Below are 57,217 nucleotides of genomic sequence, written 5' to 3'. Positions count from 1 at the left end.
CCAGGGCGCGATAGCGACGGGCCTGCACCTCGGGCAAGAGGGCGACCGCCTTGCCGTCTATGGTGAGGTTGTTGAGGTCGAAAAAGGGCACCCCGAGCTGACGGGCCAGGAATTGCAGCAGTTGCACCTCGCTGATGAAGCCCAGATCGATGAGGGTGGTACCCAGCTTGCGACCGGTCTGACGCTGCTGTTGCAAGGCGAGTTGCAGCTGATCGTCCGTGACGATCTGCTCTTGCACCAGCAGATCGCCCAGGCGCATCTTCAGTCTCGGTTGTGCCATGAAAACTCCGTGTTGTGAGCCGGCGCCCCGGCGCCGACCCGCTCAAATCGATGACTGCGGCCAATGGCCGCGATCAGGCATGCACCTTGTTCAGGGCCCCAGCTGCGCCAGACGCTGGCCGAGCCAGGCCTGGGAGGCTTCTCCCAGGTTGCCGTGCAACTGGGCATTGCGATAGGCATCCCGGGCGCGCTCGCCATGGCCCTGGCCATCCTCGGCGATCCCCAGCCCTAGCCACCAGCGCCCCTGATCCGGTTGCACCCGCAGCAGCCGGACATAGAGCTCGGCCGCCTCGGCATTCTGCCCCAGCTCCTGGCTCAGGCCGGCCCAGGTCGCGTAATAGTCGAGGTTGCTGGCCAGGGGGGGCCGAGCGCCACCGAGCCAGGCGAGAGCCCCTCGCTTGTCCTCTTCAGCCAGGGCCAGACGGGCCCGCAACAGGCGAAAATCGGCCTGATCCGGCTGGCGACGAATGCCCTCCTCCAGCAGGGCGCTCGCCTCGGCGAGGCGACCCTGGCCATAGAGCAGGCCCGCCAGCTGCTGCCTGGCCTGTTCGTTGTCCGGCGTCTGGCGAAGCAGGGCGCTGAACTGGGCCTCGGCTTCGCTCAGCTCCCCCTTGACCAGGGCCGCGTTGGCCTTGCGTTCGCTCAACACCGCGAACTCGGCCGGGCTCAGCTCCACCGTCTCTATCTTGAGGGAAGGGGCGCGGCGTGGCGCAGGTTCGGGCGCCGCCTCGACGGCGAGCTCGGCATGGAGATCCGGCTGCAACTCGGCATCGCTCGGCTCTCCATCCTGCCACTGGGGCTCATCCATCTCGTCGAGATCCGCCCCCTCGTCTGTCTGTGCCTGCGCCAGAGGATCGGGACTGGCCTCACGCGCCCAGGTCGTCGCCGCTGCCTGGGTCGAGGCGTCAGCAGACAGGCCAGGCGCTGGCTGCGCCTCTGCCGGTGGCAGTGGGATTTGCGGCGCCAGCTCGGATACGGACGAACCTGGCAAGGGGGCCTGTTCACTGGGCAATGACACCGGAGGGAGGACGACAGCCTTCAGATGGCTCCTCTCCTGCTGCTGTTGCCAATAGAGCCAGCTGCGCCAGCTCAGGATGCCGAGGGCCAGGCCGCAGATCAGGGTGAGCAGCAGCATCCACCAGCCCTGGCCCCGGGCGGGCGCCACATAGACGGCGGCGGGCTCGCCACTGCCCTGACGGCGCTCGAGATCGGTCAGCATCTTGTTGATCACACTCACCACCAGACTCCTGCCCGTTGCATGAAAAATAGGGGTTCACTCATTCGGTTCATGGCCAGATCCCGTAGAGCAGGGCGGCTGCCAGACCCAGTACCAACGCCAGCCAGCGCCCTCGCCAGGGACGGCTGGCATCCTCGGTATCCCGGATGGCGAGCCACACCTGGGCGGGCAGGATGCGCCGCACCCCTTCGCCGTAACCCACCATCAGGCTCTTCTGGGCCAGCACATTGATGAGGCGGGGGATGCCGCGGGAGGCGCGCCACAGCAGGCGCTGGGCCGCCCTCGACCAGAGGGGGGCACCGCGATAGCCGGAGACGTGCAGCCTGTGCTCCAGATAGGCCCGCGCCTCATCCTGGCGCAGGGGACGCAGGGCATAGGAGAAGCCGATGCGTTGACGCAGCTGGCGCAAGTGGGGCTGGGCGAGGCGCCCGTCCAGCTCGGGCTGGCCGAACAGCACCACCTGCAGCAACTTGCTCGCCTCCGTCTCCAGATTGCCAAACAGGCGGATGGCCTCCAGGGTTTCGTCCGGCAGGGCCTGGGCCTCGTCGAGCAGCACCACCACCCGACAGCCCTGCTGGTGCAGGCCGATGAGGTGGCGATGGATCCGATCCGTGATGTCCAACTCGCTCCCTTCCTGCACCGCGAGCCCCAGCTCCAGGGCCAGGGCGATGCGCAGCTCCGCCGGGGTGAGGTGGGGGTTGGGCAGCCAGGCGAGTCGCACCGGCTGTTGTTCGGAGCCAATTTCGGCCAGCAGCTTGCGGCAGAGCAGGGTCTTGCCCGTGCCCACCTCGCCGGTCACCTTGATAAAGCCCTCCCCCTGGCCCAGGGCCCAGTGCAGCACCTGCAGCGCCTCCTCATGGGGGGGCAGCCCGTAGTAGAACCCCGTGTTCGGGGTGAGGGCGAAGGGGGGCTCCTGCAGACCGAAATGGCTCAGGTACATGGCGCCCCCCTGCCGGGCAGGGGCGACGGGACGCACGGCGTCACCACTCACCGATCCCGGGCTGGGTACCATTTGTCCAGCAACTCGGAGGAGCGTTGCAGCTCTTTTTGCCAGGTGTCCCTGGCCACCACGGTCGGCTTGAGCAGGATCACCAGCTCCACCTTGCGGTTGCTCTCGCTGCGGTTGGTGAAGGCCTCGCCGACCCAGGGGATGTCGCCGAGCAGGGGCACCTTGCTCACTATCTCCTGCTTCTTGGTCTCCATCAGGCCGCCGATGACGATGATGTCGCCGTCGTTGGCCTGCACCACGGTATCGGACTCGCGGATCGAGCTCTTGGCCAGGGGCAGCACTAGGGGGTTGGCGGTGCCGACGCTGATGGTCTTCTGCTGCTCCTGGGTGTCGATGACAGAGGGGTGTATGTGCAGCAAGACCCTGTCCTGTTCGTCGATCTGCGGGGTCACGTCCAGGGCGATGCCCGAGAAGAAGGGGGTCAGCTCCACGTTCGGGTAGACCTGATCCTGGTTGCTGCTGCTGGTGATGGTGGTGGAGGCGTCGGTGACGAAGTATTCGTCCGTGCCGACCTTGATCACCGCCTTCTGGTTGTTGGTGGCCGTCACCCTGGGGCTCGACAGGGTATTCACGTCCCCCTGGGTCTTGAGCAGGTTGACCGCCACATCGAAGTTGCCGTCCGAGATGGTGAAGCCGGCGCCGCCGCCCAGGGCCTTGAAGATGGTGTTGGTGCTGGCGGCGACCGTGTTGCCCACCAGGCTGCCGATGCCGGTGACCCCCTTGCTGCCACCGTCCCAGGTCGCGGAGAGGCCGTTCCAGTCCACCCCCTGCTCATAGCCCTCGTTCAGGGCCACCTCCAGGATGCGGGCCTCCAGCACCACCTGGCGCTTGAGGTGCGACTCGGACTGGTTGAGGAACTCCCGCACCGCCTTGAGCTCCTTGGGATAGGCGCGCAGGGTGACCAGGCCCGCCTGGGGACTGGTGATCACGGCCCGCCCCTCCCCCTTGCCGATCAGGGTCTGCAGGGATTCCTTGAGATCGGTCCAGTAGTCGGTGTTGGTGTCCGTCTCTATCTGGGTGCCGTTCTGCTGGCCACTGCTGGAAGAAGAGCTGTTGTTGAAGCCGTTGCCGTTCAGGCTGGTCTGGCTGTCGTTGTTGAAATTGTTGTTGCTGCCGCTGTTGGGGTCATTGGCGGTCACCCCCCCTGTGCTGATGGCGGTACGGGACTGGCCGCGACGCGCCATCATCAGGTAGTTGACCGGTATGGTCTCGGTGCGCAGCCCGGCCGGATAGATGTGATAGACCGGGCCCTTGCGCTGCACGTCGAAGCCATACATATCTGCCACCACGGACAGCACCTCGGGCAGGGTCACATCCTTGAGCTCGAGGGAGATGAGCCCGGCGACCCCGGGATGGACCGCCACGCTGTAGCGGGATCCCTTGAACAGGGAACCGAAGAAATCCACCGCCTCCACGTCATGGGCGGCGATGCGCAGCCGCTTCTCCGGCACCGCTGCGGGCAGGGCGGGACGATTGAGGGCCAGCAGCTCGTTTTGCACCGAGCTTGGCACCGTCAGCGCCTGGGCCTGGGCGTTGCGCTGCTGTTCGAGACGGGCGTCGAGCAGCGCCTCCTTGGCCGAAGTCGGTTCCGGATGACGATAACTGGTACAGCCAGCGGCCAGCACGGCGAGGGAGATCACACAGAGTCGATGTCTTTTCATGAAATGAGAATGCCCTGACTGAGAATTCGAAGTGGCGCGCGGCGCCGACATGGTGAGGGGTCGGCTCATCGCAGGATACCGCCGGCAAACAGCGCCAGCCGCAGGCGCTTGCCACCCTTGTCCAGCAGCACGGCGTCGGCGTCTATTCCCACCAGCCGATAGCCGTTGATGCTGTCCCCTATCCGGTAGCTCTGGCCGTCGAGCACGGCCCGGGCGGGCCCGTTGCCCAGCATGATGCTCTGCAACCTGGGCAGGCCGCGGCCCTGGCTGGCGCTCCCCTGTCCCGCTGGCGCCTCCAGGGGCTGAGTCGGATCCCTCAGCACCTCCGCCTGGACGACAGGCGATAACAACAAAATAAATATCAGCAACTTAACCACGAATAAACTCCCGACTGGTGCTCAAGGTGTATATCTCCATCTCCACCTGTGCGCCGGGGTGAGCCTGCACCCGATAGTCGAACAGCCGCCAGTAGAAGTGGCGCGGCAAGGCTTCCAGCGCCTTGAGATACTGATACACATCGAAATAGTTTCCCTCCAGCCGCAGGCGGATCCCGTGCTTGAACAGGTTGCTGCTCTGCTCCCCCGCCATCAGGGGAGTGGGGGCTATGCTGGTCAGGGCCACCATGTGCAGGCGGGAAGATCCCGCCAGCAGGCTCTCCAGCACGGCGGCCATCTCGTTGGCCGGGATCAGATCCACCGTCTGGGCCTTGAGCTCGCCATCGAGGCGCGCCAGCTGCCCATCGAGCTCGGCTAGCTGGCGGCGCACCCCGAGGTTGGGATCCCGGTTGAGCCTGGCCTGCTTGCCCTGGTTCTCGAGCCCCATGATCTCCAGGTCCCGCTGGGCGGTGACCAGGGCCTGCCTGTCTTGCTCCAGGCGCAGCTGGGCCCCTTCCAGCCAGCCGTAATAGAGGACGGCGAACAGCAGGATGAGGCCGGTCAGCAGGATCAACACCCGCTCGCGCTGGCTCAGGGCGGCCACCCGATCGCCATATGCTTGCCAATGGGCTCTCATCAGGGGGTCTCCCGCGCGATACCGCTCAACTGAAACTGCAGCCGCCCCGCCGGGTCGCGGCTCAGGGTCAGCTCACCAAACTCTTTTCCCGCCAGGGTCGGCATCTGCTTGAAGCGATTGACCCAGGCCGGCACGTCCTGGCTGCTGCGCGCCACCCCGGCCAGATTGATGCGCCCCTCGTTGACCTCGATCCGCTCCAGGGCCAGCCTGTCGTTGGCCAGCCGGGCCAGATCCGACATGATGCCGGCATAGCCCTGGGACTTTTGCAAAGAGAGGCTGCCAAGCTGGCTCATCAGGCCCTGCTTGGCACTCAGTTCGTCCCGCTTCTGGGCCAGCTGGCGCTGGAGCACCGGATCGGCCTGATGACGGGCCAGGGCCGCGTCCAGGCGCTTGGCCTCGCCCCGCTGCACATCCAGGGCCAGCCGCACCTGGGCCAGCTCACGGCCGACCCCCTGCTGCTGCCAGAGCGTCCAGCCCCCCAGCCCGACCAGCAGCAGGGTCAGCAGACCCCAGGCCAGCACCATCTGGGGCAGGCCGGCCCACTGGCGGCGTGGGTGAAACTCGGGACCGTAGAGGTTAAGGGTGCGTTTCATCACGACCTGGCTCATGAGGGGTCTCCCAGGGCGGCGCCGTCATAGACGGACAGGTACGCGACCCCATAGCAGAGGTTGACGCTCTTTTGCACGACCCGGCTCATGAGGGGTCTCCCAGGGCGGCGCCGTAAGCTGGCAGGTATTCGACCCCGGCCAGCACCGCCTTGTTGGCCATGGCGGACACCGGCAAGGCGAAGGTCTGCTCCATGTGGCGCACCAGGGTGCCGATGAAGGGCGAGGCGATGGCGAGCTGCAAGGCACCGGGCTCGGGCAGCTTGAGCTGACCGGTCAGGTAATCGAGGGAGCGCTGGATCTCCAGCATCAGGCTGTCGAGCTGCATGGGTGTCGGCTCCTGCTCGCCGGTCAGGGCGGCGAATCCGCGCAGCTGGCGCGAGAAGCAGAGTCCCCCCTGGTGGAATACCAGCAGCTGCAGATCCTGGCCTCTGGCTTGCCACAGCAGCATGCGCACCCGGCTGTCCCGCTCCTGAAGAGAGGTGAGCGCCAGCTCGTCATGCTGTATCGTCTCCAGCCGCGCCACGGCGTTGACGGCATCGGCCACCAGCCGGATCCGGCTCTTGGGCACACAGATCACATTGATGCGCGCCTGGCCGGCCGGCGGCGTCGGCAGATCCACATAGTCCATCGCCAGTTGCATTATCGGCTCGCTGACGTAATCCTTGACGGCCCAGGGCAGGGCCCCGGCCATTTCGGCCTCGGGCACGGCGGGCTTGTCGATCTGGACCTGCTGGCAGAGCGAGGCGGCCAGGGCGACCCGCACCCGGGACTTGGCCAGGCCATGGCGCGAAAACAGCTCGGCGATGGCGACGGGCCACTCCTGCTGGCTATTGACGCTGCGGGTCGCGAAGATGGGGGGATCCTGCAGGGCGGCCAGCATGACCCTGTCCTGGGCCAGCAGCAACCCGACCCGGCTCCCCTTGGGCTTTGCGGAGAAGAAGGCTGTCATCGTGATAGATACCTGGCCGCTGAAAACGGATTAAACCTTAACATATACAGTGAATTAGCCTCTATATAAATGACGAACGACCAAGGCAGACTGCCCTCGCCGCTGCACGCCATCCATCACCCCCTGCTGGACCAGTACGGGGTCAGCCTCTGGTGCAAGCGCGATGATCTGATCCACCCCCGCCTCTCGGGCAACAAGTGGCGCAAGCTCAAGTACCAGCTGGTGCAGGCCAGGGCAGAGGGCAAGCGCCGTCTGGTCTCGTTTGGCGGCGCCTACTCCAACCATATTCACGCCCTGGCGGCGGCTGGGCGCCAATCAGGGCTACACACGACCGGTATCATACGTGGTGAGCCCGCCGCCGTCAGCAATCCCACCCTGACCGATGCCAGAAGCTGGGGCATGGAGCTCATTTTCGTGGATCGCCAGAGCTACCGCCGTCGCCAGGATCCCCACTGGCTGGCCCAGTTCCAGGGGCCGGACACCCTGCTGATCCCGGAAGGGGGCAGCGCCCCCCTGGCCCTGCCCGGGGTCGCCGAACTGGTGGACGAGATGCCCTTCTCCCCGGATCTCTGGGTGCTGCCCTGCGCCAGCGGCGGCACCCTGGCCGGGCTCGTCTCGGGCAGACGGGAGGGCCAGCGGATCCTCGCCATCGCCGTGCTCAAGGGGGCCGACTTCATCCGTGACGAGGTGTGCCGCCTCCATCCCGCCGCCGCCCTTGATCCTCACTGGCGCATCGCCCTCGACCACCATGATGGCGGCTACGCCAAGTTCAGCCCGGCGCTCTGGCACTGGGTGCAGCAGTTCAGCGCCGAGACGGGCCTGCCGCTGGAGCCCATCTACAGCGGCAAGGCGATGTGGGGCCTGTTTCGCGAGCTGGCGGCCGGGCGCATCCCCAGAGGCAGCCGCATCGTCTTCCTTCACACCGGCGGCCTGCAGGGGCTGGCCGGGCTCAGGGAGCAGGGGCGGATCTGATCCCTCAGGGGCGGGCCATGGGCTCTGGCTCGCTGAACCAGGGCCCCTGGCCGCCATAGACCCCCAGGTGGCGCAGCATCTTCCACTCCTCCTGGCTCTCCACCCCCACGGCGATCACCCTGGCCTGGGTATTGGCACAGCCACCCACCAGGCTGCGCACCGCCATCTGGTTGACCTGACGACTCTGGATCTCCCGCACCAGGCTGGGGTGCAGCCGCAGGAAGTTGATCTCGAACTCCTTGATGTACTGGGTGCTGACCACGTCCTGACCCGCATGGTCGATGGCCAGCTGGCAGCCCAGCATGCGCAGGGAGCGCAGCGGCCGCTTGAGAGCCTCGTAGTGGCGGGTCACCTGGGCCTCGGAGAGCTGCAGCACCAGGCGCTCGTTGGTCCTGCGCGGCAGCTGGAACAGGGCGAAGAAGAGCCAGCGCTGGAACTCGCGATTGAGCAGGCTCTGGGCGCAGAGGTTGAGGGTGATGGGGGGGCTCGTCTCGTCGCCCCCCCGCAGCAGCAGCAGGGTCTGCTCCGTCACCAGCCGATCCAGGGGCAGCAGCAGCCCCGTCTTCTCGGCCATGGGAATATAGACCCCCGCCTGCAGGGGCCGCCCCTGCTCGTCCAGGATCCGGGTCACTATGTCCTGCTGGACGACAGGCGCCCCCTGATCCTGCTGCACCCCCTGGCGATAGAAGTCGATGCCCCTCTCCTCCAGCCGACGGCTGAGCAGGCTGCGCCAGCGCACCGTGCCCTTGCTGCTCGGCTCCAGGCTGAGGCGCTTCTCGTAGAGGAACCAGCCGCTGTGGCCCTGCAGGCGGGCGCTCTTGAGGGCCAGCTCCGCCTCCTCCTGCACCTTGAGCAGGCTGTCGTTGGCCTGGTAGCAGACGGCGCCGATGAACACGGCTGTCTCCGGGTTGACCCCCTGGGGCCAATGCAGCCGTTGCAGGCTCTTGAGCAGCTGGCCAGCCCCGTCCACCATCTCGCTCTCCGCCATGTTGGGCAGCAGCACGGCAAAGGCCTGACCGCCGTAGCGGGCCTGCAGGGCGCCGTTGTGCTTGCGCACGAAGGTGCCGATGGAGGCGCTCGCCTCCTGCAACAACTCCCGTACCTGGCGGGCATCCTCCTCGAAGTCGAACTCCTCCAGGCAGGCCAGCTCGATGAGCAGCACACCGCCGCTCATCACGTTCGCCTCCATGATGGCGCTCTCCAGCCTATTGTCGAAGAAGAGGCGGTTGCCTATGCCTATGTCCTTGTCGACAAAGGCATTGCTTCGGATGAAGTTGTCAAAGCGGCTGCGCTCCTTGCGGGCATCGGCCAGTTCGGCAAGCAGCTTGTCGAGGGCACCGCTGGCGGAGACGGGCCACTCCTCGGCCGGATCGTGGGCCAGCTTGGCCAGCTTGCCATCCAGGATCAGCTGGCCGCGCAGGGCCAGCAGCTCGGCCCCCCTCAGCTGCAACCGCAGCCAGCGAATGGAGTACCAGAGCCCGAACACCACGATGAGGATGCCAAGGGAGATGCCGGACATGGCCTGGATCGAATATTCGAACTCCTTGAAGGGGCGCTCGAGCTTGAAGTCGGCCACCAGGCCGGGCTGGCGGGAGAGCTGACGCTGATAGGGGATCAGCAGGCTCTCGTCCTCCTGATACTGGACGTCGCGAAACCAGTAGATGCGCTGCTTGCCCTGATGGACCTCCAGCTCGACCACCCGGGCCGAGCGCAGCAGGGTCGGCAGCCAGCGGGTGAGATCCCTGTGGTCATCGGCCACCTCCAGCTGCTTGTCGAGCACCTCCACCAGGGAGCTGACCTTGTTCTGTTGCAGCTCGAAGCCGAGCTGGCGAAAACTGAATACTCCCCCCAGCAGCACCATGGTCATGGCCGCTATCACGCACAGGGTGATGAAGGAGACGAGTTGTGTGGTGAGTTTCATGGGCCTTCCGTATGCACCAACGTCCGTGTTGACTCATGGTAACAGCCGGACCCATGGCCGCCTATGGACGGGGATCCCACTGCTGAGATTAAGGGGCGCGAGCATAATCAATCGCGGCATGAATACCAAGGCGATTGGGGATGACCGGATGGGGGAAGGCACAAAGAAAAATGGTCCCGCAGAGGGGACCAAAACACTCATATCAAAACTAACACTCTGTGCTACTGACAAAACATACAGATACAGGAGTATTGAACACACGGTGAGTCAAACCGCACGGCTACTCTACCCAGTTCAGATAAGCTGGACAATTGTCATTTCTGACAGGTCAGCGATTGAATCTCGAACAAACCATCAAATAAAATTAATGTTTATCAAAAGGTTATTGCATCGTGCTTAAAACGCGATCAGGCTCATTCAAATTGATACAGCTAATCTTTATGATGGTTAAATCTCAATCGAGTCACCTTTTTCCCGACAGAAGGTTCCCCCATGTCAAGACAGACGCCGTTATGGATTTCCCTGGGGCTCTTCTGTACGCCTCCCCTGCTGCTCTTGCTGCTCGGGCCCCTGCTCACCAAGCCCCTGACCCACCATCTGCTCAAGGCAAAGGAAGAGGAGCTGCTCGCCTATCAAGCGGAGCGCAGTCAACTGCTCAGCCATGACCTCCTCGCCCAGCTGTCCCGTTTCAAGTTCGATTGCGGGCCACAGGACATGGCGCTGCTGCGATCCCCCGACTATTACAACCGCCACATTCGCTTCGCCGCCCTGCAACCGGCCAAGGGTCAGGGGTGTTCTACCCTGGGCCCCCAGTGGCCCTTCGTGCCCGAGGTCAAGTTATCCCCCTCTGCCGATTTTCAGCTCACCAGCACAGCCCCCAGGTTCGATACCGAGCGAGAGATGCTTGTCTATGCGCGGCGCAATGACAATCTGGCCTACTGGGTGCTCGACAGCAGCTGGAGCCACGAGCTGTTGAGAACCCCCTGCAAGGGGTGCTTCTACCTGGAGTTCAACCACAAGGATCCCGCCCTGGCCGGCCTCTTCTTCCCCCGGGGCAACAAGCAGATCCGGGCAGAATCCAGCCCGATCAGCACTGTCTATTTCGACAACCAGCATCAGGTGGAGCAGACCCTGCTGGCCGGTCAGGCCCTGCGCCAATACGCCGCCAGCCAGATCCGCCGCTATGGCCTGCCCATCAGCCTCTTGCTGGGGCTGGGGTTGGTGCTGACTTACTGGCTGCTGCGCAACTACCGCAACTCCCTGGATGGCCTGCTGCGGCTCGCCATGCAGCGGGGGGAGTTCATCCCCTTCTACCAGCCCATCGTCGACAGCCGCAGCCACGAGGTGGTGGGGCACGAGGCCCTGATCCGCTGGCGGCGCAATGACAGCTTCGTGCCCCCCGGCGCCTTCATCGACTACGTGGAGCGCCAGGGGCTGATCGTGCCCATCACAGAGCAGCTGGTGCGCCAGGTGGTGGCCGATCTCGAGCAACTGCCGCCGCCCCAGTGGGTCAGCGTCAACCTGGTCGCCGCCCACGTCGAGCACAGCTACCTGGACGAGATGCTGCAACGGCTGCGCTGGCCGGACCCCGACCGCCTCACCTTCGAGCTGACCGAACGCATCCCCATCACGGACATGCAGCGGGCGGCCCGCGAGATGGCCAACCTGGGCCTGCGGGGTTATCACTTCAAGATCGATGACTTTGGCACCGGCTACGGCGGCTTCGCCTACCTGCAACGGCTCGGGATCCGCCGCATCAAGATAGACAAGATGTTCGTCGACACCATAGGCACCCAGGATCTCAAGCGCAGCGTGCTCGACGCCATCATCGCCTTCGGCCGCGAATCAGGGATGGAGATGATAGCGGAGGGGGTCGAGAGCCAGGATCAGATAGACTACCTGGCCGAGCGGGGCGTCTACCTGATCCAGGGTTATGCCTTCGCCCGGCCCATGCCCATCGCCGAGCTGCTCCACTGGCAGCCGCCAGTGAAGGCGACGGCGGCGATGCACGCCAGCGGGGCCTGACGGCCCCGGGCTCTCACTCGCAGATGAGGTTCTTGCCGAGGGCCTTGGCGCGATAGAGGGCGCCATCGCCCCGGTTGAGCAGCTGATGGGAGCCCTCCCCCGCCAGATACTCCGCCAGCCCCAGGCTCAGGGTGATGGGCAGGGGCGAGTCGAGCCCCACCTCGGCGATATGGGCCCGGATCTTCTCCGCCACCCGGCGCGCCTCCGCCAGATGGGTGCCTGGCAGGATCAGGATGAACTCGTCGCCGCCCCAGCGGGCTAGGGTGTCTATCTCCCTCAGCTGCCCCTTCACCTGGTTCGCCAGGGCGATCAGGGTCAGATCCCCGGCGCCATGGCCATACAAGTCGTTGATCTGTTTGAACTCATCTATGTCGAGGGTCACTATGCTCAGGGGCTGGTTGAACCGCTTTGCCCGCTCGCACTCGTGGCGCAGGGTCTGCTCCAGCCGATAGCGATTGGCGACCTGGGTCAGGGCATCGGTCTCCGCCAGGCGGCGGTTCTCCTCCACCTGATGCAACAGCGCCTCGTTGGCATGGCGCAGCTCCTGGGTACACTCCTCCACCAGCAGGGAGAGGGACTTGTTGGTGGACTCCAGGGTTTCGAAATAGAGCCGCTTGTCGTGGATGTTGCGATGGGCCCCTATCATGCGGGCTGGGGTCCCGTCCTGATGGCGGGCCACGATATGGCCGCTGTCCTCGATCCACAGATAGTCGCCGCCACTGGTACGGCAGCGATACTCGATGCGGTAATGGGGACTACGACCGGCCAGGTAATCGTCGAAGTGGGTCATGACCCGGCCCAGATCTTCCGGGTGGATGAGGGATTCCCAGGTGAGCACGTCGTTGTCCAGACTGTGGGGCTCATACCCCAGCATGCGATACCAACCGGCGTTGCGATAGACGTAACCCGAGTCGACGTGCCAATCCCAGATACCGTCGCTGACCAGATCTATGATGGTTTGCACCACCTCGTCGCAGAGGTCGGGCAGCAGCGGATCCCTCTGTCGATAGCTCTCCTCATTCATGATGCCATCCTTGCTCACACTCATGGGGCGATTTGCTGGGATCAAGTGTAGGGGCTGGCACCGGAAAAAGAGGGGAGCCAGCGCCCATATTGCGCAGCCTGTCGCGGGTTATGATGCGCTTGAATCTCAATCCTCCCGGGGGATCCAGAGGATAGGGCGCCATTCGGGCGGAAAGGAGGGGCCCGATCAGGCCCCCTTGGGAGAAGGGTCAGTCGGAGAGATAGTATTCCACCGTGGAAACCACCCGCACCTTCTTGATATAGGGGGTGCTGGAGTCGCGATTCTCCACCGTGAACTGGCCCTGGTTCGCGGTGCGGATCTTGCCGAGCCGACTGGCGGAATCCTTGGCAAACTTGTCGGCCACCTCCCGCGCCGAGCGGGTCGCCTCCTCCACCATCTGCGGCTTGAGCTCGTTGAGGCGGGTGAAGATGAACTCGGTCTGCTGATAATCCTGACCGGCGAAGGCGATGCCCTGCTGGCCCAGCTCGGCGATGCCGTTCATCAGCTGGCGCACCCTGTCCACCTGGCCGGAGCGCACCGTGATGGTCTGGGCCGCCGTGTAGCGAAACGCGCTCGCCTCGGCGCCGCCATAGGGCTGGGCCAGCTTGTCGGTGACGGCGGGAGGCGCTATCAGTATCTCCTCCTCGGCCACGCCGTTGAGCTTGAGATAGGCCAGAATGGCGGCCGCGCTCTTGCCCATCTCGCCATAGAGGCCGGGCAGCTCGTTGCTGGCGCCGGAAAAACGGATGGGCCAGACCACGACATCGGCCTGCACCTCCTTCTCAGACAACCCCTTCACCGACACCCGCCGCTCATACTCCTTGGCCTTGAGCAGGCTGTTGCCGCCGATCCAGGCCATGCCCAGCAGCCCGACCAGCAGCAGGCTGCCGAGGGCGAGGGACGATTTCACGCTCTGTTCCATAACAAACTCCCCATCAGGTGGTGTCTTGTGACCAGCCGTTCCTTAGTTGTATCAGAAGTTGTACCAGAACCCGGTCCCCCCGCCAGCCCGGGCGCCCACTCCTTGGGCGAAGGCGAGGAAAAGTGGCGTCATACGCGACATATTGCGGCGGCAGAAAGGCGGGTAGGAGATAAAGCGGCGCCGGGGAGATGATCGCCAGCCATGCCGATTCGATTGACGGCAAAAGCAGTCAGCCACCTAGGTTCGATTAGCGAAGCGTCATCGGACAGCGGTAACGGCATTGCTCCCTTCTCCCGTTTATTAAAAAAGGAGGAGAAGGGCTGGGGATAAGGGGCAGGAAAAAAGAGATTACGCGGTAAACGTTGGGCTTAACTACGCTCAGCCACAACCTACACAATCGGTAGGTTGGTGCCGAGCCTGCGAAGCCCAAAATACGAGATGAAATAAATGTGTTATCTGTCGAATCAATATGTACATGTGGTTAGTGAGTCCAGTAACTTTCTGCGAGATATGAAAACTACATCTGTTAACTTACGTAAGTACCCACCGAACTCCATATCGACATCATCAATTCCCGGCCAAAAAAAAGGAACCTTTTCATTTCTCAAGCTTTCAATAAACATGATGTGAGTTAGTGCCAAGACTATTCTAGGGAAGTTTGATGGCTCATTAAAATTATTCTTTAAAAGATGTACAATCAGATGCCTATTAAAATCATTCATTTTCCCATCAGCCTGACTTGACTTGTATAATACCAAGGAAAAGAAAATTCTGAATGCATTTATTACATCACATTGTGGGTTAACATGTGTTAAAAAATCTATTTCTACTTCACTGTTATAGCCCTTCCCTGGATGCCAGTCATATTTAGACATTTGTTTTCGACCGTGATTTAATATTAGTTGCTTAAGGCCTTTCTCAAAACCTACAGCACTGACATTGTTTACACCTTGATTGAGAATACTAACTTGAATATTCCTTAATCCAGCTTCAAAAACAGGAAAAAGAGACATTATCGCTATATGGTCTAATCCCATATGATAGGCCTCAATAGCCTCAAGTATTATTGTCTTATAATCGGTCAATGAGTCGCTTACAGAAAAATACTTATTGAAATATGTTGCAAACACCTCTGGGGTAAAGTTTTCATGCAACCATTTACTGGACGATTTATGCGGGTCATCTGATTTATTTATACGGCCTATATCACTTACGATCTCGCCTTCTCCAAGAAATAATGGTACGGGTATAGATAAACTCAACATACGTTGTTGGAGTGACGTCACTCTTCCCCATCGCTTGTTCATATATGATATAGGGCGTTCTGTTACATAATACAATCCTTCATCGGTTTGAATATTAAACCCAGCTCGAGTTAAACTATCTCTCGATACCTCAACATCAGTAAAATCCCGCTTCTTGAATGTTAATTTAATCTGTTCTTCTGTCAGTTTAGGACTTCGACAAAGAGCTTTTAAGGTTTTCTCATACTTCATATATTATATTTTCCCTATGAATTAATTGAATGGCGGCTTAAGTTACTAACGCGTAATAGGACAGCGGCAACTCCCTTTACCGCTGCCATCACTCACTCCCCCAACCTCTGTGCCAACCCTGAATACCGCTCGGTCTTTTTCCGCACCGCCTGTGCCAGCAGGGCGCGATCGCCGTAGAGATCGAGGCGGGCCTTGGCGCGGGTGATGCCGGTGTAAACCAGCTCGCGGGTCAGCAGCGGGCTGGGGCTGTCGGGCAGCACCAGCACGGTATGGGCAAACTCCGAGCCCTGGGATTTGTGGATGGTCATGGCGTACACCGTCTCATGGGGCGGCAAGCGGCTGGGCAAAAGCGCCCGCAGGGTGCCGTCCGGCTGCTCGAACCAGACCTTGAGCCGACCGGTTTCGTCCGGCAGGCAGAGCCCCATGTCGCCGTTGTAGAGACCGATGCCGTGATCGTTGCGCACCACCATCACGGGGCGGCCCGCATACCAGTCGCCGTCGCGGGCGATGAGCCCGGCCCGTGACAGGGCCAGTTCGAGGCGCTCGTTGAGCCCCAGTACCCCGAAGGGGCCGTCCCGCAGGGCGCAGAGGATCTGAAAGCCGTTGAACGCCTTGAACACGGCTGCTGGATCTTCCCCGGCCCGGGCCGCCTTGAGATAGCTGCCGTAACCGGCCACCCCCTCCGCAATCAGCTTGTCATAGGCTTCCCCCGCCCAGGGGTGCAGGCTGATGTCGGCAAATCCCGCACTCCAGACCGCTTCCACCGCAGCGGCATCACCGCCGTTGCAGGCCCGCGCCAGCTGGCCTATGCCCGAATGCTGATCGAAGCGCCAGCTCTTGGAGAGCAGGCAGAGGCTGTCGCGCACAGGTGCCCCTGCGGGCGAGCCCTGCAAGCGGTAGCCGGTCTGGCGGGAGAGCCACTCTGCCTGCGCCGGGCTGATGCCCTGCGAGGTAAAGCTGCAGATATCGCCGAGCACGGCCCCCGCCTCCACCGAGGCGAGCTGATCCTTGTCGCCGAGCAGGATGAGGCGAGCGTGGCCGGGCAGCGCGTCCAGCAGGCGCGCCATCATGGGCAGGTCCACCATGGAGGCCTCATCCACCACCAGCAGGTCCAGGTGCAGCGGATTGCCTGCGTGGTGGCGGAACTGGCTGCGCCCCGGGATCACCCCGAGCAGCCGGTGCAATGTGCCCGCCTCGGTGGGGATGGCTTCCACGACCTCGGGGGACAGATCCAGGGCCTGGAGGGCTGCGCCGATACTCTCGGTCAGGCGCGCCGCCGCCTTGCCGGTGGGGGCCACCAGCCGGATCGCCGGGGCCTTGCCTGCTTGCAGGCCGGTTTCCACCAAAATGGCGAGCAGCTTGGCGACCGTGGTGGTCTTGCCGGTGCCGGGGCCGCCTGAGATCACCGCGAAGGGGCGCGCCGCCGCCGTGGCCGCCGCCAGCTTCTGGCCGTTGCAGCAAAGCGCCTCGGGCACCAGAACATCCAGCTTGCCAAGATCGCTCGCCGCCTGGGCGCTGGCCAGCAAGGCCTCAATGGCGGGCCAATCCACCTCGTTCGGGAACACCAGATCCAGGTACTTCTCGACGAAGTGGCGGGCCGAGAAGTCCGGGGCAAGGCGGGCCTTGAGCAGCGCCGCGAACACCAGACCGTAGTCGCGGGCAAACAGGCGTGACAGGGCCGGGGCAATCTCGGGCCATTCGGCGCGTTCGCTCAGGGCCCGCAGGTGGCGGGCCACCCCCAGCTCGAAATCGTGGTAGCGGGTGAGGTAGAGGCGATCGCGCCACAGCCGCAGGGGCCAACGGGGGGCCTCCCCCTCATGAGCTTCAGAGCCAACCAGCGGGCTGGCCGCAAACAGGGCGGGCCAACTGGCAGGATCCGCCAGATCCGCCAGCAGATCCCGGCTCTGATCCGGATCCAGCCCGAACGGGCGCAGGGATCCCTTCTCGTTACCGGCATGGGCCAGCATTGCCAGCGGCAGGCAGACGTGGCCGCGTCCAAGCTCGTAGCAGGCGAGCGCCGCCCCCAGCACCAGCTCGGGGCCGCCGCCAAGGTCTGCCACCAGTTTGGCAAATTGCAGATCCAGCTGGCGGATACGCCCCCCTAGCGCCAGGGCCTTGAGCCGTTCGATCATCATTGCGCTCTTCATGCTTCTACCCCGTTATCCGAAACGTCTGCGGTGGCGGTCGTCGCCCCCTCGCTAAACAACCGATCCAGCCCCAGCACCAGCTCGCGGCTGGGCCGGGTATGGAAAATCCCCCCCTGCGGCATGCCGCGCAGGAACAGATAAAACACGCCGCCAAAGTGCTGATCGAAGTCATACCCCGGCAGGCGCAGGGTCAGCAGCCGGTGCAGCGCCAGGGAGTAGAGCTGGTATTGCAGGTCGTAGCGGTGTTCCGCCATCGCCCGCTCCAGCGCCGGACGGCTGTAGTCGGCGGGGCTCATGCCGAGGTGGTTGGATTTGTAGTCGAGCAGATACCAGCGCCCCTGCCACTCGAACACCAGGTCGATAAAGCCCTTGAGCATCCCCTGCACCGTGGCAAAGCCGAGCGGCTTGTTGCCCCGCGACAACGGGTCGTGCTGCTGGCAGAGCGCGGTCAGCGCGCTGGCCGTCACCCGCCCCATGGGCAGGAAGAACTCCAGCTCCACCTGCTTGCGCTCGGGGGCCAGATCCCGCAGCCGCACCGGCTCGCCAAGGCCGGTCTCAAGGGGCGTCTCCAGCACCGCCTCCACCTGCTGTTGCAGCACCTGGGCCCAGCTCTCGTCGAAGCCGTCTTGCGCCAGCAGGGTGGCGATATGCTCTGCCAGCGACTCGCCCGCCGCGCTTTGAAAATCTATGGTCTCGAACAGGCTGTGAAGCAGGGTGCCGGGGCGCGCCCCTTTCGGGAAGGTGAAGATGGAGGGCTGGGGCGCCTGTACTGGCTCTTCGGCAGCCAGCGCAGCGGCGGCTTCGGTGACCACCTCGTCATCGAAGCCGGGGTTCGCCAGGACTCCCTTGCCGTGGCCGTTCCCCTGGGCCGCGAGACCTGAGTAGGAGCTGATCCACCAGTCCCGCTCCAGCCGACCGCTAAAGTGGCGCACCTGGGGCTCCCCCAGCCGCTCCTCTTCTGGCGGCAATGGGGCCGGGCGGGTGAGCGAGGGCTCACCGACCACCACCCCGGGCAGCGCCTGGGCAAGCTCGGTCAGGGCGGTCGCCAGGGTTTCGGCATCCCCCTCCTCCCCCTTTTGCAGCAGGTAGCCGATGGCGGTGTGGTGCAGGTCTGTCTTCTCCGACTTGCCGTTGCCCGAGCGCACCGGCGCCAGCCCGAGCCAGGTGGCGTAGACGCCCCGGGTCAGCGCCACGTAGAGCAGCCGCAAGTCTTCGGCAAGGCGCTCCTTGTCCGCTTGTGCCAGAGAATCCTCGGCACCGGTCAGATCGAGAATGGTGCGATTGCCCGCCTCAATCACCTCGTGATAGAGGGGGGTCTCGGCGGTTCTGTGGCTGCAGATGAAGGGCAGGAACACCAGGGGGTACTCCAGCCCCTTGGATTTGTGGATGGTGACGATCTGCACCAGCTTGCGCTCGGACTCGAGGCGAAGTACCTGCTCCGCATCCTGGCCATTGGGGCGGCTCACCGCCTCCCCCAGCCAGCGCAGCAGGGCATATTCCCCGTCCAGCTCGCTGCTCACCTGTTGCAGCAGCTCGCCGAGATGGAGGAAGTTGGTCAGCCGCCGCTCGCCGTAGGGGCTCGCCAAAAGCGATGCGGCGAGATTGCGCCTGTGCAGCAGGGCCCGCAGCATGGCCAGCACGCCGCGTCTATGCCAGATCTGGCGGTACTCCATAAACTCCTGCACCGCGCTCTCCCAGGCCCGCTCGTCCGAGGCCAGCGCATCGAGCGCCCTGGCGTCCAGATCGAACAGGCCGGTGGCGAGCGCCGCCCTAAGGCTCCTCTCCTCGCTCGGGTTCTGGCAGGCGTGCAGGATAAGCAGTATCTCCCGCGCCTCCACCTGCTCCAGCACGCTCTCGCGATTCGACAGATAAACCGAGGCGATGGCAAGGCGCGCCAGCTCCTGCTGCACCAGCTTGCCCTCGGCGCCGGTGCGCACCAGCACGGCGATATCGCCCGCTTTGACCGGCTCACTGCCGATCAGCGCCTTGCCCTCACGGGCCAGGGTCAGCAGGCGGTGGATCTCGGCGGCGGTGGCGCGGGCCATCTTGCTCTGGTAATCCCCCCGATTGAAGGTGGGCTGGCCGCTCAGCTGCCAGCAGTGGAGCACGGGGGCGGTGGCGCCATCGAGGTGCAGCGCCTTGCTCTTGCCCTGGGCCTCCACCGGCAGGAAGGGGATATCCGCCTCGTAGATAAAGGGATCCTTGGCCCGCTCGAACAGGCCGTTGACCGCCCCCACCAGGGCGCTGCTGGAGCGCCAGTTGCGCCCCAGGGTGTAGTGGGCGCTCACATTTCGCCGCGCCTGGATGTAGGTAAAGATGTCGGCGCCGCGAAAGCCGTAGATGGCCTGCTTGGGGTCACCGATCATCAAGAGCGCCGTGTCTGTGTGACCGCCATAGAGACGATGGAAGATGCGGTACTGCTGGGGGTCGGTATCCTGAAATTCATCGATCATGGCCACCCGGTAGGTGGCGCGAATGCGCTCACAGAGCCGCTCGCCGAGGCTTGAGCCGAGCGCCCCGTCGAGGTCTTTGAGCAGATCATCGAACGAGAGCTGATGGGCCTGGCGCTTGCTGGCCTGCATCCGGCAGCGCACCACCCTGGCCGCCCGTTGCAGAATAAGGTCGCGAATACCGGGGCGGCTTTCCAGCAGCTGATCGATCTGGCCGAACAGCGGCAGTGTGGGCACCGCGCCCCCCTTCTTGAGGTTCTCCTCCAGCACCGTCTGGCCGAAGCGCTCGAGATCCTTGGGCAGCGCGTAGCCGCTGGTCTCGTTCTGTGCCCAGTCGCCTATCTTGGCGAGCCAGCCTTCGTAGTTCTTGCCGGTGTAGCGGCTGATGTGGCCATCGGTCTGGCGGCGGATCTCGTCCGTCTGCGCCAGCCAGGCATCTTTCACCGCCCCGATGCGGGCCATGGCGGCCTGATGGCGGGCGGCGAGGGTTTCATCCCCCAGCGCGGGGTGGATCTCCAGCTCGCTGTTGTCGAGCCAGCCGTTCATCTCCCGCAGCAAGGCGGCGGGGCTCGGCCAGAGCGCGCGCACCGAACTGGCGAGAGTTTTGTCCACCGGATAGAACTCGGCGCGCCAGTAGTCGCTTACCGCCTGCAGCCTGAGCTGGCTGTCGTCGGTGAGAAATTCGGTTTCAAAGAGGGCGCCCGACTCGAAGGCGTTTTGTTTCAGCATCCGCTGGCAGAAACCGTGGATGGTAAAGACAGCCGCCTCGTCCATCTGCCGCTCGGCAGCCAGCAGGCGGCGGGCCGCCAGCTCGTGATCCTCCACCTCCGCCAGCAACTGGGCCAGCAGGGTGTCACTGCTGTGGCCCCGCATAAAGGCGAGGCGCGCCTCGTGGATGCGGCCGCGGATCCGCCCCCGCAGCTCGGCGGTGGCCGCTTCGGTAAAGGTCACCACCAGGATCTCGGTCACCGAGAGCGGCCGTTCATGGGCGCTCGGCTGACCGGCATCGGCCCCCTCCTCTATCAGCGGGCCGTGGCCCAGCAGCAGGCGCAGGTAGAGACCGGCTATGGTGTAGGTCTTGCCGGTACCGGCGGAAGCCTCGATCAGCCGCTCGCCATGGAGGGGAAAACGCAATGTATTGAGCGGGTTAGCCATTATTTCAGCTCCTCCAGGGTCTTGAGCAGCGGGGTCAGGTGTTCGCGGGCCAGGGCCTGCAATTGCCCCAGCACGGCGTCATCCAGCTCGGGGAAGCAGCGGGCGACGTAAGGGTCTTGCCCCTCCCCCGTCACCATGTAGCCGCCGTTGAAGCGAGTGAGGGCCGCCTTGTCGGCCGCCTCCGGCTTGTCGGGATCCTTCTCCATCGCCTTGAGCCAATCCCAGGCGGTATTGGGGAAAAACGGCAGCGGCCGCTTCATCCCCTGGGCCCAGAGCGCCACCAGGGCCGCCAGCCTGGGGCGCGCCTCGTCGGCAGAGAGCTTGGGCAGCCGCAGGCTCTGTTTGGCATCGAACAGCAGGGTGTCGCCGGGGGCACGGCTCAGACAGAAACAGAGGTGCTGAACCCAGGCCAGCAGCAGATCCTTGCCGTTGAAGCTGCCGGGTTTGACTACCAGCAAGCGCCCCTTCTGGGTGTCGATCCACCCTTGCAGCTGGCCCTGGGTCAGGGAGATATCGATCTCCACCGCCTGTTTTTCAGCCTCATCAGCCGCAACCCAGGGGCGCAACCTCTCCGCCAGCTTGCCCATTTCGGCATCCAGATCCTCCAGCAGCAGGCTGCCGAACCAGCCTTGGGGCAGCAGGCCGGTGAGCTGCAACCGCTGGCGACGCACGGCACTGTCTCCTTGCGCCAGATGGGCATCGAGCAGCAGCGCCTTGAGCTGGTAGTGTTGCAGACCGTCCAGCTCGAACGGCTCGCTGTCCTCGATGTTGGCCTCATTCAACTCAAACCACACCTTGAGGCGGCGGTTGAGGAAATACTTGGTGGGCTGGCGATAGAAGCGCAGCAGCTCCGCCAGCTCCAGCCCCTGCTCCTTGCCCCATTCGGGGGGTAAAGGCAGCTCGCCGCTCTGGAAGTTGGCCGCGCCGCGCACCGGATTGAGGGCGGGCAGCCAGTCGGCGCCATAGGTAAAGAGCCGCGAACCCGCCTCTGGATAGAAATAGCTGCGACTGTAGGGAGTGAGCGGGTGCGCCACCATCAGGTGCTGAAGCAGCCGCTGGCCCGAGGTCTCGTCGTCGAGGCTCTCATCCCCCGCCAGCACGAAGCCCTGGCGTACATAGTCGATGAGCTCCGCCAGCAGCACCGAGGGCACCTTGTCGCTGTTGTCCTGGGCGCTGAAGCCCTGATAGCTGATGTAGAGCCCCTGCTGGGCGCTGAGCAGCGCCTCGAGGAAGAGGTAGCGGTCATCATCCCGGCGGGATCTGTCTCCGCGCCGGCCCGCCACCGCCATCAGATCGAACCCCATGGGGGCCAGGGTGCGCGGGTAGACACCGTCGTTCATGCCGAGCAGGCAGACCTGCTTGAAGGGGATGGAGCGCATCGGCATCAGGGTGCAGAAGTTGACCTGACCGGCGAGGAAGCGCTGGCTGGAGCGGGACTCCCCCAGCACGCTGCCGAGGTAATCCTGCAACAGATCTGCGGTGATGGGCTGCTCGAAACGCGCCTCGCCAAGCTGGGTCTGCCAGTCGGCCAACTGGCTGCGAATGAGCTGGAGCTGACGCTCTTCCTCCTCGTCGGCCAGATAGAAACGCTCCAGCAGCGCCAGCAGGCAGGCGTGCCACTCCGTCAGCAGCTGGGCCTGTTGCAGGCGGGGCAGGAATTCCGCCAGAGAGTCGACAAACCAGGCGAGCTTGCCCAGCGCCAACCCCTGCTGACCCTCGATCTCTGCATAGGGCAATATGCTGGCCAAGGGCCCCTGCTGCCCTCCCATATTGCTGTCGGCACAGGGCAGGATCCCCGCCACCGGCTCCCCATCCCCCATGGCAAAGCCGAGCAGCATGCGGCGCAGGCCGAACAGCCAGCTGTTGCCAGAGAGGCGCGGCAGATCGAAGCGTTCCGGGTAGCCATCGTCCAGCCCCCAGCGGATGCCGGTCTCCTGCACCCAGACCCGCAGCTGATTGAACTCGTCATCATCGAGCTCGAAGCGGCGCAGCACGGCGGGCACCTCCAGGATGGCGAGCAGCTCCCCCGCCCCCAAGCGGGCATTGGGCAGCCTGAGCAGGGCGAGGAAGCTTTGCAGTAGCGGGCTCTCCTGGCTCGCCGCCCTGTCCGACACCGCAAACGGGATCTGCCCACGCGCACCAAAGACGGCCTGAATGTAGGGGCCGTAGCTGTTCACGTCCGGCATCATCACCACCACGTCTTTCGGGGTGAGGGACGGGTCCTGCTCGAACAGCGCCAGCAGCCGGTCGTGCAGCACCTCGAGTTCTCGCATCGGGCCGTGGCAGGCGTGGATCTGCAGGGATCCATCCGCCGGACTGATGGGGCTCTTGTGGTGGCTGCTGTCGAGATCAAATTGCCCCTCGCCCCGTGAACCTAGCTCCAGCACATCCTTCTGGATGGCGCGCAGCAGGCTGACGTGGCCCTGCTCGTCCACCTCGTCGATGTCGACGAAGGCCTCGATCTGCGGCACCTCCAGCTCCATCAGCTGATGCAGGTAGTCGCGCCCCAGCTTGCCCATGGAGGCGAGCAGCGGGTTGGCGGGGCCTTGCAGGGTCTCGATATCCGTGCCGGGTTTGAGCTTGTTCCCAAGGCGCGCCAGGGTCTTTCTGTCCAGCAGATCCCCCCAGTAGTAGCTGCAGGGGTTGGTGACAAACAGGTGCACCTCCACCTCGTCCCGGCTGCCCAGCGCCAGCAGGGCCTCCACATAGCGGGGTGGCAGCGCCGAGATGCCGAACACGAACACCCGCTGCGGCAGCTTGCCCGGCAGATCCCGGGTGCGCGCCAGCTCGTGGATAAACTCCTCGTAGAGGTTGGCTCTGTGATAGCCGCTCGGACTCAGTGCCAACGTGCGGGCCACCAGCTCGCGCCACAGCTCCGGCTGCCAATCCTGACCGCTCACCCCGGCCAGCTCCTGACTCAATCCCTCCCCCTCTTCCCAGCGGGCGATCCAGTCAGGCCGATACACCAGATACTGGTCAAAGAGATCTGCCACCTTCTGGCAGAGCTGCCACAGCCGCACTTGCTCGGGATCCCGGGCAGGATCCTCGTCATCCCCACCCAGATAGGCGGCCAGCGGCGCGAAGGCGGGCCTGCCGAGCAGGGCGGGCAAGATGGTCATCAGCTGCCAGCTCATGGAGCCCTTGTTGTAGGGGCTCTGGCGGGGTACGTCCGCCAACACCTGGGTGAACATCTCCCAGATGAAGCTCGCGGGCAGGGGAAAGTCGATATTGGCGGCGATGCCGAAGGCCTTGGCCAGCTCCAGCTTGAGCCACTGGGCCATGCCGGGACTCTGCACCAGGATCTGCTCGTGCTCGAAGGGGTGGGAGAGGGGCGCCTGCCGGATGCGGCTCACCAGCAGCTCCTTGAGCAGATCCAGCTGATTGGAGTGGTAGAGGGTAAACATGGACGACTCCCGCCAATTTCATGAAGAGGGGTGTGCGCCGGAAAAGGCGAGCCATTTCCGTCACTTCACACGAAATGGGATTGTCGGGGATCGGGGGATAAGATGCAAAAGGCGCTTGCCGCCGCCAGGGGGCTTGTCACAGTACCGGCATTCACCTTCTGGCGGGCATAAAAAGGCCGGTGCTGCTGCACCGGCCAAAGGCGTAGGAAAACTTGAACTATCAGGGGATTACCAGCACTTGCCGAGACGGGCATCCAGGCTGAAGGCGCCAGGACCGGCCGCCGCCAGGGCCAGGAAACCACCGGCCACAGACAGGTTCTTCATGAACATCAGCATCTGCATCTGCTCGGCAGGCTGATAGTGGAAGATGAAGGCGGCCATCAGGGTGAAACCGGCCAGCAGCACGGAGAGGCTGCGGGTAAAGAGGCCCAGCACTATGGCAAGACCGCCACCCAGCTCCAGCAGGATCACCAGAGGCAGCATGAACCCGGGCACGCCCATGGCCTCCATGTAGCCCTGGGTACCGGCGTAACCGCCGATCTTGCCCCAGCCCGCAATCACGAACATCAGCGCCAGCAAAATACGACCCGCCAGCAGTGCCACATCTTTCATCTTGTCCATCGTCAGATTCCTTCGATTACCCATCATGGTAATAACAGTGTAAGAGCTAATTGTTAACTCATTCATTTTGCCAAGATTTTTCTATCAAGGCAGATCGAACAGCAGGGCTTCGCTCCCCTCGGAGGCGATGAGCGTCCAGGACGCCTCATCGCGACTGAGCAGGCCGTCGCCGGGTCGGGCAGCCAGACCATTGCCAGTCAGCTCCCCTGAAATCATATGCAGGTAACCATGACGCCCCTGCAATGCCCATTCGAGGGTCTCCCCTTCGGCTAGCTGCAAGCGCCATACCCGCGCCTGCTGGCGGATCCTGAAGGATCCCGCCTCACCATCCGGTGACGCCACCAGCGTCATGCCGGGCTGGTTCACTATCTGTTTTTGCTGATAACCGGGGGGCGTACCGAACTCGTTCGGTTCTATCCAGATCTGCAACAGTCGCAGGGCCTCGCCCTGGGACGGGTTGTATTCGCTGTGGCGAATGCCGGATCCTGCGCTCATCAGCTGGAAATCCCCCGCCGGGATCTGCTCGGCATGGCCGAGGCTGTCCCTGTGCTCTATGGTGCCTTTCAGCACGCAGGTGAGGATCTCCATGTTGGCGTGAGGGTGGGTGGCAAACCCGCCACCCGGCGCCACCATGTCGTCATTGATGACCCGCAGGGCTGAGTGCCCCATCCACTTCGGGTCGTAGTAGTGACCGAAGGAAAAGCTGTGGTGGGTATCGAGCCAGCCAAAGTTGGCATGGCCCCGATCCGCGGCGGCTCTCAATTGCATCATGGTGTGCTCCTCAGTGCAAAACAGGGAAATTAACGCTGACGACCGTCACCCAGACCGAAGGGGATGCGGTAATCGCTGGATTGGCTGCCCAGGCTCACGGTCAGGTTGCCCTGGGCCCGGCTCGGGATCCGCACCTGCTGGGTGCCCATCAGGCTGGCGTGAACGGAAGCCAGCAGATCGCCGGATTCGTCGCGCACCTCCAGCATGGGGTTGGCCTTGCCATCGATGGCGGCACTGGCCTGCCAGTTCACGAACAGCACGCCCGGAGTGGCGGTGAAGTCGGCGGGAACGGAAGCCTGGGCAACACCTGCGGTCATCAGGCCTGCAACGGCCAGCATCTTGATTAGGTTTTTCATGTTCGTTTCTCTCTTGATGAGTTATGTCATTGATAGGCCACCGGGCCTGGTCCAATGCATCCTTGCGAGAGACTATTCAAATATTATGTTGTTCTTTCGCCGACGTCTGACAGGGTGATTTACGATGTCACAGCCAGGAACTACGGTTTATTTGGCCGCCTGGCCTTCCTGCCTAAGCGTTGATTGAATATTAAAGGGGCTTGCCCTAAGTTGTTAGCGAGTTAATCTGGCGAACATGTTCAAAAAAATTGAAGGCGAACCATGAGCAAAGAACGCGCACTGACCCTGGAGGCGATCCGGGTACTGGATGCCATAGAGAGGCGGGGCAGCTTCGCCGCCGCCGCCGACGAGCTGGGCAAGGTGCCCTCGGCGCTCAGCTACACGGTGCAGAAGCTGGAAGACGAACTGGACGCCATGCTGTTTGACCGCAGCGGCCACAGAACCAAATTCACCCCGGCCGGGCGCATGCTGCTGGAGCAGGGTCGGCTGCTGCTGGCGGCGGCCGAGCATCTGGTGGGGGAGACCCGGGCCCTGGCCCGGGGCTGGGAGACCGACATCACCATCGCCGTCGATGCCCTGGTGCCGTTGCAGGCCCTCTACCCCCTGGTGGAGCGGCTGGCCGAGCTGACGGATACCCGGCTGCGGCTGCGGGCCGAGGTGCTGGCGGGCAGCTGGGAGTGTCTGGAGGATGGCCGCGCCGACCTGCTCATCTCAGCCCTCAACCCCGACATCATGATGACGGGCATCAAGCACCAGATACTGCAAGAGGAGGTGATGCTCTATGTCGCTCATCCGGATCACCCCTTGCACCTGGAGCCCGAGCCCCTGGCGGACGAGACATTGCGCCGCTACCGCGCCATCGCCATCGCCGACACGGCGCTGCGCAAGCCGGTGCTCACCTATCGTCTGCTGGACAAGCAGCCCCGTCTGACCGTCAGCACCATGGGGGAGAAGCGCGATGCCCTGCTGGCGGGCATTGGCGTCGGCACCATGCCCCTGAGCTGGATAGAAGAGGACATCAAGGCGGGGCGACTCAAGGTGATCGGCCCCGAATATCGCCATCAGGTGCAGGTCGTGCTGGCGTGGCGGCGAGACACCATGGGCAAGGCCAAGAGCTGGCTGGTGCGGGAGATCCCCAAGCTGTTTGCGGGCACACCCCCGGGGGCGGCTTGACGCGGGGCGCGAATTAAGGGAAAAGAAAAAAGCGGAGCCCTGTCGGGATCCGCTCAATTTGCCAGGAAAGAATAAAAACCTTTCGGTTTAAAAAAACCCTTAAATTGGAAGCAAACAATCGATTTCGCAACCAGGAAAGTCTCGAATTCGACGTGTTCGATTATGCGTGAACCAATGTTCCTCGCCAGCACTAAGTTGCAGGGTTGAAGGATGTGCACCATCCGGTGTCAATTTCTGCAACCATTGCACCAAACTGGTCTGATCATCCCGCCTATTTCGGCCCCTTGCTTCCTCCTGCTTTTTTAAAGTGTCAAAATCTGAGCCCGAACCATGGAAAAAGTACTCTTTTTAGCGGTTCGCACTATGCACATAAAGGAATGACGCATGACCTACAGCCAGACCCTGGCCACCCATATTCTCGACACCCTGAAGAAGACCCTGACCGACAAGGGGATCCGCTATCAGACCCTGGCGGAGGCCATGGGGGTCTCCATCGCCACCATCAAGCGGATGATGAACAAGCCCTCACTGCCGTTCGATACCCTGCTGGAGATCTGCCATCTGGTGGGGCTCTCGTTCGAGGAGCTGCTGGATCGAACCCAGGAGGCCCAGAGCCGCCGCGCCGTCTTCACCCGGGAGCAGGATGAGGCGTTTCACCAGGAGCCCGGGCTCTACGCCTTCCTCGCCAACATCTTCTGGCGCGACAAGACCCTGATCGATCTGAAGCGGGAATACGGCCTGACCGACGCCTCCTGCTACCTCTATCTGCGCAAGCTGGAGAAGCTCGGCATCTTGCAACTCGGCATCGACAACAGCTTCCACTTCCTCATCAGCGAGCGCATCAGCTTCGAGCAGCACAGCCGCTTCGCCCGCCAGCAGGCGCGCCAGGCCATGTCGGTGCTGGGGGACTATCTGGTGGAGAACATGCACAAGTCCAACAACTACATGGCGCTGTGCCAGCTCCATCTGGGCGAGGGAGAGGCCATGGCGCTGATCGAGCGCATGAAGGAGTACTGGCATCAGGAGCTCAAGCTCAATCGCCCCGCCATCGGCCAGCGGGAGGACACCAAGACCTACACCATGTCCCTGCAACTGGCGGACTGCGGCTACCAGAGCTTCGACGACCTCATCCCCAACATAGATGGCTGAAGGGGCGCCAGCCCCTGGGGGCGGGTATCCAGGCAGATACGGATGGCGTCATGGCGCCAGTGCTCTATGTCGCAGTCGATGAGCCCGCCCCCCTCGTCATAATTGACCCGCACCAGCCGCAGTACCGGGCTGCCCTGGGCCAGGTTGAGCACGCTGGCCACCTCGCCACGGGCAGCCACCGGCGTCATCTCCAGCCGGGCGCCCCCCTGCCCTATGCCGTATTCATTGAGATAGAGCTCGGTGAGCGACCCCGCCAGGGGCTGCTCCTCGATCCAGGGAAAGCGGCTCGCCAGCAGATGATGACTGACATGCAGCACGGGGCGGCCGTCGATCAGCCGCTGGCGCCGGATCTGGTAGAGGGGGGTGAAGGGGTCTATGTCCATCCAGCGACACAGCTCGCTGCTGGCCAGCTCGCCGCCCTGGCCGAGGAGCCGGGTCTCGGCGCTGCGCTGCTGCTCGGCGATCCATTGGTGGAAGTGGGTATGGCGGGCGGGATCATAGATCAGCCTGGGGGGCGCCACGAACCAGCCGCGCCGCTCGGCCCGGTAGATGAGCCCTTCCGCCTCCAGGGCCGAGAGCGCCTCCTTGACGGTGATGCGGGTGGTGGCGAATCGCTCGCTCAGGGCCCGCTCGGCGGGCAGCTGCTGCCCCGCCGCCAGCTGGCCGCTGTCGATATAGCTGTGCAGTGTCTGACGTATCTGTTCACTCTTGGAGAGGGGTCTGCTCACGCGCCTGTCCTGGCATAGTCCAGTGGATCGAATGCCATGCTTATATCCCGCCCAGATGAAACTGCCATGACAGCGGCCCAGGCAAGAAGATGTCATCCAATCGCCATAAAACCGCCCCGCCACCGTCATATTTCCCCTCTAGCATCCCTCTCGAACCTTAACTGACCTAGTCCAGAGGGATGGGATGATGAAAAGCGTGATCGCAAGTGCACTGGCCCTGGTGGCCATCAGTCAACCGCTGTTTGCCGCCGAGAACATCGCGGATCTCGAGAAGGCCGCCCGTGGTGAAGGCCAGCTCCACAGCATCGGCATGCCCGACAGCTGGGCCAACTGGAAGGATACCTGGCAGCAGCTCGGCAGCATCTACGGCATCAAGCATCAGGATACCGACATGAGCTCCGCCCAGGAGATCGCCAAGTTTGCCGCCGAGAAGGCCAACGCCACCGCCGACATCGGCGACGTGGGCGGCGCCTTCGGGCCGGTGGCGGTCAAGCAGGGGGTCACCCAGCCCTACAAGCCCTCCACCTGGGCCGACATTCCCAACTGGGCCAAGGATGCGGACGGTCACTGGATGCTGGCCTATACCGGCACCATCGCCTTCCTGATCAACAAGGATCTGGTCAAGGCCGCCCCCACCAGCTGGCAATCCCTGCTGGGTGGCGACTACAAGGTGACCCTGGGTGATGTGGGCGTCGCCTCCCAGGCCAATAACGGCGTGCTGGCGGCGGCCTATGCCACTGGCGGCAGCGAGAAGGATCTGAAACCCGCGCTGGATCTGTTCGGCCAGCTCGCCAAACAGGGCCGTCTGTCGCTCAATGACCCGACCATCGCCAACATCGAGAAGGGCGAAGTGGAAGTGGGGGTGCTGTGGGACTTCAACGCCCTCAACTACCGCGACCAGATAGACCCCAAGAAGTTTGACGTGGTGATCCCGAGCGACGGCTCCGTCATCGCCGGTTACACCACCATCATCAACAAGTGGGCCAAGAACCCCAACGCCGCCAAGCTGGCGCGGGAATACATCCTCTCCGATGCCGGTCAGATCAACCTGGCCCGTGGCTACGCCCGCCCCATCCGCAGCAATGTGACCCTGCCGGACGACGTCAAGGCCAAGCTGCTGCCGGCCGAGCAGTATGCCAATGCCAAGCCGGTGCAGGATCACGCCGCCTGGGAGCAGAGCTCCAAGGCCCTGCCGCGCCAGTGGCAGGAAACCGTCATGATCAACATGCAGTAAGGGAACCCAGTGCAACACAAGGTGATAGTGGTACTTGTGGATGGTCTGGCAGCCGAGGTAGCCCATTGCATGGGCTACCTTTTCGGCATGGTGGAGGCGGGGCGGGGCCTGCATACGACCCTGAATGCTGCCCTGCCCTCTCTCTCCCGCCCCCTCTACGAGTGCATCCTGACCGGCGTGCCGCCGGTGGCAAGCGGCATCACCCACAACGGCGTGAGTCGCCTGAGCCAGCATGAATCCATCTTCCATCTGGCCCGGGCCGCGGGCAAACGCACCGCAGCGGCGGCCTACCATTGGGTGAGCGAGCTCTACAACCAGAGCCCCTGGCTGGCGGCCCGGGATCGCTTTACTCACGATGAACAACTGCCCATCCAGCACGGCTGCTTCTACTGGGATGACGCCTACCCCGACAGCCATCTGCTGATGGACGGCGAGTGGCTGCGCAGCCAATACGATCCCGATTTTCTGCTGATCCACCCCATGGGAGTGGATGACGCCGGCCATAAGTTTGGCCTCGATTCCCGCCAGTACCGCAATCAGGCACGCCGGATGGACAGCCTCTTGGCCGATCTGCTGCCCCAGTGGCTGGCAGCGGGGTATCAGGTGGTGATCACCTCGGATCACGGCATGAACAAGGATCTCAGCCACGGCGGCACCCTGGCCGAGGAGCGCACCGTGCCGCTCTGGCTCTTTGGCGATGCGTTTGTCGAGCGCTGGCCGGATGGGGTGGTGATCGCCCAGACCCAGCTCTGCGCCCTGATGGCCGACCTGCTGGGGGTTCCCCACGACAAGCCGGCAGCGCCCCCGCTGCTCAAGGCGACCTTTATGCGCGAGGTGCACTGATGATGCCTGCCACCACAAAGATCCTCGCGGATCAACCCGTGAAGCCACGCCAGGCGCACCGTCACTGGCTGCCGGCCCTGGTGCTGCTGCCCTTTGTCCTCTTGATGATCCTGTTCCAGCTCGCCCCCATGGTGTGGGTGCTGGTGGGCAGCTTTCAGACCCCGGATGGCTGGGGCTTCGACCATTACCGGGAGATTTTGAGCTCCCCCTTCTACCTGCAATCCTTCGGCAACTCCCTGCGCATCGCCGGTATCGCCAGTCTAGGGGGGCTCGCCATCGGCACTCTCGGGGCGGCGGCGCTGCGCCACAGCGGCGAGCGGGTCAAACGGCTGCTGCTGGCCTTCGTCACCATGACAGGCAACTTCAGCGGGGTGCCGCTGGCGTTTGCCTTCATCATCATTCTCGGCATCAATGGCGCCGTGACCCTGTTGCTCAAATCCTGGGGCCTCATCGACGGCTTCAACCTCTACTCGGGGTCGGGCCTTATCCTCATCTACACCTACTTCCAGATCCCCCTTGCCCTGCTGCTGCTCTACCCGGCGTTTGACGCCCTGCAGGATGAGTGGCCCCAGGCTGCGGCGCTGCTCGGCGCGAGCAAGGGGCAGTATGTGTGGCACGTGGCGCTGCCGGTGCTGACTCCCGCCCTGCTTGGCACCCTGATCATCCTGTTTGCCAATGCGGTGGGGGCCTATGCCTCCGCCTATGCCCTCACCACGGGCAACTTCAACCTGGTGACCATCAGGGTGGCCAGCCTGGTCTCCGGCGACATCTTCCTCGAACCGAATCTCGCGGCGGCGCTGGCGGTGATCCTGATGGTGCTGCTGGGGGTGGTGACGGCCGCCAACCAGTGGCTGCTGAAAAAGAGCTATGTGAACAAGGGGCAATCCCATGCATGATTTGACGCCGCGCTGGCCGCGCTGGGTGCTGGGGGCCCTGGTGGCCACCCTGCTGCTGCCGCTGCTGGCTACCTTTCTCTACTCCATCTCCACCCGTTGGGGGGCGACCCTGCTGCCGGACGGCTTCACCCTCGACTGGTATCTCAAGCTCTGGGGCGATCCGCGCTTTCTGGCGGCCTTTGGCCGCAGCCTGCTGGTCTGCTTCGCCACCCTGCTGCTGGGGACCCTGGTGCTGGTACCGACCGTGCTGGTGGTGGCCTACTACTTCCCCAAGCTGGATCCCTGGATGAACCTCTTGATCCTGCTCCCCTTCGCGGTGCCGCCCGTGGTCTCCTCGGTGGGCTTGCTGCAGATCTACGCCGACGGCGTCCTGCCCATTATCGGCACGCCCTGGATCCTCATCGGCACCTGGTTCACCGTGGTGCTCCCCTTCATGTACCGGGCGCTGGCCAACAGCCTGCAGGGGGTACCGCTGAAGGATCTGATGGATGCCGCCCATCTGCTGGGGGCGAGCAGTGCCCGCGCCTTCCTGCTGGTGGTGATCCCCTGCCTGCGCAAGGGGCTGCTGGCGGCGCTGTTTCTCTCCCTCTCCTTCCTGCTCGGCGAGTTCGTGTTTGCCAACATGCTGGTGGGTACCCGCTACGAGACCCTGCAGGTCTACCTCTACAACATGAGGTCCACCTCGGGCCACTTCACCAGCGCCCTGGTGATGAGCTACTTCCTGCTGACCCTGCTGCTCACCTGGGCGGCCAACAGATTTCATCGGTGATCCAAGATGTTTCATTTAGAAGTCAATCAGTTGCACAAATCCTACGGCGACACTCGGGTGTTCGAGGGGATCGAATTCGGCATTCGCAAGGGGGAGCTGGTGACCCTGCTCGGCCCCTCCGGCTGCGGCAAGTCCACCCTGCTGCGGGCGCTGGCCGGGCTCACTCCGGTGGATGGTGGTCAGGTGCGGGTGGCCGGGGAAGATATCACCTGGCAGGCGCCCCAGAAGCGGGGCATCGGCATGGTGTTCCAGAGCTATGCGCTCTTCCCCAACATGACGGTGTGGGACAACGTCGCCTTCGGCCTCAAGATGAAGCCCCAGCCGGGGCGAGAGCTCGCCGCCAGCGTAAAAGAGGCGCTGGCGCTGGTGGAGCTGACCGGCTTCGAGCGCCGCTATCCAAGCGAGCTCTCCGGCGGCCAGCGCCAGCGGGTGGCGCTGGCCCGGGCCCTGGTGGTGCAGCCGCGGATCCTCTTGCTGGACGAACCGCTCTCGGCGCTGGATGCCCGCATCCGCCGCAGCCTGCGCCAGCAGATCCGCGAGATCCAGCAGCGGCTCGAGCTCACCACCATCTTCGTGACCCACGATCAGGAGGAGGCGCTCACTATGTCGGATCGCGTCTTCCTGATGAACAAGGGATCCATCGTCCAGAGCGGCACGCCGGAGCAGATCTACACCCGTCCCGCCAGCGAGTTTGTGGCGGGCTTTATCGGCAACTACAACCTGCTCGGTATAGAGCAGGGCAAGTCCCTGTTCGGCCCCCGTTTTCAGGGCAAGCTGGCGCTGCGGCCGGAGTCCATCACCCTGTTGCCCGCCGGGGCGACCAGCAGCGAACCCAGCCTGCCCGGCATCATTCGCCAGCAACAGCTGCTCGGCAACGTCATCCGCTATCAGGTGGAGTGCGAGGCGGGGCTGTTGACGGTGGACTGCCTCAACCGCCGTGCCGGCGATCTGCTGGCCGTGGGCAGCACAGTGACCCTGGCGGTGGCCCGGGATCAGCTCTGTGAGGTAGCATGACGCCCCATTTCATTTCCATTTTCACTGCGAGGAGCGCCCATGGCACTGGCACTGTTTGATCTGGACGAGACCCTGATTGCCGGGGATAGTGCCAGCCTCTGGCTGGCGTACATGGTGGCCGAGGAGCTGGCCCCCACGGGCATGGTGGCCGAGGAGCAGGCCATGATGTCCCTCTACCACCAGGGCAAGATGGACATGCATCAGTACATGGCCTTCACCCTGCAACCCCTGGCGGGCAAGACACGCCAGTGGCTCGACTCCCTCTGCACCCGCTTCGCCGAGCAGGTGCTGCGCGAGCGCCTCTACCCCGAGGGGCTGGCCCGCATCGAATGGCATCGGGAGCGTGGCGACGAGCTGGTGCTCATCTCCGCCTCCGGCGAGCACCTGGTGGCCCCCATGGCCAGGATGCTGGGGATGGATCACTGCGTGGCCATCCTGCTCGACGAGGAGGAGGGAAGGCTAACCGGCCAGACCCGCGGCACCCTCAGCTTTCGGGAAGGCAAGGTGGCCCGCATCCACCAGCTGTTCGCCGGCAGGGACAACCTCTGGCAGGGGAGCTTTGGTTACAGCGACTCCCACAACGATCTGCCCATGCTGCGGGCGGTAGCCCATCCCCACGGGGTCAATCCGGCCCCCGCCCTGCGCCAGTGCGCCGAGGAGCTGGGCTGGCCCATCCTCGACTGGCAACGGGCCGAGGTGCGAGCTCGGTAGCAAGCGCCTGCATCAGATCACACGACACCAGGGAGGCCATGGCCTCCCTGGTGTCGTGTCAGGCTCTGCATCACACCTGGCGCAGCAAGGGTTCCGGCGGTGTCTCCCCCGCCTGATAGCAGCGGTTCTTGCCCGCCCGCTTGGCGCGATAGACCTCGGCGTCCGCCGCCATGATCAGCCCCATGGCGTCCCTGGCCTGAGTGCTCGCCACCAGGCCACCACTCAGGGTGACCCTCAGCCCGGGCTCGCGCCACACCAGGGCGGCGACCCGCTCGCGAAACTCGTCCAGCAGGGCGAAGATCATGGCCTGATCATCCCCGGTGAGCAGGGCCACCAGCTCCTCGCCACCATAGCGGCAGACCCAGCCGCGCTCGCCCAGCTGTTCCCTGGCGAGGGTCGCTACCCGCTTGAGCACCATGTCTCCGCTGTGATGGCCAAAGGTGTCATTGACCGCCTTGAAATCATCCAGATCGAACATGGCGAGGAAGAAAGGCTCACCCGCCTCCAGCAAGCCGGTCAGCCTGTCGTCGAAGAAGCGGCGATTGTAGAGGCCGGTCAGCTTGTCCTGATTGGCCAGCTGGCGCACCTCGTGCAGATCCTGGCTGGCGGCGGCCAGCTCGGCATAGACCTGCTTGAGCTCCCGTATCCCCCCCACGCGGGCCGCCATGGGATCCTGGCGACTGTGGCGGATCATCAGGGCTACCTCGTTGAGCACTCTCCTGAAATAACGCGTCCAGACCAGGGCCAGCACCAGATAGAGGACGCACGCCAGTCCCACCATCAGCTGCACATTGAACGACGCCCTGGACACCGTCTCGATCAGGCTGGCGGCAGGCTTGACACTGAGCAGCAGCCAGCCCTGCTCGGGCAAATGACTGTAGGCGACGAACTGGCCCTTGCCCTCGTCGAGGAAGAGCCCCTTGTCATCCCGGGCCCGCTTGAGCCAGCCAGGATGGGCCATCACCTTGAACAGCTGCTCGGGATCGGGATGGGCCAGCTGACGACCGGCGCCATTGACGATGCTCTGATAACCATCCTCTCCCGGCCGGTTGAGCAGGGCGGAGAGGGGCTGGAGTCTGGCATCGACGGCGAACACCCCCAGCGGCTTGCCCTCCTGATCGATGAGCATCTTTGCCATGGAGATCAAGAGATTGCCACTGGTGTAATCGTAATAGGGCTCGGTCCAGACCAGGCTGCCGGGTTGGGAGAAGGCCAGCTGATACCAGGGGCGCGTCCTGGGATCGAAGGCCGGATCGAGTTCCTTGATGGGGTAGGCCAGCACCTGGCGTCGCTCCGTGCCCAGGTAGATGGCCACCAGATCCGGCGCCAGCGCCTTGTAGAGTCGCCAGTCATGGAGATAGCGCTCGGTATGGGCCAGTTCGCTGCCCGCCAGATCCTCGGCCTTCACTTGGCCATAGATCAGGGTAAACTGTCGCTCCAGTTGCGCCAGATAGGGTTCGACCAGGCTCTCGCGCAGCTGATCATTGTTGGCCCCCAGACGTTGCTCCAGCGCCTCTTGCAGGCTGCGAGACATGTGCAGATAGTAGATGCCCCCCAGCATCAGCACCGGCATGAACAAGAGCACCAGCCCCAACCGCATGCGGCTGGTCAGGGACCAGTAGGATTTGGCCTTCGGATATTTGCTCACGAATGGCTCCGTATTGCAGGGACGCTTGACGCAGATTAACAGCCCGTCCGTGCGGCGTCCAAAAGGAAGAATGATGCTCGTTGCCCCACAGCAAGGTCGCCCATGCTGACCCAGGATCCTTGGATATCCGTGCACTTTTGCGCCCTCGTCATGCTGACCGGCGCCCTCACCTCCGAATATTTCCTGTTCCGGCGCGGCATGTCCATCGAACAGGTGCGCAAGCTGCTTATCGCCGATGGTCTGGCGGCGCTGGCCCTTCTGTTGCTGTTTCTCAGCGGCATGATGCGGCTCTATGACAGCCCCCAGGGCCCGGCCGCGCTGTTGCAGCTGCCGAGCTATCGGCTCAAGTTGCTGCTCTTCCTGCTGATGGCCCTGAGCTTTGGCTACCCGAGCCGCCTCTTCTACCGCTGGCGTCGCTCCCTGCGCCGGGGCCGACCTCCCATGGTCTCGACCCAGCAGCAGCTGTGGGTGATCTGGATCCTGCGCATCGACCTGTTGCTGCTGATGCTGATCCCCCTGCTGGCCCACACCTCCCTCCCCTGAGCCGGCGCTCGGCAGCCAAGACAAAGCCCATCACAGGCGGTATGGTGGAGAGGGTGCCTCAACTTTTTGATTTCAGGGATGAAACCGTATGCGTTCTAACATGATGTTGCTGATGGCGGCCGCCATCTGGGGGCTGGGCTTCGTCGCCCAGCGGCTGGGGATGGATCACATGGGGCCTTACACCTTCAACGGCCTGCGCTTCCTGCTCGGCGCCGCCTCCCTGCTGCCGCTCTTGTGGTGGCTCAAGTCCCGTCAACCGGCCCGGCCAGACAAGGAGGACAACCCGCGCCTGCTGCTGGTCGGGGGTCTCATCGCCGGCACAGTGCTCTTCTCCGCCGCTTCCCTGCAGCAGGTGGGGCTGCTCTACACCACGGCGGCCAAGGCGGGCTTCATCACCGGGCTCTACATCATACTGGTGCCCGTGCTGGGGCTGATCCTGCGCCACAAGACAGGGGCCAACACCTGGGTAGGCGCCCTCATCGCCATGGCCGGCCTCTACTACCTCAGCGTCACCGAGGATTTCACCATAGGCTACGGCGACCTGTTGCAGGTGATCGGCGCCCTGTTCTGGGCCATTCACCTGCTGGTGCTGGATCACTACTCGAGCCGGGTCGCCCCCATTCGCCTGGCCGGGGTGCAGTTTGTGGTGTGCGGCCTGCTCAGTCTGGCCACGGCGTTTGTCATCGAGACCCCGACCCTCGGCGGCGCCGTGGCGGGCTGGCAGGCGCTGCTCTATGCGGGACTGGTGTCGGTGGGGGTGGGTTACACCCTGCAGGTGGTGGGCCAGCGCGGCGCCCATCCGGCCCACGCCGCCATCATCCTCAGCCTGGAGACTGTGTTCGCCGCCATCGGCGGTGTGCTGCTGCTGGGGGAGCATCTGGACGAACGCGCCATCGTGGGCTGCGCCCTGATGCTGGCAGGCATGCTGATCTCACAGATCCGCCTGCGCTGGTGGTGGAAATCTCGTCGGGACAAGGTGCCCAGCCAGTCCTGAACGAGCGAACCCTGGTCGGTTGCGCCCTGATGCTGGCGGGGATGCTCATCCTGATTTCACAGATCCGCCTGCGCTGGTGGTGGAAGTCCCGCCGGAACAAGGTGCCCAGCCAGTCCTGAATCTCGTGATGAGCCTTGCTCCAAACGACAAGAGGCGCCCACAGGCGCCTCGTTTTATTGGGGGATGCCTAGCGCACGCTGGAGCAGAAACTCACGTCGTCGCGCAGGGGATCGTAGCTCGCACTGTGATAGAGCTCGAAACAGGGGCCGTCGCCAAACGCCAGCCCGGCCGCGACGATATCGCCTATGTGCTCCTGCCAGAGCACCCCGTACTGGCTGCGATCCGTGATGAGATAGCGGGACTGGGCGTAACGCCCGGCGGGGATGAGCTGAGTTTCCACCTCCCCCGCCCCCTGGGTGCCCACCGGCACGCTGATGCCGATGTCGGTACGGCACTGGGCCGGCGGTGTCACTTGCGGGTTGTCATGGTAGATGAAGATCCACTCCCCCCCCTCCAGCCCGCGCGCGGCAGCCCACTGGTGCAGGCGGTTGCAGACGGCGTCATACCCTTCGCCATAGGGGCCTGTGACCCGGATATAGGCCAGGGTGCGGGCGTCCATCTCGACAGTTTTCATGGTGTTGCTCCTTGCTGATGAGTGACCTTCAGCATAAGGAAGCGCCTCTTGCCATGCGTGTCCTTCCTTGCGCTCATGGTGTCCTTTCTTGCCCTTGTCGCGGCGAAATTCCCCTGGCGTGCAACCATAGTGACGACGAAACGCCTTGGCAAAGGCCTGGGAGCTGCCAAGCCCCGCCCCCAGGGCGATGGCGGTGACGCTGGCATCGGTGTAGCAGAGCTGCCAGGCCGCCCGCTGCATCCGCAGCCGCCGACACATCTCGCCGGGGGACTCCCCCACCACGGCGGTAAACACCCGGTGGAAGTGGTAGAGGGAGAGGCAGGCGCGGCTCGCCAGCGCCTCGATGGAGAGATCCGGATCCTGCTCCAGCGCCCGCAGCACCGGGGTCAGGCGCTCGCGATAGTCGATCATGGCTGTTTCACTCTCATGGCAATCTCACTCTCACTGGTTCTCACGGCAGGCGGACCCGCCCCATATGCAGGGCATCGACGAAGCTTCCTTCGCGAAACGCATAGGCGGGTGAGCACCCCTCCTGCTCGAAGCCGAATTTGCGGTAGAGCGCGATGGCAGCTGCATTGTCGCTATAGACCGTCAACTCAAGCCGTTGCAGGTTGAGCCAGTTATCCGCCAGCTCCACCGCCGCCCCCAGCAAGGCCGAGCCCACGCCGCGACCGGCCCAGTCATCCCGCACCCCCATGCCGATGCCAGCCACATGGCGACGACGAGGATTCGGCTCGAGCCAGAGGCCGAGATCGCCGACCAGCAGCTCATCCACTGTGGCCACCAGACCGTAGCCACTGCGCTCCGCCAAGCGTTTCTGCCACATGGCCAGGGTCGGATAGGGCATCTGCAAGGTGCCCTTCTGAGCCTTTGGCATAGCATAGAGATCCCGCAGTCCCTGGGCATCCCCAGCCTCCGCCTGACGAATCCTGATCTCAATCATCCCCTCTCCTCCCTGATCCATGAACGTCCGTCCAAAATAGCGCCCTTTGCGTCCGTAGCCAACTCCATTAGGACTACCTATCAAACACTTAGAGCTGACCAATTGGCCCCGCTCGCGCCCCTTGCCGTATCGTGCCTCCATCATCACAAGGAGATGCCCAATGACCGACAAGACCCTGCGCAGCGCCAATGGTGCCCCCGTCGTCGACAACAACAACAGCCTTACCGCCGGCCCCCGCGGCCCTGTGCTGATGCAAGACATCTGGTTGATGGAGAAGCTCGCCCACTTCGACCGCGAGCGCATTCCCGAGCGGGTGGTGCACGCCAAGGGCTCCGGCGCCTACGGCACCTTTACCGTGACCCACGACATCAGCCAGTTCAGCAAGGCCGACCTGTTCAACGCCGTCGGCAAGCAGACCCCGGTCTTCCTGCGCTTCTCCACCGTGGCCGGGGAGAAGGGCGCCGCCGACGCCGAGCGCGACGTGCGCGGCTTCGCCCTCAAGTTCTACACAGAGCAGGGCAACTGGGATCTGGTGGGCAACAACACCCCGGTGTTCTTCATCCGGGATCCGCTGAAATTCCCCGACTTCATCCACACCCAGAAGCGGGATCCCCGCACCAACCTGCGCAGCGCCACCGCCGCCTGGGACTTCTGGTCCCGCCACCCGGAATCCCTGCATCAGGTCACCATACTGTTCAGCGATCGCGGCATCCCCAGGAGCCTGCGGGAGATGAACGGCTACGGCAGCCACACCTTCAGCTTCATCAACTCGGCCAACGAGCGCTTCTGGGTCAAGTTCCACTTCAAGACAGAGCAGGGCCACAGCTTCTACACAGATGAGGAGGCGGCCAATGCCGTCGGTCAGGACAGAGAGACCAGCCAGGCGGATCTCTACAACGCCATAGAGCGGGGCGACTTCCCGCGCTGGAAGGTCTATGTGCAGGTGATGCCGGAAGCCGAGGCACAGACCTACGAGATCCACCCGTTCGACCTCACCAAGGTGTGGCCCCACAAGGACTATCCGCTGATCCCGGTCGGCGTGCTGGAGCTCAACCAGAACCCGGACAACTACTTCGCCCATGTGGAGCAGGCCGCCTTCACCCCGGCCAACGTGGTGCCCGGCATCGGCTTCTCGCCGGATCGCATGCTGCAGGGGCGGCTCTTCTCCTACGGCGACACCCAGCGCTATCGCCTCGGCGTCAACCACGGCCTGCTGCCGGTCAACGCCCCGCGCTGCCCCTTCCACCACGGTGCCCACCGCGACGGCGCCATGCGCAGCGACAGCAATGGTGGCGCCAGCCCCAACTACCAGCCGAACCGCTTCGGTACCCAGCAACCGAGCGAGCAGCACGAACCGGCGCTGAGTCTGGAAGGGGCCGCCCTGCACTACGATTTTCGTGATTACGACAGCGACTACTACAGCCAGCCGGGGGATCTGTTCCGCCTGATGGACGAGGGGCAGCGCGCGCGCCTCGCCGCCAACCTGGCGCGATCCCTGATCAACGTGGAAGATGACGCCATAGTCGCGGCCCAGCTCAGCCACTTCGAGCAGGCCGACCCCGAGTACGCCAAGCGGGTCGAGCTGGCACTGGCCGCCTTGCAGCGTTAAGCCGCAAGCAGGCACATCTGCAAAAGCAAAACGGGGGCCTGATGGCCCCCGTTGTCGTGATGCTGGCGGTGAGAAATAGAAAACGGAGCCCGAGGCTCCGTTTTTCAATGCGGTATCAATCCCGGACGCAGCGCCTCGCGCTCTGCCCGCTCCCTGACCAGCAGGCGTTTGTACCACCCACTGTTGCGACGACGTCGGTGTGATGAAAGGAGGAAGGGCGACGAGCCAGCCCGATAGCGGCACTGTCACGACCCAAAAACGGGAACACTGAGGCTCCCGTTTTCATCAATCTCTATCAATCCCGGACGCAGCGCCTCGCGCTCTGCCCGCTCTCTGACCAGCAGGCGTTTGTACCACCAACTATTGCGACGACGTCAGCGTGATGAAAGGAGGAAGGGCGACGAGCCAGCCCGATAGCGGCACTGTCACGACCCAAAAACGGGAACCCTGAGGCTCCCGCTTTTATCAATCTGTCTCAATCTCTATCAATCCCGGACGCAGCGCCTCGCGCTCTGCCCGCTCCCTGACCAGCAGGCGTTTGTACCACCCACTGTTGCGACGACGTCGGTGTGATGAAAGGAGGAAGGGCGACGAGCCAGCCCGATAGCGGCACTGTCACGACCCAAAAACGGGAACCCTGAGGTTCCCGTTTTCATCAATCTCTATCAATCCCGAACGGAGCGCGCCTCGCGCTCTGCCCGCTCCCTGACCAGCAGGCGTTTGTACCACCAACTATTGCGACGACGTTGAGTAATGGAAGAGCGACGAGCCATAGTCTTGGGTCCCATGCCAATTGTGAGCGAGGCCGTATTATGCGATAGCCTTCCCGCTCCTGTCTTTAGCTGGATCAAGAAAAGCTCAGCGGGGTGTCTCGATGCGATCCACCCCGGCCGGAGGGGCGGATTTCTCCCTCTCCTCCTGCAAGGGGCGCCAGGCCAGGGGGCCATTGCTCTCCTGCAGGTTGATGGGGGCACAGATCAGCCCGTGCTCTCCCTGGGGGATCCGGGCGCCGAGAGAATACTGCTTCCCCTCATACCAGCAGATCCGCTCCGCCATGGCGCCCAGGGGCAACACCAGATCCGTGCCGGTCCGAATGGTATGACGGGATGGCTCGGCCATGGCCGGCAGGGTGAGTCCCAGCAGGGCCAGCATGATAACGACTGATTTCATCGCGACTCCTTGGTTTCCTCTTTCAGGCGACCAGCCGGGGGGAAAACTTGATTAATAAGTGACACGCCATCTGGCATTCCGGAACCAATATGGTAGCCTGCGAGCGCCGCGCCAGCCTGTACAGGAATTGGTCGCCACAACCCCAGTAACCTGGTCTGATCGAGACCAAGATTACCTTAATTATCAAATCGTTATTTGGATTTTCCCCCAATGCGTATCATGCCCTTGCTCAAGGCGACCTGCCTGAGCCTGATGTTGTCCGCCTGCGTCGCTCCCCTGCTGATGATGGGTCCCTCCAGCCAGTTGATGTGGGCCCTGCTCAAGCCACTGGTCGGTTTCGACCCCAACGAGGTCAATCTGTTCGAACAACCCCTCATCAAGGACAGGATGACGGCCCTGCTCGGCCCCAACTATGACACCACTGTCTCCCTGCTCAAGACCGCCGGCGAGCTGCAACAGGAGGGGCCCCTCTTCTATGTGGTCTCCCGCTATACCCCTGTGCCCGACCTCGCCCAGAAGGCTGGCCTGGTGTGGAACTCGGATACCAACCAGATGGCGGTCAAGTTGCTCAAGGGCGATGCCGTCGAGGTGTTTGGCGAGCAGCTGGGTCAGGTGACCCCGAGCTGGCCAAAAGAGATGGCCGGCTGGCAGACACCGGCCAGCGAGGCCGTCAAGGGGGCCATGACAGGGTCGGCCAGCGAGCTGATCAACGGGGCGACCCAGCAGGCCGCCAAGGCGGTCAGCAACCAGGCCAGTCAGGCCGTCGAGGGCGCCAGCGCTGCCGCAACCCAGGCCGTGACCAAGACGGTCAATGACGCCGGCAAGCAGGCCGCCGAGAGCGCCAGCGCCGCCGCAACCCAGGCCGTGACCAAGACGGTCAATGACGCCGGCAAGCAGGCCGCCGAGAGCGCCAGCGCCGCCGCAGCCCAGGCCGTGAGCAAGACGGTCAATGACGCCGGCAAGCAGGCCACCGAGAGCGCCAGCGCCGCCGCAACCCAGGCCGTGACCAGGACGGTCAATGACGCCGGCAAGCAGGCCGTCGAGGGCGCCAGCGCCGCCGCAACCCAGGCCGTGACCAGGACGGTCAATGACGCCGGCAAGCAGGCCGCCGAGGGCGCCAGCGCCGCCGCAACCCAGGCCGTGACCAAGACGGTCGAAGACGCCGGCAAGCAGGGCGCCGAGGCGGTCAGCCAGGCGTTACCGACTCAGGATCCTCAGGCCGCCGCCCGCGCCAGCGCCGAGGCCGAACTGGAGGCACTGCTGAAGTGAGGCAAAGCGCCATGACCCCGGCCAGACCCTGCCACCGGAGAGCCGCACGATGAGACTCATGGCTCTGCTCGGCCTGCTGACCACCCTGGCCAGCCCGCCCCTGACGGCCCTGACCTACTACTCAGAGCAGAACCTGCCGTTCAACGGCCTGGATGAGCAGGGGCGCACCAGCGGCTTCAGCATAGAGCTGCTGCGCCTGATGTGGCAGGAGCTGGGGCAGGAGGAGGAACCCATCCACTTCCTGCCCTGGGCCCAGGCCTGGTATCTGCTGACCCAGCAGCCGGATGCCGTCCTGCTCACCACGGCACGCACCCAGCGACGCGCCTCCCGGTTGCAATGGGTCTGCCCCATCAGCCACTCCCGGATCGTGTTGATGGCCAGGGCCGACCAGTTGCCGACGATCCAGCGCAGGGCCGATCTGCTCAATCTGAAGATTGGGGCCATGGAGGCCGATGTGGGGGAACAGCTGCTGCTCAATCGCGGCGTTCCCCCCAGCCAGCTGATGACGGTACCCAGCATGGATCGGGTGGTGCGCCAGTTGCTGCTGGCCCGCACCGACCTGGTCGCGGGCAACGAAGTCATGTTGCGCCACCAGATCCGCCAGCTCGGCTACCCGGCGACCCAGTTCGTCACCGTGGCCGTACTGGCCCAGCAGGATGACTGCTTCGCCTTCAGTGACGCCGTGGATCCGGCCGAGGTGGCCAGGCTGCAGCAGGCCCTGGACAAGGTGCGTCAGGGGCCCGCGTTTCGTGCCCTCCAGGCCCGTTACCGGGACCAGCTCGCGCCGGGCAACCAGGCCCCTCTGCCCGAGATAGAGTGACGCCGGGCAGACAGCCCCGGCGCCAAGCAAAGAGGTCACCCCTGGGTGACCTCTTCTTCCATCCGCCTATGAGGCAGGCACCTATTTGTAGAGGTTGTCCTGCTCGTTGTCCTTGCTGACGGCCGACTCGCTGTGCTCGATGGCGGTGCGGATGAGATCCACCCCGGCCCGGATGATCAGCACCCCCATGTTGACCAGCTTGACGCAGACCCACATGAAGGTGATGAGCAGTATCAGCTTGAGTACCGTCTGGAAAGCCTCCAGGAAGTTCTGCTCCAGCTGGGCGGTGAGTCCGTTGGCGCTGCTCATCAGCCAGGTGTAGACCTCGCGCACGAAGGGGATGCGGCTCGGCATTTCCAGCACATCCAGTGCGGCAGGCAGGGCCTGGCAGATGACGATACTGCCAAACAGTACCAGGATGACGCCAAGGCCGATGCCGAGATAAAAACCTAACTGTTTCATGAAGAGTCCCACGGTTTGCTGCATGAAGGGTGACGATAGCTGCCAATAGTAGGCACAGGGGCGAGCAAGGGCAATCCTGGCCGGGACAAACCTGACGACAAGGCCGGTTCTGGCAGGGAAATCATTGCCCAAGCTACTGATTTCTGTGAGGCTTGGCTATCGTCCCCGGATCCGGCTCCCCATGATCAGATACGTTTGCTGCCTGTTACTGGCCCTGTTGACCGCCCCGCTCGTACTCGCCCAATCTGCCCCCAGCGGCGCCGTGTGCGTCGTCAAACATCAGGACAAGGTCTTGCTGGTACAAGACAGGGTCTCGTCACGCTACAGCCTGACCGGCGGCTACATAGACCAGGGCGAGACCCCGGCCCAGGCGGCGCTGCGGGAACTGTTCGAAGAGACGGGACTCAGAGGCCGGATCGTCGCCCCCCTGGGTCGCTGGCGATCGGCCGAGCTGTTCGCCTGCCAGAGCCTGAGCCCCATCAGGGCCCAGTCCGGCACAGGGGCCGTCTCCCTGCTTCAGGCCCCCAACCGGGATGGGGAGGTGCTCAGCGCCCTGCTGATCGCCCCTACCACCCTGCCCCACGCCCTGCGCCGCTTCCCGGCCCAGCTCGACTGGATCGTGCCACGCCTCGCCAGCATCCCGGACAGCGAGGTCACCTGGGTGGCGGATTTTCGCTCCGAGGCCAATACCCTTCATGATCGGGAGCTCACCCTGATCCGCCAGGTGCAGAGCCTCATCGGCCCCAAGGCGCTCTGGCTGCAACTGGCCAACCTCGCGGGATCGACCCCCTTCCTGCTGCTGCTCATCCCCTTCCTGCTGCCCCTGCTGGGGTGGCCCAGTGTCTGGCAACTGCTGTTCGCCATGCTCTGGCTCGCCCTGCTGACTCAGCTCGCCAAGGAGGCCGTGGCCTGGCCCAGACCCTTCAACTTCATGCCGGACCTGGCCCCCCACGCCGTCTCGGGCTTCGGCATGCCGAGCGGCCATACCGCCACCGCCATGCTGGGGTGGGGACTGCTGCTCGGCTGGGCCTGGCCGAAGCGGCGAGGGGCGGCACTGACCCTGGCGCTGTTGCTAGGGAGCGCCACCGGCCTGGCCCGCGTCTGGCTCGGGGTGCATTTCATTTCGGACGTGGTGGCCGGCCTGCTGCTGGGACTGATCCTGCTCACCCTGCGCTCCCGGCTGCTGCCGCTGGCCAGCCACTATCTGGCCTGGCTGCTGCTCGCCGGCCTGGCCGGCATGGGGGCCGCCATCCTGCAATCCCCCACCCTGGCCGCCATCGCCATTGCCAGCCTGGCCCTGTTGCTCGGCAGCCAGAGCCGGGTCAATCGCACGCGGCGCCACCCCTGGCTGGTCGGCTTCATTGCCCTCTCGGGCTGCCTGCTGCTGAGCCTGCTCAGCACAGGTCTGCCGCTGCTCATCTCCAGTTCCCTGTTGATCCTGAGCGGGCAAGGCATACTCTATGGGCTCTGGGGGCTCTGGTTGAGCCATGGTATCTGGTGGCTCCTCTCCCTGACCGATGACCACAACCGGGGCATGGCCCCACCGCAAGGAACATCATGACCTTCAAGAAACCGGATCTGGCCAAGATCACCCTGGGGGTGCTGTTTCTCAGCATTCTCATCATCTCCTGCTTCATGGTGCTGCGCCCCTTCCTGCCCGCCCTGGTCTGGGCCACCATGATCACCATCGCCACCTGGCCCCTGATGCGGATGATGCAGCGCCTGCTGTGGGGCAAGCGCGCCCTGGCCGCCCTCTTCATGACCCTGGTCCTGCTGCTGATGTTCGTCATCCCGCTGTTCATGGCGCTGGCCAATGTGGCGGAGAAGGCCCCCATGCTCATCGAACTCGGCACCAACCTCAGCCACTCGCCACCCCCCAAGCTGCTCTGGTTGCAACAGGTGCCCCTGGTGGGCGACAAGCTCTATGAGTTCTGGCAGCAGATCCTGGCGAGCGGCGGTCAGGTGCTGTTCGCCAAGCTGGCCCCCTACTTCGGCCAGACAGCCCGCTGGCTGGCGGCCCAGGCGGGCAACCTCGGCCTGCTGTTCGTCCACTTCCTGCTGACGGTGGCCATCTGCGGTCTGCTCTACCACTCCGGGGAAAAGGCCGCCGACGGCATTCGCCGCTTCGCCCATCGCCTGGCGGGCCAGCGCGGCGACAACGCCGTGGTGCTCGCCTCCCAGGCCATCCGCGCCGTCGCCATGGGGGTGGTGGTGACCGCCCTGGTGCAATCCTCGGTGGCCGGGATAGGCCTGCTCATCGCCGGCATCCCCTACGTCATGGTGCTGGTGGTGCTGATGTTCCTGCTGATCGTCGCCCAGATTGGTCCCTTCCCGGTGCTGCTGGCCAGCGTGGGCTACCTCTACTGGAGCGGGGACACCACCTGGGGCACCTTCCTGCTGGTCTGGTCCCTGCTGGCGGGCACCATGGACAACTTCCTGCGCCCCTTCCTGATCAAGCGCGGCGCCGACCTGCCGCTGATCCTGATCCTGGTGGGGGTCATCGGCGGCCTGCTGGCAATGGGGATCATCGGCCTCTTCATCGGCCCCGTGGTGCTGGCGGTGGGCTACACCCTGCTGGATGCCTGGATCAAGGAAGGTGATCTGCAGCCAGAGGCGGCCGCCATCGCGGCGCCTCCCAAGGCCGAGTGACGATTCAGCCACCATAGCTGATGCAAAGAGCCGCCCATCGGGCGGCTCTTTGGTTTGTGGTGATAGTGGTTTATGGCGATCGTGTCGGGTTGGCTGATCCGCGCCAACTTGCATATCCCACATATTACCGCCCCATGCAGGTTCGATTGGCTAAGCCTAATCGGACGATCGAGATGCCGCTGCCCCGGCGTTTCCGTGAATCAGCGGCATCTGGCAGAGGGCAAATATGGATGGTCGTTATCGCGGGGGATTTAATTTACGCGAACGTCCGATTACGCCTTACGGCTAATCGAACCTACGGGCTATACCTATTCCTTTAAATAATCATCATCTATTTCACGTGCAAGGCTTTCAAAGCTCTTGTGACTTTTTTGTAGATAGAATAAGTAAATTCGTGCATCTGCTTCTGAAAAGTCATTCGCATTAGAGTTAGTTAGATAAGTTTTTACTCTTTGAATGGCATGGAAATACTCATCAAGATCGTACTGAGTGTGATCTGGTAACTCATTCCTTTCTTTCAATGCACTCTGAAATTTATTGTATGCCTCTTCGATTGACTCAAGCATACTAAGACCAAATGAAACATTTGAACTGGATGGGGAATATATAGCCTGCCCTACTTTTTCGAACATGTATCCCATTGTTGAGTGGAGAATATCTGCTAGAGGTTGCCCCATAAACTTAGTCCTATGCTGCTCGTCAATTTTTCGAAGTTTTTCACTGATTAATGCGTAAGCATTATTAATGCCGACAAGTTGTGTTTCTACTGTTTTTTTGAAGTCAACGTCGATGAACTCACTTTGGCCTTCATCGTAGAAGCGGGCCAAAGTAAAGCCGCCTTTACTCATTGAAATACGAGAAATATGATTGAAGTAAGTGGTTTTCTTAACTTGATTCTTTGTTGGGTGACCGATGGAGGCGTTTCTAACGGCTCTGATGTTTTTCAGCTCGTCCGACAGTGAATATGGCACTTCAAATGCTTCAGACAAATGACTCATGGCGTCTTGTTGGATAAATAACGCTTGTAATAGCCCATAAGTGTAAATATAAGACAACCCTGCATTAACGGGGTATTCTGATTCGAAATAACTTTTTAATGCTAACCCTGTGTCACCGAGCGTGTCCAAAGAACTACAAATTTGGCTCCAGTTATCTAATTCTGAGATTAAGACCTTCTGATATCTATGCGTGTTTATGTGCTCTCGTACTTGCGCCTCGATATCAAAAAACCTTATTAAATTATCTTCAATGTTTTTCATCTATGGCAATTCATCTCAATAGGTATGACAGTAATTAGATAGACGGCGGTGATAATCCATTAATAGAGCCCTCCATATAACTCCGGATCGCCCTGTTCTCCGCCACGAAAAATGCATTTTAAATCACAACATTACCGGTCTGCCTCTGATGCTGAGCTTATTCGCCGCGAATCCTATTTTGGCTCTACTTATGGCCATCGGGCAAAAATACACTTCTGGGGGGTCAATGGAAAGCGCCATTCGGCCTCCTTTTCATAAACAAGTCAGTAGTGTGATCGGAGGCGCTATATCAAGAGAGCGTAAGGAGTACCTCGCCTTCTGCCACTGGCTCGGCCAGCAATTTGCCGACGGTGAACCCGACCGGGAGGGGGATTGGCTTGCCACCCTCTGAGGCAGGTCACTGAATCGGGGGCGCTGGCGTGGTTAAATGGTCGGCTCACATCTTGCCGGATATTGCCGTGACCATGCCATCTGACCTTCAGCATCATCAGCCCTGGCCTGACTATCTGCAGGCCTCCTGGCTGCGCTGCGCCCACCAGACCAGTGCCACCCTCTGGCACCCGCCCCACAGCGCCAAGGGGCAGACCTTGCAGAGCCTGCGCCAGCGCAAGCGCGACCTGCTCACCACCGGCGAGATGGCTCTCGAGGATCTCTACGAATTCATGGAGGGGCGCCCCTGCGCCCTGCTGCTCACCGACGAGAGCGGCTGCCTGCTGGCCCAGACCGGCCACCCCGACACCCTGCGCGAGCTGGCAGCGCTGGGTTTTGGCCCCGGCGCCTTCTTCAGCGAGGGGCGCATCGGCACCAATGCCATCAATCTGGCGGCGCTGGAGGGGGTGCCGCTCTGCGTCAGTGGCCCCCAGCACTTCAACCAGACCCTCCATCCCTGGCACAGCTGCGCCAGCCCGGTCTACAACAGCAACGGCCGTCAGGTCGCCATCATGGCCCTGGTCTGCCGGGTGGAGGAGGCAACGGTCGGCGATCTGGCGCTCACCGTCAGCGCCGGGCGCGAGCTGGCCCATCTGCTGCAGATGGAGACCCTGATGCAGGAGTCCCAGCACCATCTGAGCGAGCTTTACGCCCTGCTCGACGGCATGGATGACGGTGTGCTGGCCTGGGATCCCCAGGGTCGGCTGCGCTACCTCAACGCCCTGGCGGCACACCGGCTGCGGCTCGATCCGGCGCTCTGTCTCGGTCAGCCGCTGGAGCAGCACCTGCTGCTACCCCAGCGTTTGCAACTGGCCATCAAGGGGCAGACACCGCTCAGCCATGTGGAGGTAACGCTGGAGCGACTCGGCGCTCAGGAGGGGGAGTTCATCAATGCGCTGATAAGCCTCAAGCCGTTGCCGGGGCCGGAGGGGGTCAGCTTTATCGCCCTGCTGCACCCGGTCGATCGGCTGCGGGCCATTCACCAGTTGCGCCAGACGGTGCCCGAGCTCTCTGCCCTGGTGGGGGAATCGAGCGCCATGCGCAAGCTGCTGCGCTACGCCCGGCAGGCGGCCCAGAGTCAGGGGCCTATCCTGCTGCGCGGCGAGGAGGAGGTGGGCAAGGCCCAGCTGGCGGAGGCGATCCACTTTGGCAGCGAACGGGCCGCCGGGCCGCTCATCACCCTCAACTGTCAGGCGCTGCCGAGCGAGCGGATGGCGCTGGAGCTGATGGGCTCCGACGAGGCGTGGCAGGAGCGGGCGGGCAAGTTCGAGCTGGCCCACGGCGGCACCCTGGTGCTGGAGCAGGTGGAGTGCCTCTCTGCCCCCATGCAGGCGGCGCTGCTGCAACTGCTCAAGACCGGCCGCATCCAGCGCTTCGATTCGGCCCGCATTCTGCCGCTCAAGGTGCGGATCATCGCCACCAGCAGCGCCCCGCTGGAGCAGCGGGTGCAGGAGGGGCTGTTTGGCCGCCAGCTGCTCTATGCCTTGCAGGCATGCGAGCTGTGGCTGCCGGGGCTGCGGGAGCGCACGGCCGATCTGCCGGGCCTTATCAGCCAGCAGCTAGGGGCGCAGGGGCGCGAGCCGGTGCGCCAGTTCAGTCCGGCGGCCCTCGATTGTCTGCTCGCCTATCCCTGGCCCGGCAATCTGGGGGAGCTGCGCAGCGCCGTCGAGCATGCGCTGCTTCACGCCGGTCAGGGGCCGATCCCGCCGGAGGCGCTGCCTGCCGCCATTCGTCACGGCTATCAGCAGGTGGCGGACGAGGTGGTGGGGCAACCGCTGCTCACCCTGGCCGAGCTGGAGCGCCAGGCCATCCTGCGCTGCGCCCACGCCTGCAAGGGGCAGGTGAGCCAGATGGCCCAGCATCTGGGCATCAGTCGCACCACCCTCTGGCGGCGGCTCAAGCTGCTCGAGATCGATCCCGCCGACTACCACAGCTGACGGTTATTGAGGCCGTCGCCAACCGGCCCGTAGAAAATGAAACGGCCCCGCAGATGCGGGGCCGATTTATATGACAAGGTCAGCCGTGGCGCGGTTACAGCCCCAGCTGGTGGGCGGTGACGATGGCCGCCAGCACATCCTCGGCAGTGACCTTGAACGGCATATTGTGGATGGTCTCACCCTCCGCAGTGGAGGCTTTGGCCACCTCCATCAGGCGCGCCATATCCAGCTCCTTGACCCCCATCATATGCAGGTTTGTCGGCAGGCCCACCGAGCGGCAGAAACCCAGCACTGTCTCGATCTCCGCCATCGGCGCATTCTCCAGCACCAGCTGTACCAGGGTACCGAACGCCACCTTCTCGCCGTGGTAGAGGTGGTGACACTCGGCCAGCTGGGTCAGGCCATTGTGAACGGCGTGGGCGGCGGCCAGACCGCTGCTCTCGAAGCCGATGCCGCTCAGGTAGGTGTTGGCCTCTATGATGTTCTCCACCGCCTTGGTGCAGAGCCCCTGCTCCACCGCCAGCTTGGCCTTGTAGCCATCGGCCAGCAGGGTCTTGTAGCAGAGCTCGGCGATGGCCTGCGCCGCCAGGGTGGGGGCACCACCGGCCATGGTCTGGCAACCGGAGACCTTGTTGGCGCGCGCCTCGAAATAGGTGGAGAGGGCATCCCCCATGCCGGAAACCAAGAGGCGCACCGGGGCGCGGGAGACCACGCCGGTATCCATGATGACCATATTGGGGTTGGTCGGGATCATCAGGTATTCGCTGAACTGCCCCTCTGGGGTGTAGATGACCGCCAGCGCGCTGGTGGGGGCATCGGTGGAGGCGATGGTGGGCACTATGACCACCGGCACCTTCTGGTAGAAGGCGACCGACTTGGCGGTATCCAGCGTCTTGCCGCCGCCGATGCCGATGATGACGTCAAACGGCGTCTGGTTGCAGCGGGCCAGCAGGCGGTCGATCTCGGGGCGGGAGCACTCGCCATTGAAGCAGTCGAACTCGGGCTGGATACCGGCGCCGTGGAAGCTGGTGGCCACGGTATCGCCAACCAGCTTGGTGACGAAGGCGTCGGCCAGAATAAGTGGCTTGGCGCCGAGCGCCTTGACGTAGTTGCCTATATTGGCAAGGGCCCCGTTGCCTTGCACGTACTTGCTGGGGCTGATGATGATGCGGTCCATATTCTATCCCTCTCTCTAGTTCATAAGACGTCTTTTGAAACTAACAGGGGCGAAGGGGCGGCTGTGCCGGGGACTCCTTCGTCTTTTACTTGCACGAAAGTGGAGCTGCACAGGCTCAGCGAGCGAGTGCAGCGCCTTGAAACAGTGGTATGCGGCGTCAGTCGCCGAAGCGATCAAAGGCCAGCTGCTGGAAACAGGCCAAGGCGGCGTTGGCATCCTCTCCGCGCGCCAGCAGGGTGAGCCGGTCGCCCTGGCGCACGTTGAGCATGGCGAGCCGGGTCAGGCTGCGGGGATTGGCCTCTTTGTCCCCCTTTTGCAGCCTGAGTTCGGCAGCAAAGGGTTTGAGGGCGGCCACCAGTCGGGCGGCAGGGCGCACATGCAGGCCGTGGGGGTTATCCACCACCACCTCGCAGCGCAGCCAGCCGTCGTCGGCAACGGGGGCTGTCTCTGTGGCGGCTTGCGCCGCGCTGGCTGGCAGCATCGCCTGTTTCGGGCCCAGCGCGCCGAGCGCCTCGGCGGCCACCTCATCCAGCGTCAGGCCGGAACCGGCCGCCACCACGGCGGCCAGGGTGCCCTCGACCAGCGGGGCGGGGCAGAGCCGCACCCTCGCGCTCAGCTCCGGGGACAGCAGTTCGAGGGCGGTCTCGGCGCTCAAGAGGGCGCTGCCGAGATCCATCAACACCAGCACGCCGCTGCCGTCGTCCGCTTCTTCAATCGCACTCATCACGGCGATGGCATCTGTGCCGATGGGGTGGTCGGGGTCATCGACCCCGGCCGCCAGCAGCAATCTGGCCGGGCTGCCGAGCTGGTTGGCCAGCGCTTTCAATCCGGCCGCCAGCTGGGCGCTGTGAGAGACAACTACGATTCCGATCATGTCACAACCTCGCTCTGTCACGCAGGGCGGTCAGCAGCAGCAGGGTCGAGGTGGCCCCGGCATCCTGATGGCCTATGCTGCGCTCGCCAAGGTAGCTGGCGCGCCCCTTGCGGGCCTGCATCTGGATGGTGGCCTCGGTACCGGCAGCGGCTGCTGCCACCGCCTTGTCCAGCGCTTCGTTGAGCGGCAGCTCTTGCTGCTGCGCTTGCTGCAGGGCGGCCAGTGCCGGCCACCAGGCGTCGCACATGGTCTTGTCGCCCGGCTCGGCGCGGCCGCGGGAGACGATCCCCTCCACCCCGTCGCTGAGCATTTTGCCGAGCTGGCCGAGGCTCAGGCTCTGGCAGGCGTCGGTGCTGGCCGCCGCCCGGATAAAGAAGGTGCCGTAGAGCGGGCCGCTGGCGCCGCCGACCGAGGAGAGCAGGGTCATGCCGGTGGTTTTCAGCACCTGGCCGATATCCTTGTCTGCCACCGCCGGCAGCTTCTCGGCCACCTTGGCAAAGCCGCGCTGCATGTTGAGGCCGTGGTCGCCGTCGCCGATGTCGGTATCCAGCGCGGTGAGGTAGTCACGCTGCTCGGTAAAGATGTGTTCGCAGTCGAGCAGCCAGTTGACGATCTGATGTTTGCTTAACATGAATATTCCTCAGCAGCCGCGACGCAGGGCGGGGGTATGAACGGGGGCATCCCACAGGGTCATCAGCTCATCATCCACCTTGAGCAAGGTGATGGAGATGCCGGTCATGTCGAGGGAGGTGCAGTAGGGGCCAATCAGGTTGCGCACCAGATGGATGCCTGCCTCTTCGCACAGGGTGGCGAGGCGACCATAGACGCCGTACAGCTCGGAGATGGGGGTGCCGCCCAGGCTGTTGACCAGGGCGATGACCCGATCGCCCCCATTCAGCGGCTCGATAAATGTGTGCTCTTCCTGCCAACTGCCGGAGGCTCTGTCCCAGTGGCGCAGGGTGCGGCCATAGGGGGTGTTGTCAGCCAGCTCTTTGAACATGTCGTCCACCAGGGTATTGAGGTCGGTGAAGGGGCGGCGCGCTATGCCCGGTTCGCCGTGAATGCCCACGCCGAACTCCATCTCGTTGTCCGCCAGGGTGAAGGAGGGCTTGCCGGCGGCAGGCACGGTGCAGGCATGCATGGCCACGCCTATGGTGCGGCTCTGGTTGTTGACGCGGCGGGCCAGCGCCTCGCAGCGCGCCAGATCATAGCCCGCTTCGGCAGCGGCACCGACCAGCTTTTCGCACAGCACGGTCGTGGCAACGCCACGGCGACCGGCGGTGTAGAGGCTGTCTTTGACCGCCACGTCGTCATCGATGAGGGCAAAGCCCACCTTGACCCCGTCACCGTGCAGCAGCTCGACCGCGGTCTCGAAGTTGAGCACGTCGCCGGTGTAGTTCTTCACCAGAAACAACACGCCCGCGCCGCCATCCACCGCCTGACCGCACTCGTACATCTGATCCGGGGTCGGAGAGGTAAAAATCTCGCCGGGGCAGGCGCCATCCAGCATCCCCTTGCCCACCAGGCCGCCGTGCATCGGCTCGTGGCCGCTGCCGCCACCGGAGACCAGCGCCACCTTGCCCATCACGGGGGCGTCGGCGCGGGTGATGTAGTGGGGTTCGATACGTACCTTGAGCTCGGGGTGGGCGGCGGCCATCCCCATCAGTTGTTCACGGACCACGGCATCGACGGCATTGATCAGTTTCTTCATGGCTCACTCCTTGGCTTGCCACCGCACGGGTGGGCAAATGGTTGATGGAGCCAGTCTAACGGGATAAATCGGGAGGAAAATGACGGCAGGTTAGGTTCGGATTTGAAACAGGATCAGGTGCGTTGGCGTTTCAATCTGAAACGATGCGGGGCAAGCAGGCGGTAAACTGTTAGCGGCCTCACAGCCATGAAAAAGGGCCCCGCAGGGCCCTTCGCTATAACCGGAATAACCGGACGGGTTAGATAGCCCAGCCACCGGCGTAGAAGATCACCAGGGCCACGGCGATGATGACGGTGCCGACGTTGAGTTTCTTCCACTCGGCGGCAAACAGGCGGCCGATCACCAGTGCCACGAAGCCCAGCATGATACCGGTGACTATGTTGCAGGTGAGCACGATGAAGACGGCGCACAGCATGCCGGAGAGCGCATCGACCGAATCGCTGAAGTCCAGCTTGGTGACGTTGCCCAGCATCAGCAGACCGACGTACATCAGGGCCGGTGCGGTGGCATAAGCCGGTACCAGATAGCTCAGCGGGGAGAGGAAGATCATCAGCAGGAAGAGCACGCCGACCAGGGTGGCGGTCAGACCCGTCTTGCCACCGGCCGCAGTCCCTGCGGCGGATTCGATGTAGACGGCCGCCGGAGCACCACCCACCACGCCAGCGACCATACTGCTGACGGAGTCGGCCGTCAGGGCCTTGCCGCCGCTGATGATGTGGCCACGCTCGTTGATGAGGCCCGCTTGCCCTGCCACGGCACGTATGGTGCCGGTGGCGTCAAACACGGCAGTCATCACCAGTGCCAGTACGGTCGGGATCACCACAGGATTGAGGGCACCCAGCAGATCCATGCTGCCTACCAGCGAACCCTTCTCGCCGGTCAGGCTCGGCATGGCGAAGAAGCCCTGCCAGGTCACTTTCGGATCGAAGATGAGGCCGAGGATGGAGATGGCGATGATCACCATCAGGATGCCGCCCGGCACCTTGCGACGCTCCAAACCGAAGATGGCGGCCAGACCCAGAACCGTCATGATGACAGGGAAGGAGGTCACTTCACCGAGTTGTACCGGCAGGCCGGCCCCTTCGTTCTTGATCACCATGCCGACGCCGTTGGTGGCGATCAGCAGCAGGAACAGGCCGATACCTATGCCGGTGCCGTGGGCGATGCCGGAGGGGAGGTTATCCAGGATCCACTGGCGCACGCCGGTGACGCTGATCAGGGTAAACAGCACACCCATCAGGAAGATGGCGCCCAGCGCGACCGGAATGCTCAGCCCCTGACCCAGTACCAGACTGAAGGCGGTAAAGGCGGTGAGGGAGATGGCGCAACCTATGGCCATCGGCAGCTTGGCCCACAGACCCATCAGCAGGGAGCCGAAGGCGGCGATCAAGCAGGTGGCCACGAAGACGGGACCCTGCTCAAAACCGGCGGCACCCAGCATGTTCGGCACCACTATGATGCTGTAGACCATGGCCAGGAAGGTGGTCAACCCGGCCAGCAGCTCCTGGCGGACAGTGCTGCCACGCTGGCTGATGGAGAAATAGGAGTCCAGAAACCCGCCATTGCCCGCGCGGGCCGTCGTTTGTTGCGTTGCCATAGTTCATCCTGAAAGTGTGAAGGAAATCGTTTGCTTGCTGGCGCGCAAAATAGCAAGAATTTGGCGAGATTGCAGCGGATAAGCGACCATTTTCCCGAAGTTTTTCATCAACAGCCTCGTTGGGAGCCTCAACTTCCACATGGGAAGCGCCCCTCCAGCTTCTACACTCTTAGCTAGCCCCCATCAGCCGGAGACAAGCCCATGCACACAGGCAACCTGCTTGGCCAGATCCCCTCCCCCCTGCCCAACGAGGTGTTCACCGACCTGGTCAGCACCAATCACTTTCGCATCGAGCGCATCCTCTCCCAGGGGCAACAGACCCCCACGGGGGAGTGGTTCGATCAGGATGAACACGAGTGGGTGGCGCTGATACAGGGCGAAGCCATCCTGGTCTTTATCACACCGGATACCGGGGTCCAGGAGCGCGTCCACCTTGGGCCGGGGGATTACATCAACATCCCGGCACACCTTCAGCACAGGGTGGAGTGGACCCATCCGACCGAGACGACCGTCTGGCTCTGCGTCTACTACTAGAGGAATCGCCTCTCCACAGTGACAAAGCACAACGAAAGAAGCCCAATCGACAGATTGGGCTTCCTGAAAACGGATGCTGACGGCGCATAGCAAAAAGGCCTTCCCGTGAGGGAAGGCCTTTCAAATTAGTGGCGGAGCGGACGGGACTCGAACCCGCGACCCCCGGCGTGACAGGCCGGTATTCTAACCGACTGAACTACCGCTCCGCATTCGGTTAGCTTGCGCTAAATCTGTTGCTGCTTGTTTATGAGGTGTCATCCTCGCAGCCAATCATGCAATGTGTGCACAACTGTTTAATTGGGTGCCTGGCAGTGTCCTACTCTCGCATGGCGAATGCCACACTACCATCGGCGCTACCGCGTTTCACTTCTGAGTTCGGCATGGGATCAGGTGGTTCCACGGCGCTATGGCCGCCAGGCAAAA

General features: G+C 63.4%; 49 protein-coding genes, 1 tRNA gene and 1 rRNA gene (1 of these 51 cut by a window edge). 19 read left to right on the top strand and 32 right to left on the bottom strand.

Features of this window, described 5'->3' with window-relative positions; genetic code table 11:
- From mshE to ACEUCR_RS09650, 8 genes are all read right to left on the bottom strand, one after another.
- Positions 1-280 carry the 5' portion of an MSHA fimbrial ATPase MshE gene (gene mshE / locus ACEUCR_RS09685; RefSeq protein ID WP_408789762.1) on the bottom strand. Its footprint begins 1,430 nt before the window's first position, so only the first 280 of its 1,710 coding nucleotides appear in the window; it begins with the start codon at positions 278-280; the stop codon falls past the left edge of the window.
- Between the two features lie 90 nt (positions 281-370).
- A complete protein-coding gene (locus ACEUCR_RS09680; protein WP_408789759.1) occupies positions 371-1,516 on the bottom strand; it encodes a tetratricopeptide repeat protein in 1,146 nt (381 codons plus the stop codon).
- Between the two features lie 49 nt (positions 1,517-1,565).
- On the bottom strand, positions 1,566-2,456 hold the full coding sequence (locus tag ACEUCR_RS09675; RefSeq protein WP_408789756.1) for an ExeA family protein: 891 nt from the start codon (positions 2,454-2,456) through the stop codon (positions 1,566-1,568).
- A 47-nt stretch (positions 2,457-2,503) separates the two neighbouring features.
- The gene (gene mshL, locus ACEUCR_RS09670) at positions 2,504-4,186 is read right to left on the bottom strand and encodes a pilus (MSHA type) biogenesis protein MshL (RefSeq protein WP_042001216.1); all 1,683 of its coding nucleotides are present in this window, start codon (positions 4,184-4,186) and stop codon (positions 2,504-2,506) included.
- 65 nt (positions 4,187-4,251) lie between these two features.
- On the bottom strand, positions 4,252-4,563 hold the full coding sequence (locus tag ACEUCR_RS09665; protein WP_042001219.1) for a SctD/MshK family protein: 312 nt from the start codon (positions 4,561-4,563) through the stop codon (positions 4,252-4,254).
- Positions 4,556-5,197 (bottom strand): MSHA biogenesis protein MshJ, encoded by a 642-nt coding sequence (locus tag ACEUCR_RS09660; protein ID WP_392441667.1) that lies wholly within the window; start codon positions 5,195-5,197, stop codon positions 4,556-4,558. Before ACEUCR_RS09660 ends, ACEUCR_RS09665 begins: the two co-directional genes overlap by 8 nt.
- A complete protein-coding gene (locus ACEUCR_RS09655) occupies positions 5,197-5,790 on the bottom strand; it encodes a PilN domain-containing protein (protein ID WP_408789752.1) in 594 nt (197 codons plus the stop codon). The genes ACEUCR_RS09660 and ACEUCR_RS09655 overlap by 1 nt, the downstream gene beginning before the upstream one ends.
- Before the next feature lie 100 nt (positions 5,791-5,890).
- On the bottom strand, positions 5,891-6,754 hold the full coding sequence (locus ACEUCR_RS09650) for an MSHA biogenesis protein MshI (protein WP_408789749.1): 864 nt from the start codon (positions 6,752-6,754) through the stop codon (positions 5,891-5,893).
- A 69-nt stretch (positions 6,755-6,823) separates the two neighbouring features.
- On the opposite strand from ACEUCR_RS09650, the gene ACEUCR_RS09645 reads away from it, so the two are divergent.
- Positions 6,824-7,726, top strand: a complete 903-nt coding sequence (locus tag ACEUCR_RS09645) for a 1-aminocyclopropane-1-carboxylate deaminase/D-cysteine desulfhydrase (RefSeq protein WP_408789746.1) — start codon at positions 6,824-6,826, stop codon at positions 7,724-7,726.
- A 4-nt stretch (positions 7,727-7,730) separates the two neighbouring features.
- Here the strand turns inward: ACEUCR_RS09645 and ACEUCR_RS09640 are convergent, their stop codons facing one another.
- On the bottom strand, positions 7,731-9,647 hold the full coding sequence (locus ACEUCR_RS09640; RefSeq protein WP_042001227.1) for an EAL domain-containing protein: 1,917 nt from the start codon (positions 9,645-9,647) through the stop codon (positions 7,731-7,733).
- 492 nt (positions 9,648-10,139) lie between these two features.
- On the opposite strand from ACEUCR_RS09640, the gene ACEUCR_RS09635 reads away from it, so the two are divergent.
- Positions 10,140-11,672, top strand: a complete 1,533-nt coding sequence (locus ACEUCR_RS09635; RefSeq protein WP_408789743.1) for an EAL domain-containing protein — start codon at positions 10,140-10,142, stop codon at positions 11,670-11,672.
- 13 nt (positions 11,673-11,685) lie between these two features.
- On the opposite strand, the gene ACEUCR_RS09630 is transcribed toward ACEUCR_RS09635, so the two are convergent.
- From ACEUCR_RS09630 to ACEUCR_RS09590, 9 genes are all read right to left on the bottom strand, one after another.
- Positions 11,686-12,696, bottom strand: coding sequence for a sensor domain-containing diguanylate cyclase (locus ACEUCR_RS09630; RefSeq protein WP_408789740.1), 1,011 nt, complete (start codon positions 12,694-12,696; stop codon positions 11,686-11,688).
- Positions 12,697-12,904: 208 nt separating this feature from the next.
- Positions 12,905-13,618, bottom strand: a complete 714-nt coding sequence (locus tag ACEUCR_RS09625) for an SIMPL domain-containing protein (RefSeq protein WP_111873919.1) — start codon at positions 13,616-13,618, stop codon at positions 12,905-12,907.
- Between the two features lie 464 nt (positions 13,619-14,082).
- Positions 14,083-15,114, bottom strand: coding sequence for a hypothetical protein (locus ACEUCR_RS09620; RefSeq protein ID WP_408789738.1), 1,032 nt, complete (start codon positions 15,112-15,114; stop codon positions 14,083-14,085).
- 92 nt (positions 15,115-15,206) lie between these two features.
- A complete protein-coding gene (gene recD, locus ACEUCR_RS09615) occupies positions 15,207-17,261 on the bottom strand; it encodes an exodeoxyribonuclease V subunit alpha (RefSeq protein WP_408789735.1) in 2,055 nt (684 codons plus the stop codon).
- Positions 17,258-20,866, bottom strand: a complete 3,609-nt coding sequence (gene recB / locus ACEUCR_RS09610; protein ID WP_408789732.1) for an exodeoxyribonuclease V subunit beta — start codon at positions 20,864-20,866, stop codon at positions 17,258-17,260. Before recB ends, recD begins: the two co-directional genes overlap by 4 nt.
- Positions 20,866-24,270 carry an exodeoxyribonuclease V subunit gamma gene (gene recC, locus ACEUCR_RS09605; protein WP_408789729.1) on the bottom strand — a complete coding sequence of 1,135 codons (3,405 nt, stop codon included), beginning with the start codon at positions 24,268-24,270 and terminating at the stop codon, positions 20,866-20,868. Before recC ends, recB begins: the two co-directional genes overlap by 1 nt.
- Before the next feature lie 228 nt (positions 24,271-24,498).
- Positions 24,499-24,891, bottom strand: a complete 393-nt coding sequence (locus tag ACEUCR_RS09600) for a DoxX family protein (protein ID WP_042001247.1) — start codon at positions 24,889-24,891, stop codon at positions 24,499-24,501.
- A gap of 84 nt (positions 24,892-24,975) precedes the next feature.
- Positions 24,976-25,662 carry a pirin family protein gene (locus ACEUCR_RS09595; protein WP_111873915.1) on the bottom strand — a complete coding sequence of 229 codons (687 nt, stop codon included), beginning with the start codon at positions 25,660-25,662 and terminating at the stop codon, positions 24,976-24,978.
- A 29-nt stretch (positions 25,663-25,691) separates the two neighbouring features.
- The gene (locus tag ACEUCR_RS09590) at positions 25,692-26,018 is read right to left on the bottom strand and encodes a hypothetical protein (protein ID WP_111873914.1); all 327 of its coding nucleotides are present in this window, start codon (positions 26,016-26,018) and stop codon (positions 25,692-25,694) included.
- A gap of 261 nt (positions 26,019-26,279) precedes the next feature.
- On the opposite strand from ACEUCR_RS09590, the gene ACEUCR_RS09585 reads away from it, so the two are divergent.
- Complete coding sequence (locus tag ACEUCR_RS09585) at positions 26,280-27,191, top strand: LysR family transcriptional regulator (protein WP_042001258.1); 912 nt, start codon at positions 26,280-26,282, stop codon at positions 27,189-27,191.
- Between the two features lie 384 nt (positions 27,192-27,575).
- A complete protein-coding gene (locus ACEUCR_RS09580) occupies positions 27,576-28,340 on the top strand; it encodes a helix-turn-helix domain-containing protein (protein ID WP_042001261.1) in 765 nt (254 codons plus the stop codon).
- Here the strand turns inward: ACEUCR_RS09580 and ACEUCR_RS09575 are convergent.
- Complete coding sequence (locus ACEUCR_RS09575) at positions 28,298-29,068, bottom strand: UTRA domain-containing protein (RefSeq protein WP_244911336.1); 771 nt, start codon at positions 29,066-29,068, stop codon at positions 28,298-28,300. The genes ACEUCR_RS09580 and ACEUCR_RS09575 overlap by 43 nt on opposite strands.
- Positions 29,069-29,255: 187 nt before the next feature.
- Between ACEUCR_RS09575 and ACEUCR_RS09570 the strand changes: the two genes are divergently transcribed.
- The 6 genes from ACEUCR_RS09570 to ACEUCR_RS09545 are packed head-to-tail and all read left to right on the top strand — an operon-like array spanning position 29,256 to position 34,535.
- The gene (locus ACEUCR_RS09570) at positions 29,256-30,302 is read left to right on the top strand and encodes an ABC transporter substrate-binding protein (protein WP_408789726.1); all 1,047 of its coding nucleotides are present in this window, start codon (positions 29,256-29,258) and stop codon (positions 30,300-30,302) included.
- Between the two features lie 9 nt (positions 30,303-30,311).
- Complete coding sequence (locus tag ACEUCR_RS09565) at positions 30,312-31,145, top strand: alkaline phosphatase family protein (protein ID WP_408789723.1); 834 nt, start codon at positions 30,312-30,314, stop codon at positions 31,143-31,145.
- Positions 31,145-32,041 (top strand): ABC transporter permease, encoded by an 897-nt coding sequence (locus ACEUCR_RS09560; protein ID WP_408789720.1) that lies wholly within the window; start codon positions 31,145-31,147, stop codon positions 32,039-32,041. The genes ACEUCR_RS09565 and ACEUCR_RS09560 overlap by 1 nt, the downstream gene beginning before the upstream one ends.
- Positions 32,034-32,810 (top strand): ABC transporter permease, encoded by a 777-nt coding sequence (locus ACEUCR_RS09555; protein ID WP_219256001.1) that lies wholly within the window; start codon positions 32,034-32,036, stop codon positions 32,808-32,810. Before ACEUCR_RS09560 ends, ACEUCR_RS09555 begins: the two co-directional genes overlap by 8 nt.
- A 6-nt stretch (positions 32,811-32,816) precedes the next feature.
- Complete coding sequence (locus ACEUCR_RS09550; protein ID WP_408789716.1) at positions 32,817-33,824, top strand: ABC transporter ATP-binding protein; 1,008 nt, start codon at positions 32,817-32,819, stop codon at positions 33,822-33,824.
- 39 nt (positions 33,825-33,863) lie between these two features.
- The gene (locus ACEUCR_RS09545) at positions 33,864-34,535 is read left to right on the top strand and encodes an HAD family hydrolase (protein WP_408789714.1); all 672 of its coding nucleotides are present in this window, start codon (positions 33,864-33,866) and stop codon (positions 34,533-34,535) included.
- Positions 34,536-34,605: 70 nt separating this feature from the next.
- On the opposite strand, the gene ACEUCR_RS09540 is transcribed toward ACEUCR_RS09545, so the two are convergent.
- Positions 34,606-36,183: a sensor domain-containing diguanylate cyclase gene (locus ACEUCR_RS09540; protein WP_408747029.1), complete on the bottom strand. Its 1,578-nt coding sequence runs from the start codon at positions 36,181-36,183 to the stop codon at positions 34,606-34,608.
- A 102-nt stretch (positions 36,184-36,285) separates the two neighbouring features.
- Here ACEUCR_RS09540 and ACEUCR_RS09535 point away from each other — a divergent pair, with 102 nt between their 5' ends.
- Both ACEUCR_RS09535 and ACEUCR_RS09530 read left to right on the top strand, forming a co-directional pair.
- Positions 36,286-36,726, top strand: coding sequence for a DUF2214 family protein (locus ACEUCR_RS09535; protein ID WP_042001286.1), 441 nt, complete (start codon positions 36,286-36,288; stop codon positions 36,724-36,726).
- Positions 36,727-36,814: 88 nt separating this feature from the next.
- On the top strand, positions 36,815-37,720 hold the full coding sequence (locus ACEUCR_RS09530) for a DMT family transporter (RefSeq protein WP_392441639.1): 906 nt from the start codon (positions 36,815-36,817) through the stop codon (positions 37,718-37,720).
- Positions 37,721-37,907: 187 nt separating this feature from the next.
- On the opposite strand, the gene ACEUCR_RS09525 is transcribed toward ACEUCR_RS09530, so the two are convergent.
- Together ACEUCR_RS09525 and ACEUCR_RS09520 are read right to left on the bottom strand one after the other, a co-directional pair.
- Positions 37,908-38,765, bottom strand: a complete 858-nt coding sequence (locus ACEUCR_RS09525; protein WP_408789710.1) for an AraC family transcriptional regulator — start codon at positions 38,763-38,765, stop codon at positions 37,908-37,910.
- 40 nt (positions 38,766-38,805) lie between these two features.
- Positions 38,806-39,294, bottom strand: coding sequence for a GNAT family N-acetyltransferase (locus ACEUCR_RS09520; RefSeq protein ID WP_408790104.1), 489 nt, complete (start codon positions 39,292-39,294; stop codon positions 38,806-38,808).
- A 163-nt stretch (positions 39,295-39,457) separates the two neighbouring features.
- Between ACEUCR_RS09520 and ACEUCR_RS09515 the strand changes: the two genes are divergently transcribed.
- Positions 39,458-40,906 carry a catalase gene (locus ACEUCR_RS09515; protein WP_408789708.1) on the top strand — a complete coding sequence of 483 codons (1,449 nt, stop codon included), beginning with the start codon at positions 39,458-39,460 and terminating at the stop codon, positions 40,904-40,906.
- Positions 40,907-41,764: 858 nt separating this feature from the next.
- On the opposite strand, the gene ACEUCR_RS09510 is transcribed toward ACEUCR_RS09515, so the two are convergent.
- Positions 41,765-42,076, bottom strand: coding sequence for a DUF1496 domain-containing protein (locus ACEUCR_RS09510; RefSeq protein ID WP_392441635.1), 312 nt, complete (start codon positions 42,074-42,076; stop codon positions 41,765-41,767).
- A gap of 210 nt (positions 42,077-42,286) precedes the next feature.
- On the opposite strand from ACEUCR_RS09510, the gene ACEUCR_RS09505 reads away from it, so the two are divergent.
- Together ACEUCR_RS09505 and ACEUCR_RS09500 are read left to right on the top strand one after the other, a co-directional pair.
- On the top strand, positions 42,287-43,345 hold the full coding sequence (locus ACEUCR_RS09505; RefSeq protein ID WP_408789704.1) for a hypothetical protein: 1,059 nt from the start codon (positions 42,287-42,289) through the stop codon (positions 43,343-43,345).
- A gap of 49 nt (positions 43,346-43,394) precedes the next feature.
- Positions 43,395-44,165, top strand: coding sequence for a substrate-binding periplasmic protein (locus ACEUCR_RS09500; protein ID WP_392441633.1), 771 nt, complete (start codon positions 43,395-43,397; stop codon positions 44,163-44,165).
- Positions 44,166-44,246: 81 nt separating this feature from the next.
- Here the strand turns inward: ACEUCR_RS09500 and ACEUCR_RS09495 are convergent, their stop codons facing one another.
- Complete coding sequence (locus ACEUCR_RS09495; RefSeq protein WP_408789700.1) at positions 44,247-44,627, bottom strand: hypothetical protein; 381 nt, start codon at positions 44,625-44,627, stop codon at positions 44,247-44,249.
- A gap of 181 nt (positions 44,628-44,808) precedes the next feature.
- On the opposite strand from ACEUCR_RS09495, the gene ACEUCR_RS09490 reads away from it, so the two are divergent.
- Together ACEUCR_RS09490 and ydiK are read left to right on the top strand one after the other, a co-directional pair.
- Complete coding sequence (locus ACEUCR_RS09490) at positions 44,809-46,188, top strand: bifunctional NUDIX hydrolase/phosphatase PAP2 family protein (RefSeq protein WP_408789697.1); 1,380 nt, start codon at positions 44,809-44,811, stop codon at positions 46,186-46,188.
- Positions 46,185-47,276, top strand: coding sequence for an AI-2E family transporter YdiK (gene ydiK, locus ACEUCR_RS09485; protein WP_408789695.1), 1,092 nt, complete (start codon positions 46,185-46,187; stop codon positions 47,274-47,276). The genes ACEUCR_RS09490 and ydiK overlap by 4 nt, the downstream gene beginning before the upstream one ends.
- 308 nt (positions 47,277-47,584) lie before the next feature.
- On the opposite strand, the gene ACEUCR_RS09480 is transcribed toward ydiK, so the two are convergent.
- Positions 47,585-48,535, bottom strand: coding sequence for a hypothetical protein (locus tag ACEUCR_RS09480; protein WP_408789692.1), 951 nt, complete (start codon positions 48,533-48,535; stop codon positions 47,585-47,587).
- A 464-nt stretch (positions 48,536-48,999) separates the two neighbouring features.
- On the opposite strand from ACEUCR_RS09480, the gene dhaR reads away from it, so the two are divergent.
- Complete coding sequence (gene dhaR / locus ACEUCR_RS09475) at positions 49,000-50,901, top strand: dihydroxyacetone kinase operon transcriptional regulator DhaR (RefSeq protein WP_408789689.1); 1,902 nt, start codon at positions 49,000-49,002, stop codon at positions 50,899-50,901.
- A 94-nt stretch (positions 50,902-50,995) separates the two neighbouring features.
- Here dhaR and ACEUCR_RS09470 read toward each other — a convergent pair whose 3' ends face one another.
- The 5 genes from ACEUCR_RS09470 to ACEUCR_RS09450 all read right to left on the bottom strand — a co-directional run bounded on the left by ACEUCR_RS09470 (position 50,996) and on the right by ACEUCR_RS09450 (position 56,260).
- The gene (locus ACEUCR_RS09470; RefSeq protein ID WP_408789686.1) at positions 50,996-52,078 is read right to left on the bottom strand and encodes a glycerol dehydrogenase; all 1,083 of its coding nucleotides are present in this window, start codon (positions 52,076-52,078) and stop codon (positions 50,996-50,998) included.
- Between the two features lie 157 nt (positions 52,079-52,235).
- Positions 52,236-52,952 carry a dihydroxyacetone kinase phosphoryl donor subunit DhaM gene (gene dhaM, locus ACEUCR_RS09465; RefSeq protein ID WP_408789683.1) on the bottom strand — a complete coding sequence of 239 codons (717 nt, stop codon included), beginning with the start codon at positions 52,950-52,952 and terminating at the stop codon, positions 52,236-52,238.
- A 1-nt stretch (position 52,953) separates the two neighbouring features.
- Positions 52,954-53,583 (bottom strand): dihydroxyacetone kinase subunit DhaL, encoded by a 630-nt coding sequence (dhaL, locus tag ACEUCR_RS09460; protein ID WP_408789680.1) that lies wholly within the window; start codon positions 53,581-53,583, stop codon positions 52,954-52,956.
- Between the two features lie 9 nt (positions 53,584-53,592).
- On the bottom strand, positions 53,593-54,663 hold the full coding sequence (gene dhaK, locus ACEUCR_RS09455) for a dihydroxyacetone kinase subunit DhaK (RefSeq protein ID WP_408789677.1): 1,071 nt from the start codon (positions 54,661-54,663) through the stop codon (positions 53,593-53,595).
- A 238-nt stretch (positions 54,664-54,901) separates the two neighbouring features.
- The gene (locus ACEUCR_RS09450) at positions 54,902-56,260 is read right to left on the bottom strand and encodes an NCS2 family permease (protein WP_408789675.1); all 1,359 of its coding nucleotides are present in this window, start codon (positions 56,258-56,260) and stop codon (positions 54,902-54,904) included.
- 201 nt (positions 56,261-56,461) lie between these two features.
- Between ACEUCR_RS09450 and ACEUCR_RS09445 the strand changes: the two genes are divergently transcribed.
- Positions 56,462-56,794 (top strand): cupin domain-containing protein, encoded by a 333-nt coding sequence (locus tag ACEUCR_RS09445; protein WP_408789673.1) that lies wholly within the window; start codon positions 56,462-56,464, stop codon positions 56,792-56,794.
- A 129-nt stretch (positions 56,795-56,923) separates the two neighbouring features.
- Here the strand turns inward: ACEUCR_RS09445 and ACEUCR_RS09440 are convergent.
- Positions 56,924-57,000 (bottom strand) — tRNA-Asp (locus tag ACEUCR_RS09440).
- Between the two features lie 97 nt (positions 57,001-57,097).
- A 5S ribosomal RNA gene (gene rrf / locus ACEUCR_RS09435) occupies positions 57,098-57,212 on the bottom strand.
- Positions 57,213-57,217 lie beyond the last annotated feature (5 nt).

The sequence above is a fragment of the Aeromonas bivalvium genome (assembly GCF_046078285.1).
GTDB classification, from domain to species: Bacteria; Pseudomonadota; Gammaproteobacteria; order Enterobacterales; family Aeromonadaceae; genus Aeromonas; species Aeromonas bivalvium.
Note: the sequence above shows the minus strand (reverse complement) of the source record. Positions and strands in the feature narration are given on the sequence as shown.

Coding starts and splice junctions, on each gene's coding strand:
- ACEUCR_RS09675 (WP_408789756.1), bottom strand. CDS start 2,456: ATGTACCTGAGCCATTTCGGTCTGCAGGAGCCCCCCTTCGCCCTCACC.
- mshL (WP_042001216.1), bottom strand. CDS start 4,186: ATGAAAAGACATCGACTCTGTGTGATCTCCCTCGCCGTGCTGGCCGCT.
- ACEUCR_RS09660 (WP_392441667.1), bottom strand. CDS start 5,197: ATGAGAGCCCATTGGCAAGCATATGGCGATCGGGTGGCCGCCCTGAGC.
- ACEUCR_RS09655 (WP_408789752.1), bottom strand. CDS start 5,790: ATGAAACGCACCCTTAACCTCTACGGTCCCGAGTTTCACCCACGCCGC.
- ACEUCR_RS09650 (WP_408789749.1), bottom strand. CDS start 6,754: ATGACAGCCTTCTTCTCCGCAAAGCCCAAGGGGAGCCGGGTCGGGTTG.
- ACEUCR_RS09645 (WP_408789746.1), top strand. CDS start 6,824: ATGACGAACGACCAAGGCAGACTGCCCTCGCCGCTGCACGCCATCCAT.
- ACEUCR_RS09640 (WP_042001227.1), bottom strand. CDS start 9,647: ATGAAACTCACCACACAACTCGTCTCCTTCATCACCCTGTGCGTGATA.
- ACEUCR_RS09635 (WP_408789743.1), top strand. CDS start 10,140: ATGTCAAGACAGACGCCGTTATGGATTTCCCTGGGGCTCTTCTGTACG.
- ACEUCR_RS09630 (WP_408789740.1), bottom strand. CDS start 12,696: ATGAATGAGGAGAGCTATCGACAGAGGGATCCGCTGCTGCCCGACCTC.
- ACEUCR_RS09625 (WP_111873919.1), bottom strand. CDS start 13,618: ATGGAACAGAGCGTGAAATCGTCCCTCGCCCTCGGCAGCCTGCTGCTG.
- ACEUCR_RS09620 (WP_408789738.1), bottom strand. CDS start 15,114: ATGAAGTATGAGAAAACCTTAAAAGCTCTTTGTCGAAGTCCTAAACTG.
- recD (WP_408789735.1), bottom strand. CDS start 17,261: ATGAAGAGCGCAATGATGATCGAACGGCTCAAGGCCCTGGCGCTAGGG.
- recB (WP_408789732.1), bottom strand. CDS start 20,866: ATGGCTAACCCGCTCAATACATTGCGTTTTCCCCTCCATGGCGAGCGG.
- recC (WP_408789729.1), bottom strand. CDS start 24,270: ATGTTTACCCTCTACCACTCCAATCAGCTGGATCTGCTCAAGGAGCTG.
- ACEUCR_RS09600 (WP_042001247.1), bottom strand. CDS start 24,891: ATGGACAAGATGAAAGATGTGGCACTGCTGGCGGGTCGTATTTTGCTG.
- ACEUCR_RS09595 (WP_111873915.1), bottom strand. CDS start 25,662: ATGATGCAATTGAGAGCCGCCGCGGATCGGGGCCATGCCAACTTTGGC.
- ACEUCR_RS09590 (WP_111873914.1), bottom strand. CDS start 26,018: ATGAAAAACCTAATCAAGATGCTGGCCGTTGCAGGCCTGATGACCGCA.
- ACEUCR_RS09585 (WP_042001258.1), top strand. CDS start 26,280: ATGAGCAAAGAACGCGCACTGACCCTGGAGGCGATCCGGGTACTGGAT.
- ACEUCR_RS09580 (WP_042001261.1), top strand. CDS start 27,576: ATGACCTACAGCCAGACCCTGGCCACCCATATTCTCGACACCCTGAAG.
- ACEUCR_RS09570 (WP_408789726.1), top strand. CDS start 29,256: ATGAAAAGCGTGATCGCAAGTGCACTGGCCCTGGTGGCCATCAGTCAA.
- ACEUCR_RS09560 (WP_408789720.1), top strand. CDS start 31,145: ATGATGCCTGCCACCACAAAGATCCTCGCGGATCAACCCGTGAAGCCA.
- ACEUCR_RS09555 (WP_219256001.1), top strand. CDS start 32,034: ATGCATGATTTGACGCCGCGCTGGCCGCGCTGGGTGCTGGGGGCCCTG.
- ACEUCR_RS09550 (WP_408789716.1), top strand. CDS start 32,817: ATGTTTCATTTAGAAGTCAATCAGTTGCACAAATCCTACGGCGACACT.
- ACEUCR_RS09545 (WP_408789714.1), top strand. CDS start 33,864: ATGGCACTGGCACTGTTTGATCTGGACGAGACCCTGATTGCCGGGGAT.
- ACEUCR_RS09535 (WP_042001286.1), top strand. CDS start 36,286: ATGCTGACCCAGGATCCTTGGATATCCGTGCACTTTTGCGCCCTCGTC.
- ACEUCR_RS09530 (WP_392441639.1), top strand. CDS start 36,815: ATGCGTTCTAACATGATGTTGCTGATGGCGGCCGCCATCTGGGGGCTG.
- ACEUCR_RS09525 (WP_408789710.1), bottom strand. CDS start 38,765: ATGATCGACTATCGCGAGCGCCTGACCCCGGTGCTGCGGGCGCTGGAG.
- ACEUCR_RS09515 (WP_408789708.1), top strand. CDS start 39,458: ATGACCGACAAGACCCTGCGCAGCGCCAATGGTGCCCCCGTCGTCGAC.
- ACEUCR_RS09510 (WP_392441635.1), bottom strand. CDS start 42,076: ATGAAATCAGTCGTTATCATGCTGGCCCTGCTGGGACTCACCCTGCCG.
- ACEUCR_RS09505 (WP_408789704.1), top strand. CDS start 42,287: ATGCGTATCATGCCCTTGCTCAAGGCGACCTGCCTGAGCCTGATGTTG.
- ACEUCR_RS09500 (WP_392441633.1), top strand. CDS start 43,395: ATGAGACTCATGGCTCTGCTCGGCCTGCTGACCACCCTGGCCAGCCCG.
- ACEUCR_RS09495 (WP_408789700.1), bottom strand. CDS start 44,627: ATGAAACAGTTAGGTTTTTATCTCGGCATCGGCCTTGGCGTCATCCTG.
- ACEUCR_RS09490 (WP_408789697.1), top strand. CDS start 44,809: ATGATCAGATACGTTTGCTGCCTGTTACTGGCCCTGTTGACCGCCCCG.
- ydiK (WP_408789695.1), top strand. CDS start 46,185: ATGACCTTCAAGAAACCGGATCTGGCCAAGATCACCCTGGGGGTGCTG.
- ACEUCR_RS09480 (WP_408789692.1), bottom strand. CDS start 48,535: ATGAAAAACATTGAAGATAATTTAATAAGGTTTTTTGATATCGAGGCG.
- dhaR (WP_408789689.1), top strand. CDS start 49,000: ATGCCATCTGACCTTCAGCATCATCAGCCCTGGCCTGACTATCTGCAG.
- ACEUCR_RS09470 (WP_408789686.1), bottom strand. CDS start 52,078: ATGGACCGCATCATCATCAGCCCCAGCAAGTACGTGCAAGGCAACGGG.
- dhaM (WP_408789683.1), bottom strand. CDS start 52,952: ATGATCGGAATCGTAGTTGTCTCTCACAGCGCCCAGCTGGCGGCCGGA.
- dhaL (WP_408789680.1), bottom strand. CDS start 53,583: ATGTTAAGCAAACATCAGATCGTCAACTGGCTGCTCGACTGCGAACAC.
- dhaK (WP_408789677.1), bottom strand. CDS start 54,663: ATGAAGAAACTGATCAATGCCGTCGATGCCGTGGTCCGTGAACAACTG.
- ACEUCR_RS09450 (WP_408789675.1), bottom strand. CDS start 56,260: ATGGCAACGCAACAAACGACGGCCCGCGCGGGCAATGGCGGGTTTCTG.
- ACEUCR_RS09445 (WP_408789673.1), top strand. CDS start 56,462: ATGCACACAGGCAACCTGCTTGGCCAGATCCCCTCCCCCCTGCCCAAC.